Annotated in this window: 56 protein-coding genes, 2 tRNA genes and 1 pseudogene (2 of these 59 cut by a window edge); 38 read left to right on the forward strand and 21 right to left on the reverse strand. The window is 60.5% G+C overall.

Annotated features, from left to right (window positions below; genetic code table 11):
- A protein-coding gene (locus U862_RS0104685; protein ID WP_007967709.1) for a hypothetical protein crosses the window boundary here: on the reverse strand, window positions 1-233 show its 5' portion. The gene continues 46 nt to the left of window position 1, outside the view; the window shows 233 of its 279 coding nt (coding positions 1-233); it begins with the start codon at window positions 231-233; the stop codon falls past the left edge of the window.
- 194 nt (window positions 234-427) lie between these two features.
- Here U862_RS0104685 and U862_RS0104690 point away from each other — a divergent pair, with 194 nt between their 5' ends.
- Window positions 428-634: a hypothetical protein gene (locus U862_RS0104690; RefSeq protein ID WP_025109323.1), complete on the forward strand. Its 207-nt coding sequence runs from the start codon at window positions 428-430 to the stop codon at window positions 632-634.
- A gap of 193 nt (window positions 635-827) precedes the next feature.
- Here the strand turns inward: U862_RS0104690 and U862_RS0104695 are convergent, their stop codons facing one another.
- A complete protein-coding gene (locus tag U862_RS0104695) occupies window positions 828-1,412 on the reverse strand; it encodes a YajG family lipoprotein (RefSeq protein ID WP_025109324.1) in 585 nt (194 codons plus the stop codon).
- A 205-nt stretch (window positions 1,413-1,617) separates the two neighbouring features.
- Here U862_RS0104695 and U862_RS0104700 point away from each other — a divergent pair, with 205 nt between their 5' ends.
- Window positions 1,618-1,851 carry a hypothetical protein gene (locus tag U862_RS0104700; protein ID WP_025109325.1) on the forward strand — a complete coding sequence of 78 codons (234 nt, stop codon included), beginning with the start codon at window positions 1,618-1,620 and terminating at the stop codon, window positions 1,849-1,851.
- A gap of 710 nt (window positions 1,852-2,561) precedes the next feature.
- Complete coding sequence (gene mqo / locus U862_RS0104705) at window positions 2,562-4,070, forward strand: malate dehydrogenase (quinone) (protein ID WP_025109326.1); 1,509 nt, start codon at window positions 2,562-2,564, stop codon at window positions 4,068-4,070.
- A gap of 233 nt (window positions 4,071-4,303) precedes the next feature.
- Here the strand turns inward: mqo and U862_RS0104710 are convergent, their stop codons facing one another.
- The 3 genes from U862_RS0104710 to U862_RS0104720 all read right to left on the reverse strand — a co-directional run bounded on the left by U862_RS0104710 (window position 4,304) and on the right by U862_RS0104720 (window position 5,871).
- On the reverse strand, window positions 4,304-4,591 hold the full coding sequence (locus U862_RS0104710; RefSeq protein WP_025109327.1) for a PA4642 family protein: 288 nt from the start codon (window positions 4,589-4,591) through the stop codon (window positions 4,304-4,306).
- Between the two features lie 63 nt (window positions 4,592-4,654).
- Window positions 4,655-5,134, reverse strand: coding sequence for a hypothetical protein (locus U862_RS0104715; protein WP_025109328.1), 480 nt, complete (start codon window positions 5,132-5,134; stop codon window positions 4,655-4,657).
- Window positions 5,135-5,313: 179 nt separating this feature from the next.
- Window positions 5,314-5,871, reverse strand: coding sequence for a hypoxanthine-guanine phosphoribosyltransferase (locus tag U862_RS0104720; RefSeq protein WP_016987197.1), 558 nt, complete (start codon window positions 5,869-5,871; stop codon window positions 5,314-5,316).
- A gap of 163 nt (window positions 5,872-6,034) precedes the next feature.
- Here U862_RS0104720 and upp point away from each other — a divergent pair, with 163 nt between their 5' ends.
- Both upp and U862_RS0104730 read left to right on the forward strand, forming a co-directional pair.
- A complete protein-coding gene (upp, locus tag U862_RS0104725) occupies window positions 6,035-6,673 on the forward strand; it encodes a uracil phosphoribosyltransferase (RefSeq protein ID WP_007912842.1) in 639 nt (212 codons plus the stop codon).
- Between the two features lie 2 nt (window positions 6,674-6,675).
- Window positions 6,676-7,950, forward strand: coding sequence for a uracil-xanthine permease family protein (locus U862_RS0104730; protein WP_025109329.1), 1,275 nt, complete (start codon window positions 6,676-6,678; stop codon window positions 7,948-7,950).
- Window positions 7,951-8,057: 107 nt separating this feature from the next.
- On the opposite strand, the gene hemH is transcribed toward U862_RS0104730, so the two are convergent.
- Window positions 8,058-9,083, reverse strand: a complete 1,026-nt coding sequence (gene hemH / locus U862_RS0104735) for a ferrochelatase (protein WP_025109330.1) — start codon at window positions 9,081-9,083, stop codon at window positions 8,058-8,060.
- 13 nt (window positions 9,084-9,096) lie between these two features.
- Window positions 9,097-9,999 (reverse strand): TIGR01777 family oxidoreductase, encoded by a 903-nt coding sequence (locus U862_RS0104740; RefSeq protein WP_025109331.1) that lies wholly within the window; start codon window positions 9,997-9,999, stop codon window positions 9,097-9,099.
- A gap of 197 nt (window positions 10,000-10,196) precedes the next feature.
- Between U862_RS0104740 and U862_RS0104745 the strand changes: the two genes are divergently transcribed.
- The 12 genes from U862_RS0104745 to U862_RS0104800 all read left to right on the forward strand — a co-directional run bounded on the left by U862_RS0104745 (window position 10,197) and on the right by U862_RS0104800 (window position 20,336).
- Window positions 10,197-11,183, forward strand: coding sequence for an NAD(P)/FAD-dependent oxidoreductase (locus tag U862_RS0104745; protein ID WP_025109332.1), 987 nt, complete (start codon window positions 10,197-10,199; stop codon window positions 11,181-11,183).
- Entirely contained in the window at window positions 11,180-11,395 is a 216-nt protein-coding gene (locus U862_RS0104750) for a TIGR02450 family Trp-rich protein (RefSeq protein WP_025109333.1), read from the forward strand. Before U862_RS0104745 ends, U862_RS0104750 begins: the two co-directional genes overlap by 4 nt.
- Window positions 11,396-11,616: 221 nt before the next feature.
- Window positions 11,617-12,579: a DUF523 and DUF1722 domain-containing protein gene (locus U862_RS0104755; RefSeq protein WP_025109334.1), complete on the forward strand. Its 963-nt coding sequence runs from the start codon at window positions 11,617-11,619 to the stop codon at window positions 12,577-12,579.
- Entirely contained in the window at window positions 12,579-13,520 is a 942-nt protein-coding gene (locus U862_RS0104760; RefSeq protein WP_025109335.1) for a MerR family transcriptional regulator, read from the forward strand. The genes U862_RS0104755 and U862_RS0104760 overlap by 1 nt, the downstream gene beginning before the upstream one ends.
- Window positions 13,521-13,531: 11 nt before the next feature.
- On the forward strand, window positions 13,532-14,977 hold the full coding sequence (phrB, locus tag U862_RS0104765; RefSeq protein WP_025109336.1) for a deoxyribodipyrimidine photo-lyase: 1,446 nt from the start codon (window positions 13,532-13,534) through the stop codon (window positions 14,975-14,977).
- Window positions 14,970-15,392: a nuclear transport factor 2 family protein gene (locus U862_RS0104770; protein ID WP_025109337.1), complete on the forward strand. Its 423-nt coding sequence runs from the start codon at window positions 14,970-14,972 to the stop codon at window positions 15,390-15,392. The genes phrB and U862_RS0104770 overlap by 8 nt, the downstream gene beginning before the upstream one ends.
- On the forward strand, window positions 15,389-16,171 hold the full coding sequence (locus U862_RS0104775) for an SDR family oxidoreductase (protein ID WP_025109338.1): 783 nt from the start codon (window positions 15,389-15,391) through the stop codon (window positions 16,169-16,171). Before U862_RS0104770 ends, U862_RS0104775 begins: the two co-directional genes overlap by 4 nt.
- A complete protein-coding gene (locus tag U862_RS0104780; protein WP_025109339.1) occupies window positions 16,168-17,415 on the forward strand; it encodes an NAD(P)/FAD-dependent oxidoreductase in 1,248 nt (415 codons plus the stop codon). The genes U862_RS0104775 and U862_RS0104780 overlap by 4 nt, the downstream gene beginning before the upstream one ends.
- Window positions 17,412-18,227 (forward strand): DUF1365 domain-containing protein, encoded by an 816-nt coding sequence (locus U862_RS0104785; RefSeq protein WP_025109340.1) that lies wholly within the window; start codon window positions 17,412-17,414, stop codon window positions 18,225-18,227. Before U862_RS0104780 ends, U862_RS0104785 begins: the two co-directional genes overlap by 4 nt.
- On the forward strand, window positions 18,214-19,479 hold the full coding sequence (locus U862_RS0104790; RefSeq protein ID WP_025109341.1) for a cyclopropane-fatty-acyl-phospholipid synthase family protein: 1,266 nt from the start codon (window positions 18,214-18,216) through the stop codon (window positions 19,477-19,479). The genes U862_RS0104785 and U862_RS0104790 overlap by 14 nt, the downstream gene beginning before the upstream one ends.
- Window positions 19,472-19,963: a DUF2878 domain-containing protein gene (locus tag U862_RS0104795; RefSeq protein ID WP_025109342.1), complete on the forward strand. Its 492-nt coding sequence runs from the start codon at window positions 19,472-19,474 to the stop codon at window positions 19,961-19,963. Before U862_RS0104790 ends, U862_RS0104795 begins: the two co-directional genes overlap by 8 nt.
- 67 nt (window positions 19,964-20,030) lie before the next feature.
- On the forward strand, window positions 20,031-20,336 hold the full coding sequence (locus U862_RS0104800) for a YkgJ family cysteine cluster protein (protein WP_025109343.1): 306 nt from the start codon (window positions 20,031-20,033) through the stop codon (window positions 20,334-20,336).
- A 131-nt stretch (window positions 20,337-20,467) separates the two neighbouring features.
- Here U862_RS0104800 and U862_RS0104805 read toward each other — a convergent pair whose 3' ends face one another.
- The 6 genes from U862_RS0104805 to hemA form a co-directional block, all read right to left on the reverse strand.
- Entirely contained in the window at window positions 20,468-20,986 is a 519-nt protein-coding gene (locus U862_RS0104805; protein WP_025109344.1) for an acyloxyacyl hydrolase, read from the reverse strand.
- 112 nt (window positions 20,987-21,098) lie between these two features.
- The gene (gene murI / locus U862_RS0104810; protein ID WP_025109345.1) at window positions 21,099-21,890 is read right to left on the reverse strand and encodes a glutamate racemase; all 792 of its coding nucleotides are present in this window, start codon (window positions 21,888-21,890) and stop codon (window positions 21,099-21,101) included.
- Window positions 21,883-22,638 carry a molybdopterin-synthase adenylyltransferase MoeB gene (locus U862_RS0104815; protein WP_025109346.1) on the reverse strand — a complete coding sequence of 252 codons (756 nt, stop codon included), beginning with the start codon at window positions 22,636-22,638 and terminating at the stop codon, window positions 21,883-21,885. Before U862_RS0104815 ends, murI begins: the two co-directional genes overlap by 8 nt.
- The gene (gene prmC / locus U862_RS0104820) at window positions 22,632-23,462 is read right to left on the reverse strand and encodes a peptide chain release factor N(5)-glutamine methyltransferase (protein ID WP_025109347.1); all 831 of its coding nucleotides are present in this window, start codon (window positions 23,460-23,462) and stop codon (window positions 22,632-22,634) included. Before prmC ends, U862_RS0104815 begins: the two co-directional genes overlap by 7 nt.
- Complete coding sequence (gene prfA / locus U862_RS0104825; RefSeq protein ID WP_025109348.1) at window positions 23,463-24,545, reverse strand: peptide chain release factor 1; 1,083 nt, start codon at window positions 24,543-24,545, stop codon at window positions 23,463-23,465.
- Window positions 24,542-25,828 (reverse strand): glutamyl-tRNA reductase, encoded by a 1,287-nt coding sequence (hemA, locus tag U862_RS0104830; protein WP_025109349.1) that lies wholly within the window; start codon window positions 25,826-25,828, stop codon window positions 24,542-24,544. Before hemA ends, prfA begins: the two co-directional genes overlap by 4 nt.
- Window positions 25,829-26,010: 182 nt before the next feature.
- On the opposite strand from hemA, the gene U862_RS0104835 reads away from it, so the two are divergent.
- From U862_RS0104835 to ychF, 8 genes are all read left to right on the forward strand, one after another.
- A complete protein-coding gene (locus tag U862_RS0104835) occupies window positions 26,011-27,735 on the forward strand; it encodes a tetratricopeptide repeat protein (protein WP_025109350.1) in 1,725 nt (574 codons plus the stop codon).
- A gap of 3 nt (window positions 27,736-27,738) precedes the next feature.
- Complete coding sequence (lolB, locus tag U862_RS0104840; protein WP_025109351.1) at window positions 27,739-28,356, forward strand: lipoprotein insertase outer membrane protein LolB; 618 nt, start codon at window positions 27,739-27,741, stop codon at window positions 28,354-28,356.
- A gap of 2 nt (window positions 28,357-28,358) precedes the next feature.
- A complete protein-coding gene (ispE, locus tag U862_RS0104845; protein WP_025109352.1) occupies window positions 28,359-29,210 on the forward strand; it encodes a 4-(cytidine 5'-diphospho)-2-C-methyl-D-erythritol kinase in 852 nt (283 codons plus the stop codon).
- A gap of 36 nt (window positions 29,211-29,246) precedes the next feature.
- Window positions 29,247-29,321, forward strand: a tRNA-Gln gene (locus U862_RS0104850).
- Between the two features lie 45 nt (window positions 29,322-29,366).
- Window positions 29,367-30,308, forward strand: a complete 942-nt coding sequence (locus U862_RS0104855; RefSeq protein ID WP_003171603.1) for a ribose-phosphate pyrophosphokinase — start codon at window positions 29,367-29,369, stop codon at window positions 30,306-30,308.
- 142 nt (window positions 30,309-30,450) lie between these two features.
- Window positions 30,451-31,053, forward strand: a complete 603-nt coding sequence (locus U862_RS0104860; RefSeq protein WP_025109353.1) for a 50S ribosomal protein L25/general stress protein Ctc — start codon at window positions 30,451-30,453, stop codon at window positions 31,051-31,053.
- Between the two features lie 170 nt (window positions 31,054-31,223).
- A complete protein-coding gene (gene pth, locus U862_RS0104865) occupies window positions 31,224-31,808 on the forward strand; it encodes an aminoacyl-tRNA hydrolase (protein ID WP_025109354.1) in 585 nt (194 codons plus the stop codon).
- Between the two features lie 22 nt (window positions 31,809-31,830).
- Window positions 31,831-32,931, forward strand: coding sequence for a redox-regulated ATPase YchF (ychF, locus tag U862_RS0104870; RefSeq protein WP_025109355.1), 1,101 nt, complete (start codon window positions 31,831-31,833; stop codon window positions 32,929-32,931).
- Between the two features lie 186 nt (window positions 32,932-33,117).
- Here ychF and U862_RS0104875 read toward each other — a convergent pair whose 3' ends face one another.
- Window positions 33,118-34,335, reverse strand: coding sequence for an MFS transporter (locus tag U862_RS0104875; RefSeq protein ID WP_025109356.1), 1,218 nt, complete (start codon window positions 34,333-34,335; stop codon window positions 33,118-33,120).
- Window positions 34,336-34,668: 333 nt separating this feature from the next.
- On the opposite strand from U862_RS0104875, the gene U862_RS0104880 reads away from it, so the two are divergent.
- Window positions 34,669-36,726 (forward strand): methyl-accepting chemotaxis protein, encoded by a 2,058-nt coding sequence (locus U862_RS0104880; protein ID WP_025109357.1) that lies wholly within the window; start codon window positions 34,669-34,671, stop codon window positions 36,724-36,726.
- On the opposite strand, the gene U862_RS0104885 is transcribed toward U862_RS0104880, so the two are convergent.
- Window positions 36,719-37,621, reverse strand: coding sequence for a LysR substrate-binding domain-containing protein (locus tag U862_RS0104885; protein WP_025109358.1), 903 nt, complete (start codon window positions 37,619-37,621; stop codon window positions 36,719-36,721). The two genes, U862_RS0104880 and U862_RS0104885, sit on opposite strands and share 8 nt — an antisense overlap.
- 226 nt (window positions 37,622-37,847) lie before the next feature.
- Between U862_RS0104885 and U862_RS0104890 the strand changes: the two genes are divergently transcribed.
- The 9 genes from U862_RS0104890 to U862_RS29385 all read left to right on the forward strand — a co-directional run bounded on the left by U862_RS0104890 (window position 37,848) and on the right by U862_RS29385 (window position 45,337).
- Window positions 37,848-38,966 (forward strand): ABC transporter ATP-binding protein, encoded by a 1,119-nt coding sequence (locus U862_RS0104890; protein WP_025109359.1) that lies wholly within the window; start codon window positions 37,848-37,850, stop codon window positions 38,964-38,966.
- Window positions 38,967-38,981: 15 nt separating this feature from the next.
- Entirely contained in the window at window positions 38,982-39,902 is a 921-nt protein-coding gene (locus tag U862_RS0104895) for an ABC transporter permease (RefSeq protein ID WP_025109360.1), read from the forward strand.
- On the forward strand, window positions 39,902-40,708 hold the full coding sequence (locus tag U862_RS0104900; RefSeq protein ID WP_025109361.1) for an ABC transporter permease: 807 nt from the start codon (window positions 39,902-39,904) through the stop codon (window positions 40,706-40,708). Before U862_RS0104895 ends, U862_RS0104900 begins: the two co-directional genes overlap by 1 nt.
- A gap of 27 nt (window positions 40,709-40,735) precedes the next feature.
- Window positions 40,736-41,782: an extracellular solute-binding protein gene (locus U862_RS0104905; protein WP_025109362.1), complete on the forward strand. Its 1,047-nt coding sequence runs from the start codon at window positions 40,736-40,738 to the stop codon at window positions 41,780-41,782.
- 61 nt (window positions 41,783-41,843) lie between these two features.
- Window positions 41,844-43,298 (forward strand): amidase, encoded by a 1,455-nt coding sequence (locus U862_RS0104910; RefSeq protein ID WP_025109363.1) that lies wholly within the window; start codon window positions 41,844-41,846, stop codon window positions 43,296-43,298.
- 86 nt (window positions 43,299-43,384) lie between these two features.
- Window positions 43,385-43,461: transfer RNA gene (locus tag U862_RS0104915), tRNA-Met, on the forward strand.
- Between the two features lie 236 nt (window positions 43,462-43,697).
- Window positions 43,698-44,801: an S-type pyocin domain-containing protein gene (locus U862_RS0104920; protein ID WP_025109364.1), complete on the forward strand. Its 1,104-nt coding sequence runs from the start codon at window positions 43,698-43,700 to the stop codon at window positions 44,799-44,801.
- A gap of 15 nt (window positions 44,802-44,816) precedes the next feature.
- The gene (locus U862_RS0104925; protein ID WP_025109365.1) at window positions 44,817-45,059 is read left to right on the forward strand and encodes a pyocin S6 family toxin immunity protein; all 243 of its coding nucleotides are present in this window, start codon (window positions 44,817-44,819) and stop codon (window positions 45,057-45,059) included.
- A gap of 125 nt (window positions 45,060-45,184) precedes the next feature.
- Window positions 45,185-45,337: a bacteriocin immunity protein gene (locus tag U862_RS29385; protein WP_371262555.1), complete on the forward strand. Its 153-nt coding sequence runs from the start codon at window positions 45,185-45,187 to the stop codon at window positions 45,335-45,337.
- Window positions 45,338-45,398: 61 nt separating this feature from the next.
- On the opposite strand, the gene U862_RS0104930 is transcribed toward U862_RS29385, so the two are convergent.
- Entirely contained in the window at window positions 45,399-46,511 is a 1,113-nt protein-coding gene (locus U862_RS0104930) for a DUF2817 domain-containing protein (protein ID WP_025109366.1), read from the reverse strand.
- A gap of 262 nt (window positions 46,512-46,773) precedes the next feature.
- Here U862_RS0104930 and ggt point away from each other — a divergent pair, with 262 nt between their 5' ends.
- Window positions 46,774-48,606, forward strand: a complete 1,833-nt coding sequence (gene ggt, locus U862_RS0104935) for a gamma-glutamyltransferase (RefSeq protein ID WP_025109367.1) — start codon at window positions 46,774-46,776, stop codon at window positions 48,604-48,606.
- Between the two features lie 80 nt (window positions 48,607-48,686).
- On the opposite strand, the gene U862_RS0104940 is transcribed toward ggt, so the two are convergent.
- From U862_RS0104940 to U862_RS31390, 4 genes and pseudogenes are all read right to left on the reverse strand, one after another.
- Window positions 48,687-49,319 carry a LysE family translocator gene (locus tag U862_RS0104940; RefSeq protein ID WP_025109368.1) on the reverse strand — a complete coding sequence of 211 codons (633 nt, stop codon included), beginning with the start codon at window positions 49,317-49,319 and terminating at the stop codon, window positions 48,687-48,689.
- 75 nt (window positions 49,320-49,394) lie between these two features.
- Entirely contained in the window at window positions 49,395-49,994 is a 600-nt protein-coding gene (locus tag U862_RS0104945) for a flavin reductase family protein (protein WP_025109369.1), read from the reverse strand.
- A 168-nt stretch (window positions 49,995-50,162) separates the two neighbouring features.
- Window positions 50,163-50,771: a methyl-accepting chemotaxis protein gene (locus tag U862_RS31385; protein WP_256214621.1), complete on the reverse strand. Its 609-nt coding sequence runs from the start codon at window positions 50,769-50,771 to the stop codon at window positions 50,163-50,165.
- Window positions 50,751-51,479 (reverse strand): annotated as a pseudogene (locus U862_RS31390) (PAS domain-containing protein); the annotation flags it as partial. The gene U862_RS31385 and the pseudogene U862_RS31390, both read right to left, overlap by 21 nt.
- Window positions 51,480-51,715: 236 nt before the next feature.
- Between U862_RS31390 and U862_RS0104955 the strand changes: the two are divergent.
- A complete protein-coding gene (locus U862_RS0104955; protein ID WP_025109371.1) occupies window positions 51,716-53,086 on the forward strand; it encodes a gluconate:H+ symporter in 1,371 nt (456 codons plus the stop codon).
- A 6-nt stretch (window positions 53,087-53,092) separates the two neighbouring features.
- On the opposite strand, the gene U862_RS0104960 is transcribed toward U862_RS0104955, so the two are convergent.
- Window positions 53,093-54,406: an MFS transporter gene (locus U862_RS0104960; RefSeq protein ID WP_025109372.1), complete on the reverse strand. Its 1,314-nt coding sequence runs from the start codon at window positions 54,404-54,406 to the stop codon at window positions 53,093-53,095.
- Window positions 54,407-54,718: 312 nt separating this feature from the next.
- On the opposite strand from U862_RS0104960, the gene U862_RS0104965 reads away from it, so the two are divergent.
- On the forward strand, window positions 54,719-56,086 hold the 5' portion of the coding sequence (locus U862_RS0104965; protein ID WP_025109373.1) for a short-chain fatty acid transporter. The gene runs 51 nt beyond the window's last position; 1,368 of the gene's 1,419 nt are visible here — the first part of the coding sequence; the start codon lies at window positions 54,719-54,721; its stop codon lies beyond the right edge, outside the window.

Raw genomic sequence — 56,086 nt, forward strand, 5'->3', positions numbered from 1 at the left:
CAGGCAAAACCAAAACGGTAGAAGAACCGGTTCATGCGCAACGTCGCCCAATCCAGAATCGGCTCGGCGTTCGGTTGGGCCTGACGTTGAGCGGCGATGCTGGCCATGGCGCGTTGTTCCCGGCGGCGGGTCGCGTGCAGCAGCCAACTGCCCGGGAAGGCCAGTGCCAGCGCCAGCAGGTTGATCAATTTGGCGGGATGGGCGGTAAACAGCGTCATCAAGTGCAGCGACATCACAGACCTCGGAACTGAATCGGTGTGGCAGACGCCCGTTCGACGACTGCGGCGCGGATTCTACCGAAACCCTCCTGCACTACCCTAGCCTTTGCGACAAATAACCTGACAATCGACCGATGGCTGTCCTGTGTCACTGCTTCGTCATTTGGATCGGCCACCATGCGCGCCTCGAAACACACATGGAACGCGACATGCTTCACGCAGAAAACCAGGATCGCCTGTACCTCATCACCCCGACCGACGAACAACAGAGCCTCGTCGGCAGCCTCGCCTTCAATGTTCAGGATCGTCATTGGCTGGTGTATTGCGCCCTCGGTGGGCATCAGCATGCGGATTTGCCGGAGGCTGATCTGCTGACGGGTGTGAGTGTTCTCGACTTCTATTCACAAGCCGCCTGAACAACCCAAATCCCCTTGTGGGAGCGGGTTTGCTCGCGAAGGCGTCGTGTTATTCAACACTGATTTCGACTGGCCCACCGCCTTCGCGAGCAAGCCCACTCCCACAGAGGAATTGTGCAGATTCGAACTCTGTGTCCGCAAAAAAGCCCGGGGCCATTGCTGGCACCGGGCTTTTTTACAGCTGCCGAAAAGCTTATTCGGCGAGGATCTGACCCACGGTCGGGTCCTTGAACAGACGGGTCAAGGCGTCGCTCAACACGTCGCTGACCAGCTTGGTGTTGGTTTCCTGGTTAGGCGCCATGCCGAAACGCTGGTCCAGCGAAGCACCGTAACGGCCGCTGTAACGACGGTTGCCGCTCTGCACGTCGGAACGGAAGGTCGCGCCGATGGTAGCTTCGGTCACGTACATGCCTTCTTTGGGCGACTGGTACTTCAGCTCGGTCAGGGTCACGGTCAGCTGCGGCGCGTTCATCGCGTTGCTGGTCGGGGTGAAGCCGAGCAGACGCACGGCGGCTTCAGCCTGAGCCTGCAACTTGGGCAGGATCTGCTCGCGCTGCACGGTGATGGCGCTGGTTTCCGGGTACAGGCCGCCACGGGTGCCGAGGGTTGGCGACGGACGACCGTCAACCACGCGCACCACCACTTGCTGGCCATGACCGACCGGCGCCAGCTGCGTGGTCAGCTTCGGTTCCGGGCTCAGTTGTTGCGGGCTGTGGGCGCAGCCAACCAGAGTCAAACTGGTCACAGTGATCAAACCGAACAACAGGCGTTGCAACATGCTCTTTTCTCCAGAATCAGGCACAAACAGGCCGGCAGTATAGCGGTGGGCCACTGTGGGTCACCAGCACTCGACAGTGAATACTCAAATGTCTGACACAGCCTTGGGAAAGCGGTTCCTGTCACAGATTATTCACCGCCCATACACCTTGACGTCACGGCCCTTTGACAACCTTCAAAGCAGCCCTCCAACAAGGTACTCGACCATGCGTTATCTGATCTCGTTGTTCGCCCCGCGTCCGTTGCACCGCAGCTTCGCCCTGCTCGACCGTAACGGCCACTGCCAGGCATTCAAGCAGTGCAGCCTGCAGCCAATGGGCGACGGCTGGGTGGAAATCGAAGAAATCCGCCTCAACTGGTTGCATCAGCCATTGCCCGCCAGCGCCCGCGTCATGGCGTCGCAGCCCCGCGCACGGGTGCAGGCGATGTTGAGCATCTGACCGGATGCCTAATAAAAGTCATTAAACACGAGCAACTGCCCGCATTTCTTCGATACAATCTCCCCCCGATTATAAGGACGTCTCCTGATCGGGCCCCGCAACAGCGTCAATGCGCTTGCATCGACATCAAAATCGCCCACAGAGAGCCGCCCACACAGATCGAGTGAAGTTGGCGCGCTTGCCTGTTCTTCCGGCAAAAACCCCCGCTTTTCGCGAATCTGCAGAGCTGTCATGACGCTCGGCCACCGCGTTGTTTTGCCCTTGCGGGCAGGGTGCCAGGCCTGGACAGCCCTTTTTTGAGGTTCACGTCTTCAAAAGAGCGTGAAAAAAACGGGTTTTCACAACTTCACAAGAGTGTGGCGAGCAAATGAAAAGTTTTGCGTCTGAACATGCACCATTAGCGTCTGAAACAGCCCAACGACACGGGACCGGGTATACCTCGAATATCGGAGCCTGAAGCCTGTCCGCTACGGATTTGGTTGCACAAAAACGGATGTCTCGACCATAAGTCGAATTGCCAGCCGCGTGCTGAAATGAGTTCATGGAGCTCTTGAAGCCAGGCCGCACGCATCCGTCGAAGTTGCGAAAAATTGCGAAGATTCGGACATGGCGAACCTGGCCATGGGTATCTGGGGCGCAACTGACCTGCCCCGTCACTCCCTGGCAGCCATGCCGACAATTTGGTGCTGCAGATTTTGGAGACGCGTTAAATGGCGCATAACGAAGCAGTCGATGTAGTTCTGGTTGGGGCCGGCATCATGAGTGCCACCCTGGCAGTACTGCTCAAAGAGCTCGACCCGGCGATCAAGCTGGAAGTCGTCGAGTTGATGGATTCCGGTGCGGCGGAGAGTTCCAACCCGTGGAACAACGCCGGTACCGGCCACGCCGGCCTGTGCGAGCTGAACTACACGCCGCAAGCGGCCGACGGCAGCGTCGACATAAAGAAAGCCGTGCACATCAACACCCAGTTCGAAGTGTCCAAGCAGTTCTGGTCATACCTGACGAAGAAAGGCACCTTTGGCTCGTGCAAATCCTTCATCAGCCCGGTGCCGCACCTGAGCTTCGTACAGGGTGACAAAGGCGTTTCCTTCCTCAAGGAACGCTTTGACGTGCTGCACAAGCATCACGCGTTCTCCGATATGGAGTACACCGAAGACAAGGCCAAAATGGCCGAGTGGATGCCGCTGATGATGCCGGGCCGCTCGCCGGATGAAGTGCTGGCCGCCACCCGCGTGATGAACGGCACCGACGTCAACTTCGGCGCCCTGACCAATCAGTTGCTCAAGCACCTGACCAGCGCTCCCGACACCCAGGTCAAATACTGCAAGCGCGTGACCGGCCTCAAGCGTAACGGCGCCGGCTGGACCGTCAGCATCAAGGACGTCAACAGCGGCAGCAGCCGTGAAGTCGATGCCAAGTTTGTTTTCCTCGGCGCTGGCGGTGCGGCGCTGCCGTTGCTGCAGGCTTCGGGCATCGAAGAAAGCAAAGGCTTCGGCGGCTTCCCGATCAGCGGCCAGTGGCTGCGTTGCGACAACCCGGAAGTGGTCAAACAGCACCAGGCCAAGGTTTACAGCCAGGCCGCAGTGGGTTCGCCACCGATGTCGGTGCCACACCTGGACACCCGCGTGGTCGACGGCAAGAAATCCCTGCTGTTCGGACCATACGCCGGTTTCACCACCAAGTTCCTCAAGCACGGCTCCTTCATGGACCTGCCGATGTCGGTGCGCGCCGGCAACATCGGGCCGATGCTGGCCGTGGCGAAAAACAACATGGACCTGACCAAGTACCTGGTCAGCGAAGTGATGCAATCGATGGAGCAGCGCCTGGATTCCCTGCGCCGCTTTTACCCGCAGGCGAAAGCCGAAGACTGGCGTCTGGAAGTGGCCGGTCAACGGGTTCAGATCATCAAGAAAGATCCGAAAAAGGGTGGCATCCTGCAATTCGGCACCGAACTGGTGTCGGCCAAGGACGGTTCCCTCGCCGCCCTGCTCGGCGCTTCGCCAGGTGCTTCGGTGACGGTTTCGATCATGCTGGAACTGATCGAGAAATGCTTCCCGGCCAAGGCCAAGGGTGAATGGGCTGCCAAACTGGCCGAGATCTTCCCGGCCCGCGAGAAAGTCCTGGAGACCGATGCTGCGCTGTATCGCAAGATCAACACGCAGAACAACATCGCGCTGGAACTGGTTGAAGAAAGCAGTGAGACCCCAAGCTTCGCTTGATCACGCCGCATGAAAAACGCCCCGTACTCAGTGAGTGCGGGGCGTTTTTTTTAGTCAGCCACAACATCCATGGTGTGAGTTACATCGCTTTCGCGAGCAAGCCCGCTCCCACATTTTGATCTCTGTTGCCACACATCTTGTGTACACAGGAGATCCACCGTGGGAGCGGGCTTGCTCGCGAAGGGCTCAGAACCAATACCAGCCTATCCGGCAAAAATCTGTTGAGCCAACGGTCAGGTGCGGGACTTTTCGATCAGCTCGATGTAGTCCGGCGCATTGCGCTGATCCGCGATCAGGTCAACGAAGGTCTTGCCCTGCTCGTCTTTGCCATCAACGTCATAACCGGCCTCGACGAAGAAGCCCAGAAAGCGCTCGAAGTCGTCGATGCGCAGGCCACGGTAAGCCTTGATCAGTTTGTGCAGCGACGGCGAAGTGGCGTCGACCGGCTCAAAATCGAGGAACAGCTTGATCTGCTCATCGCCGATCTCGTCACCAATCACCTGTTTCTTATCTTTACGCATTGCCGACTCCAGCTCGCAGACATTACACGGGGCGGGCAGTTTACCCCTGCCCGGGCGCCCGGCTCAACGCGATCGAACGGCCCCGGTGTGCAAATCGGCCCAGATATGGCCGTTGGCGTAACCGAGGAACTGCACATACACCGTGTCGTTGCGCAGCAGATCGATCACCACCCGATACTGGGCCAGCGGGTAATACAGCGTCAGGGTTTTGCGCTTGTCGTCGTACACCGGTTTTTTCAGGCTTTTGCTTTCGCCATCGAAGTTGAGCAGGACCTGCGTAATAGTCGCGCCCTTGTTCAGGGACTTGCCCTTGAGGCGGATCATCAGCGGCGAAGTGACCGGGATCGGTTGCTGATTGGACTGGCGCTGTGCGCCGACCACCACGGAATAATCGGTGACTTGCAGCAATTGTTGCTGTTCCGGTTCAGCATCGCGCAGGGTCAGGTCGTCCGGCGGCAGGAATTGGCTATGCATCGGCGCGGCGGCCAGCGGCAGGCTGAGGGTCAGCAAGAGGGCGGCAAAGCTGCGGGTCAGAAGGCGCATGACTGGCTCCGGAGGGCGGGGCCGAGCACTCTAGCATGGGTATCGCGGATGGATCAGTACACACAAAACAACTGTGGGAGCGAGCCTGCTCGCGAAAGCGGTGTGTCAGCTTTCAATGATGCTGACTGACACGACGTCTTCGCGAGCAGGCTCGCTCCCACAGGGGATACTGCGGGCTCTTACATGCCTTTAACGGCAAAGATCCCGTTGGCGTTGCGCCAGTAGCCTTTGTAGTCCATGCCGTAACCGAAGATGTAACGGTCAATGCACGGCAGGCCGACGAAGTCTGCTTTCAGATCAGGACGCGCCTTGCGGTCGTGATCCTTGTCGATCAGCACAGCGGTGTGCACCTTGCGCGCGCCAGCGTGTTTGCAGAAGTCGATGATTGCGCCCAGGGTGTGACCTTCGTCGAGGATGTCGTCGATGATCAGCACGTCACGGTCGATGAACGAAACTTCCGGTTTGGCCTTCCAGAACAGGTCGCCGCCGCTGGTTTCATTGCGATAACGCGTGGCGTGCAGGTAGGAAGCTTCCAGCGGGAACTGCAGGTGAGTCAGCAGCTTGCCGGAGAAGATCAGGCCGCCGTTCATCACGCAGAACACCACCGGGTTGCTGTCAGCCAGTTGTTCGTTGATTTGTGCACCGACACGGGCGATGGCCGCCTCGACTTCAGATTCGGTGTACAGGCAGTCAGCCTCTCGCATGATTTGACGGATATGCTCGAGATCAGCGGACATGGCGCTCTCCAGGGGGTGGCGGAATTGGAAAAGCGGGCAAAGGTACGCATCCATCGAGGCCGAATCAAGCCTTTATGGACTAACGTACTGTATGTCCTATAGGACATCACCCTCGGATAGATTAATCTAGGCCGGTTTTTTTGCCTGCCGCCGGAGTTTTTCCATGCCCATCCTCGAGATCCGCCATCCGCTGATCCGCCATAAACTCGGCCTGATGCGCCGCGCTGACATCAGCACCAAGAATTTCCGTGAGCTTGCTCAGGAAGTCGGCGCCCTGTTGACCTATGAAGCTACAAAAGATTTGCCGCTGGAGTCCTACGATATTGCAGGCTGGTGCGGCACCGTGTCGGTCGAGAAAATCGCCGGCAAGAAGATCACCGTCGTGCCGATCCTGCGCGCCGGTATCGGCATGCTCGAAGGCGTGCTGAGCCTGATCCCGGGTGCCAAGGTTTCCGCTGTGGGCGTTGCCCGCAACGAAGAGACCCTGCAAGCGCACACCTATCTGGAGAAACTGGTTCCAGAAATCGACGAACGGCTGGCGATGATCATCGACCCGATGCTCGCCACCGGCAGCTCGATGGTTGCGACCATCGACCTGCTGAAAAAGGCTGGCTGCAAGGATATCCGCGCGATGGTGCTGGTTGCCGCGCCGGAAGGTATTGCTGCAGTAGAAAAAGCTCACCCGGACGTGACCATCTATACCGCGTCCATCGATGAGCGCTTGAACGAGCACGGCTACATCATTCCTGGGCTTGGCGACGCGGGTGACAAGATCTTCGGCACCAAGCAGAAGGACGCGTAACCATGCAGCAAGAGTTCAACGATCCGCTCTGGCGTACGGTGTTGTCCGGCGCCCAGATGCTGTTCGTGGCTTTCGGCGCTCTGGTGCTGATGCCGCTGATCACGGGCCTGGACCCGAACGTGGCACTGTTCACCGCAGGTCTGGGAACGATCCTGTTCCAGATCGTCACCGGGCGTCAGGTGCCGGTGTTCCTCGCGTCGAGCTTCGCTTTCATCACCCCGATCATTCTCGCCAAGGGCCAGTTCGGCCTCGCCGCGACCATGGGCGGCGTGATGGCAGCCGGTTTCGTCTACACCTTCCTGGGCCTGGCTGTGAAGATCAAGGGCACAGGCTTCATTGACCGTCTGTTGCCGCCCGTGGTGATTGGCCCGGTGATCATTTCCATCGGCCTGGCCATGGCGCCGATTGCCGCGAACATGGCGATGGGCAAAGCTGGCGACGGTTCCGAACTGATCCACTACCAGACCGCGATGATGATCTCGATGCCGGCGCTGCTGACCACGTTGATCGTGGCAGTGTTCGGCAAAGGCATCTTCCGTCTGGTGCCGATCATTTCCGGCGTGCTGGTCGGTTTCGCCATGTCGTTCTATTTCGGCGTGGTCGATACCGCGAAGATTGCCGCTGCGCCATGGTTTGCGATTCCGCACTTCACCGCGCCGGAGTTCAACTGGCAGGCGATTCTGTTCATTGTTCCGGTGGCGTTGGCTCCGGCCATCGAGCACATCGGCGGCGTGATCGCCGTGGGCAGCGTGACCGGTCGCGATTACCTGAAGAAGCCAGGCCTGCACCGCACCCTGCTCGGTGACGGTATCGCCACCACCGCAGCCGGCCTGTTCGGCGGACCGCCAAACACCACCTACGCCGAAGTGACTGGCGCGGTGATGCTGACCAAGAACTACAACCCGAAAATCATGACCTGGGCGGCGATCTTCGCCATCACCCTGGCGTTCATCGGCAAGTTCGGCGCGCTGCTGCAAAGCATTCCAGTGCCGGTGATGGGCGGGATTCTGTGCCTGTTGTTCGGCTCGATCGCGGCGGTGGGGATGAACACCCTGATCCGTCACAAGATCGACCTGGGCGAGGCGCGCAATCTGGTGATCGTTTCGGTGACGCTGGTATTCGGTATCGGCGGTGTACTGGTCGGCACCGGCACTGGCCCGGACGACTTCGGCCTCAAAGGCATCGCGCTGTGCGCGGTGGTGGCGATTGCGCTGAACCTGATTCTGCCGGGTAACGATGGCTGGAAGAACAAGAAGGCGGATGAACCGCTGATCTAAGGTTTTAGATCCTTGTTGTCTGACAGATAGCATTCGCGAGCAAGCCCGCTCCCACCCGGATCACGTTGTACCGGTGGGAGCGGGCTTGCTCGCGAAGCTTTTGACTTTTAAAGGGCCAACGGCGCTCGTTCACACAAGGTGGCCAATGCCTTCGCCCATTGCGGGTCGTCATTCAGGCACGGCACCAGCACCAACTCCTCGCCCCCTGCTTCGCGAAACTGTTCCTTGCCGCGATCACCGATCTCTTCCAGTGTCTCGATGCAATCGGCGACAAACGCCGGGCACATCACCAGAATCTTCTTCACCCCGTTTTTTGCCAGCTCATCGAGCCGCGCTTCGGTGTAGGGTTCGATCCACTTGGCTCGCCCCAGCCGCGACTGAAACGACACCGACCATTTGCCATCGGCAACGCCCGCGCGCTTGGCGAACTCGGCTGCCGTGCGCAAACACTGGGCGCGATAACAGGTGGCGAGGACTGCCGGCGAAGCATTCTTGCAGCAGTCCGCGTTTTTGAGGCAGTGCTTGCCGGTCGGATCGAGCTTGGTCAGGTGCCGCTCGGGCAAACCGTGGAAGCTCAGCAGCAAATGATCGTAGTCCTGCTGCAAATGCGGTTTCGCACTCGCAACCAAGGCATCGAGGTATTCCGGCTGATCGTAAAACGGTTGCAGGATCGAGAGTTTCACATCGAGTTTATGCTCGCGGATCACCCGCTTGGCCTCTTCGATCACCGTGGTGGTGGTGCTGTCGGCGAACTGTGGATAAAGCGGCGCCAGGGTAATGCGCTTGTGCCCCGCAGCCACCAACTGCAGCAACTTCGTTGCAATCGACGGTTCGCCATAACGCATCGCCAGTTCCACCGGACCATGGGACCACTGCGAGGTCATCTGTTGTTGCAGGCGACGGCTGAGCACCACCAGTGGCGAGCCCTCCTCCCACCAGATCGAGGCGTAGGCATGAGCAGATTGCTCGGGACGCTTGATCAGGATCAGCGACACCAACAGACGCCGCACCGGCCACGGCAGGTCGATCACATACGGGTCCATCAGAAATTGATTGAGGTAGCTGCGTACATCGGCCACCGAGGTGGAGGCCGGGGAACCCAGGTTGACCAGAAGCAAGGCGTGATCGGTCATGCATCGTCCTATTTCAAAGGCGGCCGGAGAGCTCATCCAGGGCCGCGCGCAAATCCGTGAACTGGAAAGTGAAACCCGCTTCCAGCAAGCGTGCCGGCATGGCCCGTTGGCCACCCAGCAACAACAATGACATTTCGCCAAGCCCGACTTTCAGCGCCAGGGCCGGCATCGGCATGAATGCCGGGCGGTGCAACACACTGCCCAATGTCTTGGCAAACTCGCGATTGCGCACCGGTTTCGGTGCGCAGGCATTATAAGGACCGCTCGCCTGATTGCGGTGCAGAAGAAAATCAATCAGGCCGATTTGGTCTTCAATGTGTATCCACGGCATCCACTGCCGGCCATTGCCCAACGGCCCGCCCAGCCCGAGTTTGTACGGCAGCAACAGCCGCGACAAAAAGCCGCCCTCGGCCGACAGCACCAGCCCGGTTCGCACCAGCACCACACGAATGCCCTGTGCTTCGGCACGTTGCGCGGTCTCCTCCCAGGCGATGCACAACTGGCTGGCGAAATCGTCGATCACCGGCGGCGAATCTTCTGTCAGCTCACGTTCACCGCCGTCGCCGTACCAGCCGACTGCCGAGCCAGAGATCAGCAGCTGCGGTTTCTGCTCGCGTGTTTCCAGCCAGGCCAGCAGCGTTTCGGTCAGGGTGATGCGGCTGCTCCACAACAACGCCTTGCGCCGGTGGGTCCATGGCCGATCAGCAATCGGCGCACCAGCCAGGTTGATGATCGCGTCCAGCGGCTCGTTACCGAGATCTTCCAGACGCGCAATCCCACGCACCTGCGCACCACAGATTTTCGCGACTGTTTCCGGGCGCCGACTCCACACCGTCAACTGGTGCCCCTGCCCTGACCAATAGCGACAGAGCTGACGACCTATCAAACCAGTACCGCCGGTCAGCAATATGCGCATGACATCTTCCTCGCGTGGCGTTTTACCCGGATCACTAGTCTATTTTTATAAGCAGGGATCTTTTCTATCGGGCAGGCTCTATTGTTTAACAATAGGCCAAGCTGTCAGAACGAGAACGCTAGAAGTTATACCAAAAAACAAAATTGTACAGGTTTCAATCACGGCGTAGTCTGTACAGAAAGGTAAACGAGGCCCCTATGACTGTACCTATCGCAATCATCGGCACCGGCATCGCCGGACTCTCCGCCGCGCAGGCGCTGACAGAGACCGGACATACCGTCCAGCTCTTCGACAAAAGCCGCGGCAGCGGCGGACGCATGTCGAGCAAACGCAGCGACGCCGGTTCTCTGGACATGGGCGCGCAATATTTCACGGCCCGCGACCGACGCTTCGTCACCGAGGTGCAACGCTGGCAAAGCCTGGGTTGGGTCGCCGAATGGCAACCGCAGCTCTACACCTATCAGGGCGGGCAACTGAACCTGTCGCCGGACGAGCAGACCCGCTGGGTCGGCACGCCGCGCATGAGCGCCATTACCCGTGGTTTGCTCAACGGCCTGGAAGTGCATTTCGCCTGCCGCATCACTGAAGTCTTTCGCGGTGAAGAACATTGGCATCTGCAGGACGCGGAAGGTTTCACTCACGGCCCCTTCAGCCATGTCGTGATCGCCACCCCGGCACCGCAAGCCACCGCCTTGCTGGCCGCCGCACCGAAACTCGCCGGCGCCGCAGCCGGGGTGAAGATGGACCCGACCTGGGCCGTCGCCCTCGCCTTCGATACGCCGCTGGATACCCCGATCGAAGGTTGCTTTGTGCAGGACAGCCCCCTCGACTGGCTGGCACGCAACCGCAGCAAACCGGGACGCGATACCACCTGCGACACTTGGGTGCTGCACGCCAGCAGTGCCTGGAGCCGGCAGCATATCGACCTGCCCAAGGAAGCGGTGATCGAGCAACTGCACGGTGCTTTTGCCGAACTGCTGCACAGCGCCATGCCCGCCCCGACCTTCAGCCTCGCCCACCGCTGGCTCTATGCACGGCCTGCCACCGGCCACGAATGGGGCACATTGGCCGATGCCGATCTGGGCCTGTATGCCTGCGGCGACTGGTGCCTGTCAGGGCGCGTCGAAGGGGCCTGGCTCAGCGGTCAGGAAGCCGCGCGCCGCTTGCACGAGAACCTGCAGTGAACCGCATCAATCCGCAAAAACTGCTGCTGTCTAAGTGGACAGCAGCCCACCCGCAAAATCGTGAGAAGCACTTTCTGGTGACCGAACTGATCCGCGACGAGGACGGCACGGTGCTGGAGATCGAATTGCAGGCGGTGCTCACGCAGCGCGCCGAGCGCCTCGATTGGCAGACGCTGAAGAACAACGATCACTGGCTACTGGGCTGGAAATAGACCCCCCATTCCCTCATGGGAGCGGGCTTGTGGCGAAAGCGGTGAGTCAGTCACATCAATCCAGCCGACCTGACGCCTTCGCGAGCAAGCCCGCTCCCACGGCCAATAATGTAAACCCGGAAAAACTTATACAAATGAGTTGACTTGTACACGTACGAATCTATGCTGATTGAAAGTTGTACAGAAATAACAACCTGTACAGGAATAGATTCGAGGTGTGCATGTCCGACCTTACTGTCTCCCGGCCAAAAATCGCCATCAGCGCCTGCCTGATGGGCGCCGAAGTGCGCTACAACGGTGGGCACAAGGAATCGCGGCTGTGCAGCCGCACCCTTGTCGAGTATTTCGAGTTCGTCCCGGTGTGCCCCGAAGTCGCCATTGGCCTGGGCATTCCTCGCGAGCCGATCAGGCTGGTGGGGAATCCGGACACCCCCGAAGCCATCGGCACCGTCAACCCGCACATCAATGTCACCGAACCGCTGGCCGCCTACGGCAAGCGAATGGCTGGCGAACTTGATGGCATCTGCGGCTACATTTTCATGCAGCAATCGCCCTCGTGCGGTCTGGAACGGGTCAAGGTCTATCACGCCAACGGCGCACCGGTGAACGGCGGCGGCCGTGGTATTTATGCCCAGGCGTTCTGCGCGCAGCATCCGGACCTGCCGGTGGAAGAAGCCGGGCGCCTCAACGATCCGGTGCTGCGGGAAAACTTCATCACCCGCGTACTCGCCTACAGCGAATGGCAGCAAGTGCTGAAACAGGGTTTGAGCCGCCGCGCACTGACCGAATTCCACTCGCGCTACAAATACCTGCTGATGGCCCACAACCCGGAGCAGTACAAGGCCCTGGGCAAACTGTTGGGCAACATGGGCCAGACCGATCCGGTCGAACTCGGCCCGCGCTACTTCAGCGAATTGATGAGTGCGCTGAAGAAATGCGCCACCCGCCGCACCCACAGCAATGTCCTGCAGCACATCAGCGGTTATCTGAAACGGGCGATCAGCGCCGCCGACAAACAGGAAATGCAGCATGTCATCGGCCAGTACCGTCACGGCATCGTGCCGCTGGTGGTGCCGCTGACGTTGCTCAAACACCACTTTCGCCAACACCCGGATCCGTACATTGCGCAACAGGTCTACCTGCAGCCGCATCCGGAAAACCTCAGCCTGCGAAACGCCATCTGATGAACGACACACTCGACACCAGCGCCCAGGAAGACCTCGGCGCCGACTTCAAGAAAGCCCTCGACGAGGGTTGGCTGCCGATCCGCGAGGTCGCGCGGCAGACCGGCGTCAACGCAATCACCCTGCGCGCCTGGGAGCGCCGTTATGGGCTGATCGTGCCGCAACGCACGCCCAAGGGCCATCGCCTGTACTCCAGCGAGCATGTGCAACGGATCCTGACCATTCTCACCTGGCTCAACCGGGGCGTGGCGGTCAGTCAGGTCAAACCGCTGCTCGACACGCCGCAAGCCTTCACCGAAACGGTGGAGAACGACTGGCAACGCCTGCGTCACGCCCTGCTCAACGCCGTCACCCAGCTCAACGAACGTAACCTCGACGACAGCATCAACCAGGCCATGGCCCTGTATCCACCGCGCACCCTGTGCGAGCAATTGCTGCTGCCGCTGCTGGCCGAACTTGAACAGCGCTGGCAAGGCCAGTTCGGGGCGCAAATGGAGCGGGTGTTCTTTTATTCGTGGTTACGCAGCAAATTCGGCGCACGCATCTACCATAACAATCGGCAACTACACGCTGCGCCGCTGCTGTTGATCAATCACTCCGACCTGCCACTGGAACCGCACCTGTGGCTATGCGCGTGGCTGATCAGCAGTGCCGATTGCCCGGTGCAAGTGTTCGACTGGCCGCTACCGGCCGGAGAACTGGCGCTGGCGGTCGAGCATCTGCAAGCGCGTGGCGTACTGCTGTATTCGAGCAAGGCGATGAACCTGGCGCAGTTGCCAAAACTGCTGAATGGCGTCAGTGCTCCGAAAATGCTGGCCGGACCAACGGTATGCATCCACCAGACCGAGTTGTCCGTAATAACCCGTGAGATCGCTGATTTGTCCCTGGCCGAAGATCCGCTCTCGGCACATCAGGCACTCGTTCAGCGTGGGCTGATTTAATGGAAACCGCGATGCAATTGATCTGGCTGCGCAGCGACTTGCGCCAACATGACAACACCGCCCTCGCCGCCGCCGCAGCGCGCGGCCCGACGGTTGCCGTGTACCTGTTGAGCCCGCAGCAGTGGCGCGAGCATGACGACGCCGCGTGCAAGGTCGACTTCTGGCTGCGTAATCTGCGTGAACTGAGCGCACGCCTCGGTGAACTGAACATTGCGTTGCTGCTGCGCACGGCTGCTCATTGGGATCAGGCCCCGGCCGTGCTGCTCGAACTTTGCCGGCAACTGAACATCGAGGCCGTGCACGCCAACGAAGAATACGGCGTCCACGAAAGCCGTCGTGATGCGGCGGTGGCCCAGGCTCTGAACACCAAAGGCATCGCTTTTCACAGTTATCTTGACCAACTGTTGTTCAAACCCGGCACGGTACTGACCAAGACCGAGACTTACTTTCAGGTGTTCAGCCAGTTCCGCAAGGTGTGCTACGAGCGCCTGCATCGCTCGATGCCTGCGCTGGTAAAAGCACCCGGCAAACAGGCGCAGCTCAACATCGCCAGCGATCCGGTGCCTGATTCGATCGAAGGTTTTGCAACACCAAGTGGGTCATTGCGCGCCCTGTGGCCGGCCGGCGAACAGGAAGCCCGGCGCCGTCTCGATACCTTCGCCGACGCGCAAATCGACTACTACCAGAGCGAGCGCGACTTCCCGGCCAAGCCCGGCACCAGTCAACTTTCGGCTTATCTGGCCGCCGGGGTGATCTCGCCGCGCCAATGCCTGCACGCCGCCCTGCAAAGCAATCAAGGCGAGTTCGACAGCGGCAAGGTCGGCGCGGTGACCTGGATCAACGAGCTGCTGTGGCGCGAGTTCTATAAACACATTCTGGTCGGCTATCCCCGCGTCTCGCGCAACCGTGCGTTTCGCCCGGAAACCGAGGCCCTGGCCTGGCGCGATGCACCGGACGAACTCGCTGCCTGGCAAGAAGCACGCACCGGGTTGCCGATCATCGATGCGGCCATGCGCCAACTGCTGGAAACCGGCTGGATGCACAACCGCCTGCGGATGGTAGTGGCGATGTTCCTGACCAAAAACCTGCTGATCGACTGGCGCGAAGGCGAACGGTTTTTCATGCAGCACCTGATCGACGGCGACCTGGCGGCGAACAACGGCGGATGGCAGTGGAGCGCATCGACCGGCACCGATTCGGCGCCGTACTTCCGCATTTTCAACCCGCTGAGCCAATCGGAAAAATTCGACAGCGAAGGCCTGTTCATCAAGCACTGGCTGCCTGAGCTGGCCGATTTGAACAAAAAGCAAGTGCACAACCCGGCCAGTGCTGGCGGGCTGTTCGGCGTCGCGGATTATCCGTTGCCGATCGTCAATCTCGGGGCGTCGCGCGAACGGGCGCTGGCAGCCTTCAAGAACCTGCCGTCGCGCTCGTCCATGGGAGAGGGCCATGAGTGAATTTCTGCGCCGCTTCGCTCGCCAGTTTGCCGAATTGAACAAAGGCAACCTGCAACGTCTGGGCGAGCTGTACAGCGATGACATTCACTTCACCGACCCGTTGCACGAAGTCCAGGGGCTGGCGCAACTGCAGCATTACTTCAGCGAGCTGTACGCCAACGTCAACGAGCTGCGCTTTGACTTCCACGGCTTCGACCAGATCGGTGACTGTGAAGGCTACCTGCGCTGGGTCATGAGTTACCGCCACCCGCGCCTGGCGGGTGGCCGATTGATTCGCGTCGCCGGGTGTTCGCACCTGCTGTGGCGCGACAAGGTCTATCGCCACCGGGATTATTTCGATGCCGGGGCGATGCTGTATGAACATTTACCCGTATTGGGCCGGGTGATCGCCTGGCTGAAAAGGAGAATGGGATGAGTCGTACACCTCCACGGCGGTATTGGCTGACCGGTGCCAGCAGTGGCATCGGCGCAGCGCTGGCCGAAGAGATTCTGAAAAGCGGCGCGCATCTGGCCGTCAGCTCGCGCCAGTTGGCACCACTCAAGGTGTTGGCGCAACGCTATCCGGGGCAAGTGCTGATTGTGGCAGGCGACTTGACCAACAGTCAGGTCGTACGCGAGATCGGCCAGCAGATCGAACACGCCTGGGGCTCGCTCGATAGCGTGATCCTCAATGCCGGCACCTGTGAGTATGTTGATGCGCGGCAGTTCGACGCCTCGATCATCGAACATGTGGTGCGCACCAACCTGCTCGCCAGCAGCTATTGCATTGAAGCCGCCCTGCCATTGCTGCGCAAAGGCACCGCGCCCTATCTGATCGGCATGGCCAGCTCCGTCACCTATCTGCCGCTGCCTCGGGCCGAAGCCTACGGCGCGTCGAAAGCCGGGCTGCGCTACCTGTTTGAATCGCTGCGTATCGATCTGGCGGACGAAGGCATAGAAGTCACCATCATCAGCCCAGGCTTTGTCGAAACACCGCTGACGGCAAAGAACGATTTTCCGATGCCCCTCAGTTGGCCTGTGGATAAAGCAGCACGACACATCTTCGCCAAGCTCAAGGATCGTCCTCTGGAAATCGCCTTTCCGGCACTGTTCATGGCAGCACTGTGGCCACTGTCGAAGCTGCCGGCGCGCCTGCAACTGGCAATCGGCAAGCGCATGGTGCGCAGCAGCCCACCGTTGCGGGACCCAACATGAGAATCGCCATCGTCGGCAGCGGGATCGCGGGCCTGACCTGCGCCTACCTGCTCAATCGCCGACATGACGTCACGGTGTTCGAGGCCAGCGACTGGGTCGGCGGCCACACGCACACCGTGCAGGTGACCGTCGATGGACGCGAATACAACGTGGACACCGGTTTCATCGTGTTCAACGACTGGACTTACCCGAACTTCATTCGTTTGCTCAGCCAGCTCGGGGTGTCGTTCAAACCGACCGAAATGAGCTTCTCGGTGACCGACCCGGACACGGGGCTGGAATACAACGGCAACAACCTCAACAGCCTGTTTGCCCAGCGCCGCAACCTGCTCTCGCCGGGATTCTGGGGCATGTTGCGCGACATCCTGCGTTTCAATAAGGAAGCCCAGCGCGATCTTGCTGAACAACGGATCGCCGCCGACACCACGCTCGACGATTACCTCAAGGCCGGCGGTTACGGCGAACGCTTCATCCTGCATTACATCGTGCCGATGGGGTCGGCGATCTGGTCGATGCCGATGGCCGAGATGCTCAATTTTCCACTGCAGTTCTTCGTGCGTTTTTTCAAGAATCATGGGTTGTTGTCGGTCAGTGATCGCCCGCAATGGCAGGTGATCGAGGGCGGTTCAAGTGCCTATGTCGCGCCACTGACTGCAGCATTCAACGACAGGATCCGCCTCAGTTGCCCAGTGACCCGTATCGATCGCGACGAACACGGCGTGGTGATCCACAGCCCGGCCGGCATCGAACGCTTCGACAAAGTCGTGCTCGCCTGCCACAGCGACCAGGCCCTGCAACTGCTGGCCACTCCCAGCCACGAAGAACGGACGATCCTCGGCGCCCTGCCCTACGCCGATAACGAAGTGGTATTGCATACCGATACCCGCCTGTTGCCCTCACGCAAACTGGCCTGGGCCAGTTGGAACTACCGCTTGAGCGGTGCAGGCCATACGCATGCTGCTGTCACCTACGACATGAACATCCTGCAGGGAATGGCGAGCGACACCACGTTCTGCGTCAGTCTCAATCAGAGCGCCGGCATCAGTCCGTTCAAGGTGCTCGCCAAATACACTTACGCCCATCCACAATTCAGCCTCGCGGCGGTGGCGGCGCAAAACCGTTGGGCCGAACTGGACGGCCAGCAACACACCCATTACTGCGGCGCCTACTGGGCCAACGGCTTTCATGAAGACGGCGTGGTCAGCGCCTTGCGTGTGGCCGAGGCGTTCGGGGAAAGCTTATGAACAGCGCCCTGTACAGCGGCTGGATCGGCCACCGACGCTTTGCGCCCAGACGCCATGAGTTCCGTTACCGGATCGGTCTGCTGTACCTCGATCTGGCCGAACAGGACGCGGTGTTCGAGCTCTCGGCACTTGCCAATCGCAGCCGTTTTGCAGCGTTTTCGTTCCGGGAAACCGACTACCTGAAAACCTTCACCGGCAGCGGCATGCGCCTGATCGATGCGGTACGCCAGCAGGTCGGCGCCGCCCTCGGCCATGAACCACAAGGATCGGTCTGCCTGCTGACCCAACCACGCAGTTGGGGCCTGGCGTTCAACCCGGTGAGTTTCTTTTATTGCCACGAGGCCGATGGCCAACTGGCAGCGATTCTCTGTGAAGTGACCAACACGCCGTGGCGCGAGCGTTATCACTACGTGCTGCCGGCCCGTACTCCGGTCGATCTGCAGGACTTTCACCAGCACTTCGCCGTGGCCAAGGCCTTTCATGTCTCGCCGTTCCTGCCGCGTGATCTTGAGTACCGCATGAGTTTCAGCCCGGCAGCGCAAACCTTGGGTGTGCACATGGCCGACTGGCAGGGCGAACAGAAACTGTTCGACGCCACGCTGAACTTGCAGCGCGAGCCCCTCGACCGCCGCAGCCTGCACCGCTACTTGTGGCGCTTTCCGTGGATGACCGCGAAAACCTGCCTGGCGATTTATTGGCAAGCCCTGCGCCTGCTGCTCAAGCGTGCCCCGATTTTTGCTCATCAGGCTGCCGACGGCAGCTTTCAGATCGCCACTGCGCCTCCCAAGGAGCAACGCCATGAAATCCTCTAGCCTGTCAGTCAGTCGCCTCAATACCAACGGTTTGACCGGCTCGCTGCTGCGTCGCGGTGTGTTGCGCCAGTTGGGCCAGCTCAAACACGGCCAATTGCTGCTGATCGAGGACGGTGAGCAAACACTGTTCGGCACCCCGGGCAGTGCGTTGCTGGGCGAAATCCACATACAGGACCCGGCCGCCTGGGGCATGGTCGCCAGCAACGGTTCGATCGGTGCAGGCGAGGCGTTTATTCATGGCTATTGGAGTTCGCCTGACCTGACCGCCGTGGTGCGAGTGTTCGTCAGCAATCTTGACGTGCTGGACGCGATGGAGGGTGGACTGGCCCGCCTCGGTCGCCCCTTCGTGCAAGGCCTGCACTGGCTCAACCGCAACACGCGCAAGGGTTCGCAGAAAAACATCGCCGCGCACTACGATCTGGGCAACGATCTGTTCGAGCAGTTTCTCGACCCGACCATGATGTATTCGGCAGCGCAGTTCCTCACCCCCGAGGACAGTCTGGAACAGGCCCAACTGAACAAGCTGGAACGGATCTGCCAGAAACTCGCGCTCAAGCCCACCGACCACTTGCTGGAGATCGGCACAGGTTGGGGCAGCATGGCGCTCTACGCCGCGCAGCATTACGGTTGCCATGTCACCACCACGACACTGTCGAAAGAGCAGTACGCGTTTACCGCCCAGCGTATCGAGGCACTGGGATTACAGGATCGGGTAACGCTGCTGCTCAAGGACTACCGCGACCTCACCGGCGAATACGACAAACTGGTGTCGATCGAAATGATCGAAGCGGTCGGCCACCGCTTCCTGCCGACCTACTTCAAGCAATGCGCGCACCTGCTCAAGAGCAACGGCCTGATGCTGTTGCAGGCGATCACCATCCGCGAGCAGCGCTATGAACAGGCCCGGCGCGGTGTCGACTTCATCCAGCGCTACATCTTCCCCGGCGGCGCCCTGCCCTGTGTGCAGAAGATGCTCGAGATCGTCAGCCGCGACACCGACATGAACCTGCTGCACATGGAAGACTTCGGCCTGCATTACGCCCGCACCCTGCGCCTGTGGCACGAGAACTTTCGCCGCGCCCATGGGCGGTTGAGCGAGCTGGGCTACGACGATTACTTCCTCAGGCTCTGGGAGTTTTATCTGTGTTACTGCGAGGGCGGATTCCTGGAACGCACCATCGGCACGGCGCAACTGCTTCTGGCTAAACCTGCGGCGATGCCGGCGCCACTGCTCGGGCGCTTCGATGCTTGAGCGGCTATGCAACGCAGCGCTGTTCCAGATCGGTTGGCTGGCCTGCGTGCTCGGCGGCAATAGCCTGTGGTTGCTGCTGGCCCTGGCGGTGTTGGTGATCCATCTGGGCTGGATCAGCAGTTGGGCGGCGGAAGGTCGCCTGATCCTCAGCGTGGTGATTGTCGGCACCGCGGTGGACAGCGTATTGCGCGCAGCGGGGGTGTTCGATTTTCAGGATCCGGCACCGCTGATTCCGCTGTGGCTGATGCTGCTCTGGGCCTTGCTCGCCACCACGTTGCGCCACTGCCTGCAATGGAGCGCCCGGCCATGGTGGCTGGCCAGCGTACTCGGCGCAGTGGGTGGCGCCGTGTCCTATTACGGCGGCGGACATTTGGCCGGGGTGCAATTTCCCTATGGTGAACTGCCGACCCTGATCGGCATCGCTCTGCTGTGGTCACTGCTGTTTCCGTTGCTGCATGCCATGGCGCGACGTCTGAGCCATTGAGCCCGATCCATTGAGCGTCTGTCAGGCCTTTCACACAGTCACCGGCCACTGCCTTACACTGCCGACCATGAAAACCATTCCCCATCGGCAAATTGCCGAACCAGCGGTCACGTGTTCGACCTGCGCAGCCTGTTGCTGTCAGCTCGAAGTGATGTTGATTACCGACACCGGCGTGCCTGAGCGCTTTATCGATACCGATGAGTGGGGCGGTGAGGTGATGTTGCGTCTGGACGACGGCTGGTGCGCCGCGCTGGATCGCGACAGCATGATGTGCACGATCTACGAGAAACGCCCGCTGATCTGCCGCGAGTTCGAGATGGGTGCGCCGGAATGCATTGAGGAACGCAAAGGCATTGCCACGGCCTACCGCTGATCCCGAAGACACCCCAAAACCAAATGTGGGAGCGGGCTTGCTCGCGAAAGCCGTGGGTCAATCAACTCACCTGTCGACTGATACACCGCATTCGCGAGCAAGCCCGCTCCCACAGGGTTATCTGCAAGCCGTTACAGCGGCATCGAATAATGCAGCGAGTAACTTTCCACACCGTCGTTGTTGCTGTTCAGACCGGCGTTGGAATAGTGAGTCGCGCGAATCCCCACTTCATGCCCGCCGTTGAAACGCAAACCGAAACCGAGGCGGTCTTCGAACTGGAAGGCCTGGCCGATATTGTTGTCTTCGTAGCGCGTATCGGAGAACAGTGCCACACCAATCCCCGCTTCCACATACGGTTTGACCGACTGACCGGCAAACTCGTAAACGAACACCGGCGAGAACGACAGGCTGTTGTTGCTGGAGGTCTTGTCACCTTCCCAGTAAGTGTAAGCGCCGCTCCAGTAGCCGGTCAGACGCCCGACGTCGCTTTGCAGCCAGCTCTTGTCCCAATCGAAATTCATCCCCAGGCGATAAGTCATCGTCGAATCGCTGGTCGCCCCCACTGCAAACTCAACGTTTGCCGCTTGTGCAGTAAAACTTTGCCCCATCAGTGCAGCCGCAATCGCGGCCAAGCAGAATAGTCGCTTCACGTTGAAACTTCCTTTTCCGGAACGATCGTTTGGTTTTCTAGGTAACTCAGCCGTATAGAAATCGGCGCTTGATCAGAAGTTCAGCTGACTTTTTAGATATTTCACACTTTTTTTACAAGGTGAATTTTTCAACGACGCCGGCGACTTGGCCCAGCAGGGGCAGGGTCTTGCGAAAGGACTCGGGATCGGCACTGGTCCAGAATCTGACCGGGCGGTTCGGCCCCTCGGCGAGCAACTCGCGCTCGGCCAGCAACCGTTGCAGCTGCCGTGCTACGGCCGCGCCAGTGTCGATCAGGCTGATGCTCTCGGGGATCATCGTCTTGAGCATCGGCTTGAGAAAGGGATAGTGGGTGCAGCCCAGAATGATAGTGTCGCAACCATTGGCCAGCAGCGGATCGACATAGTGCTTGAGCAATGCGCGCAACTCGCTGCTGTGCAGATCGCCGCTTTCAATCAGCTCGACCAGCCCTGGGCACGGCTGGGTGACGACCCGAACATCCGTGGCAAAACGGTCGAGCAACGCGGCGAACTTGGCGCTCTGCAACGTGCCGGTGGTGGCGAGTACGCCGACCACACCGCTACGGGTCGCGGCGGCGGCAGGTTTGACCGCCGGCTCCATGCCGACGATCGGCCATTGGGGAAAGTCCCGGCGCAAATCGGCAACCGCGGCCACCGTGGCAGTATTGCAGGCGATCACCAGGGCCTTGGCGCCCTGCTCGCGGAAAAATCCGGCCATCACGTTGCAGCGCTGGCGAATGAATTCCGGGGTCTTCTCGCCGTAGGGAATGTGTCCGCAATCGGCGAAATACAGCAGTGACTCCTGAGGCAGCAAGCGCTGGATCTCGGCCAATACCGACAAGCCGCCGACACCGGAGTCGAACACCGCGATCGGTGCTTCACGCATGCTGCGAACCACAGACGCTGCAACCCGGGTCGCGCTTGACGCGCAGCTCTCGGAAGCGTGAACCCAGTGCGTCAATCAGCAGCAAACGGCCCACCAGTGGCTCGCCAAAACCGACCAGCACCTTCAACGCTTCGAGCGCTTGCAGACTGCCGACCAGCCCCACCAGCGGCCCGACCACACCGGCCTCGCTGCAAGTCAGCTCGGCCTCGCTGCCGTGCCCGTACAGGCAGTGGTAGCACGGACTTTCCGGGCGGCGCGGGTCGAACACCGACAACTGCCCTTCAAGACGAATCGCCGCGCCGCTGACCAGCGGTTTGCGCGCCGCTACGCAGGCGGCATTGACCGCTTCGCGCGTGGAAAAGTTATCGGAGCAATCGAGCACCAGGTCCACCGCAGCCACGGCAGCGGCAAGCGAGTCTTCGTCCAGCGCCTGACGATGGGCAACCAGTTGAATCTCGGGATTGATCGCGCCCAGGCGCTTGAGCGCCGAGTCGACCTTGCTCATGCCGACGCTGTCGGTGTCATGGATGATCTGGCGTTGCAGGTTGGTCAGGTCGACCGTGTCAAAATCCGCCAGATGCAGCTCACCGATACCGGCCGCCGCCAGATACAGCGCGACTGGCGCGCCGAGACCGCCGAGACCGACGATCAGCACACGGCTGTCCTTGAGCTTCAGTTGCCCATCGATATCGATGTGTTGCAGCAGAATCTGCCGGCTGTAGCGCAGCAACTCCTGATCATTCAGCACGGCAGGCGCCCCAAGCTGATCCGTTGATGGCCGCCCAGATCGGTGCGGCTGTGGACTTCTTCGAAACCGCTGGTCAGCAACAGATCACGCACGGCCTCGGCTTGATCATAGCCGTGTTCGAGCATCAGCCAGCCACCAGCCTCCAGATGGCCCGGGGCCTGGGCGACGATCAGGCGCAGATCGTCGAGCCCGTCAATACCGGCCACCAGCGCACTGGCTGGCTCGAAACGCACGTCGCCCTCGACCAGATGCGGGTCGGCGGCGGCGATGTACGGCGGATTGCTGATGATCAGGTTGAATCGCTGGCTTTCGAGGGCGCTGAACCAGTGGCTGCTCAGCACCGTGGCGTTGTTCAGGTTCAGGCGCTGACGATTGCGTTCGGCCAGGGCCACGGCTTCCAGCACGCGATCCACCGCCGTGACCTTCCACGCCGGACGTTCGCTGGCCAGGGCCAGGGCAATCGCGCCGCTACCGGTGCCCAGATCGAGAACTTTCGCCGGCGTTGCCGGCAGCAATTCCAGCGCGGCCTCTACCAGCAATTCGGTGTCCGGACGCGGGATCAGCGTGTGCGGCGCCACTTCCAGATCCAGCTTCCAGAAACCCTGCTGACCAAGAATGTAGGCCACCGGCTCACCGCCACGGCGTCGTTGCAGGTACTCGGCAAAAAGCAGCGCCGCTTCGCTCGGCACGATGCGCTCGGGCCAGGTGTGCAGAAAGCTGCGCGGTTTGCCCAGTGCCGCCGCGAGGAGCAATTCGGCATCCAGACGCGCCGTGGGCGAGTCCGGCAGTTCGGCGGCGCGCAACAGACTGGCAATGATGGTCATTTATTCACCTATCGCTGCGAGTTGGTCAGCCTGGTATTCGGCCAGCAAAGGCTCGATCACCGCTTCAACGCCACCGGCGAGAATTTCATCGAGGGAGTACAGGGTCAGGTTGACACGATGGTCAGTGACCCGGCCCTGGGCAAAGTTGTACGTGCGGATACGCTCGGAACGGTCGCCCGAACCCACCAGCAATTTACGCTCGCTGGCGATGGCATTGGCCGCCGCTGCGGTTTGCTGATCGTTGAGTTTGGCCGACAACCAAGCCATCGCCCGCGCACGGTTCTTGTGCTGGGAACGCTCTTCCTGACACTCGACGACGGTACCGGTCGGTATGTGCGTGATACGGATCGCCGAGTCGGTGGTGTTGACGTGCTGACCACCGGCCCCGGAGGAGCGGAACGTGTCGACGCGCAGATCCGCCGGGTTGATCTCGATGGCTTCGCGCTCGTCCGGCTCGGGCAACACGGCGACGGTGCAGGCCGAGGTGTGGATGCGGCCCTGAGATTCGGTGGCGGGTACACGCTGTACGCGGTGCGCGCCGGATTCGAATTTCAGCTTGCCGTAAACGTTGTCGCCTTCAATGCGGGCGATGACTTCTTTATAGCCACCGTGTTCACCTTCGTTTTCCGAAAGGATCTCCACACGCCAGCCACGTCGTTCGGCGTAACGCGAGTACATGCGGAACAGGTCGCCGGAGAAGATCGCCGCCTCGTCGCCACCGGTGCCGGCGCGAATTTCGAGAAAGACGTTACGACCGTCATTGGGATCCTTGGGCAGTAACATGCGCTGCAGATCGGCTTCCAGCGTCACCAGCAATTCTTTGGCTTCGCGGACTTCTTCCACGGCCATTTCACGCATGTCCGGGTCGCTGTCCTTGAGCAGCGCCTGCGCGCCTTCAAGATCGCCTTGTACGCCGAGCAGCTTTTTATAGCCTTGCACGACCGGCTCGAGTTCGGCGTATTCCTTGGAATAGGCGCGGAATTTGGCTTGATCGGAAATGACTTCGGCGTCGCCAAGCAGCGCGGTCAGTTCCTCGAAACGGTCCTGGAGGATGTCCAGCTTATTGAGCAGTGACGCTTTCATTGCGGTTTTTTATCCGAAAAACTATCCGGTGAGCCCTCGAGGGCAAAGAGTTCCTGGGCCATGGCCAGCGCATCAAGGCGGCCTTCGGCAGAAAGCTTTTTCAGTTGCACGCTAGGCGCATGCAGCAGTTTATTGGTCAGGCCACGGGCCAGTTGCCCGAGCACCTCTTCGGCGTTGCCGCCGTTGGCCAGCAGACGCAGGGCTTTTTGCAGCTCTTCGTCGCGCAGGCGTTCGCTCTGTTGGCGATAGGCCTTGAGCACATCGACCGCCGCCAGCTCGCGCAGGCGCACCATGAAGTCGTCGGCACCCACCGAAACCATCTCTTCCGCCGCCTGGGCTGCGCCCTGCCGGCTCTTGAGGTTTTCGGCGACCACTTCGTGCAGATCGTCGACGCTATAAAGGTAAACGTCGTCCAGTTCGCCGACTTCCGGCTCGATGTCCCGGGGCACGGCGATGTCGACCATGAAGATCGGCTTGTGCTTGCGCTGCTTCAGCGCGCTTTCGACCGCGCCCTTGCCGAGGATCGGTAATTGGCTGGCGGTCGAGCTGATCACGATATCGCTGCGCACCAGTTCCGCCGGGATGTCCGAGAGCAGCACCGCATGCGCGCCGAACTGCTCGGCCAGCAGGCTGGCGCGCTCCAGCGTACGGTTGGCAACCACGATGCGCTTGACCCCAAGCTCATGCAAATGGCGGGCGACCAGGGTGATGGTCTCGCCGGCGCCGATCAACAGGGCCTGACTGCGTTGCAGGTCGCTGAAAATCTGTTTGGCCAGGCTGACGGCGGCAAACGCCACGGACACCGGGTTTTCGCCGATGGCGGTGTCGGTGCGCACCTGCTTGGCGGCATTGAACGTCGCTTGAAACAGGCGCCCCAACAGCGGGCCGATGGTGCCGGCCTCGCGGGCCACAGCGTAGGCCGATTTCATCTGGCCGAGAATCTGCGGTTCGCCCAATACCAGCGAATCGAGCCCGGAGGCGACACGCATCATGTGACGAACTGCCGCATCATCTTCATGCACATAAGCACTCGCACGCAGCTCATCGAGGCTTAAATGGTGATAATCGGCCAGCCAGCGCAGCACGGTATCCGCCGACAGCTGATCCTGTTCTATATAAAGCTCACTGCGATTGCAGGTGGAAAGGATCGCAGCTTCGCGGCTGTCGGTCAGTCGGCAGAGCTGCTGCAAGGCTTCCACCAGCTGCTCAGGGGTAAAGGCCACGCGCTCGCGGACGTCTACTGAAGCAGTCTTGTGGTTAATACCGAGTGCAAGGAAGGCCATTCAAGGTCGCTGATGGTGACGTGAAGCCGGCAATTGTCCTACTTCGTCAGATCCAGAACAACTACCGCTGACTATTGTCCCAATCGTTGGTGCCTATAATGGCCACAACTGAGACTCGGTTATGTTTGACCGAAGGCTTGTGTCATGATGATCCGACCGCAGGTTAGTCGTCCTCTTCCTATATGAATAGATCTTCCGCGTTGCTCCTTGCTTTTGTCTTCCTCAGCGGCTGCCAGGCCTTGGCCCCCGTTTCGCCGGACGGCACGCCGCCGGTCGAAGACACCACGCCCACGCCTGAAAAGCCCAAGGTTTACAGCTCGTTCAGCGAGGAAACCGTTTTCAGCCTGCTGAGCGCCGAACTCGCCGGCCAGCGCAATCGTTTCGACATTGCCCTGGACAACTACGTGACCCAGGCCATCAACACCCAGGATCCGGGGGTTTCCGAGCGGGCGTTTCGCATCGCCGAATACCTGGGCGCCGACCAGCCTGCGCTGGATACTGCGCTGATCTGGGCGAAAAACGCCCCGGACGACCTCGAAGCGCAGCGCGCCGCCGCCGTGCAACTGGCCCGCGCCGGGCGTTATGACGACTCCATGGTCTATATGGAGAAAGTCCTGCAGGGCAAAGGCGATACCCATTTTGACTTCCTCGCGCTGTCGGCAGCCGACACCGACCAGGAAACCCGCAACGGTCTGATGAAAAGTTTTGACCGCCTGCTGCAGCGTCACCCGAAGAACAGCCAGCTGATTTTCGGCAAGGCCCTGCTGCTGCAACAGGACGGCGACAACAAAGCCGCACTGACCCTGCTGGAAGACAACCCGCCGGAGGAAGGCGAAATCGCGCCGATCCTGCTGCGCGCGCGCCTGCTGCAAAGCATGAATCGTGGCGACGAAGCCGTGCCGCTGCTCCAGAAAAGCATCAAGAAATACCCGGACGACAAGCGCCTGCGCCTGACCTATGCCCGCACGCTGGTCGAACAGGACCGGATGGACGACGCCAAAGTCGAGTTCTCGACCCTCGTTCAGCAATACCCGGAAGACGATGAGCTGCGGTACTCGCTGGCGCTGGTGTGCCTGGAAGCCAAGGCCTGGGACGAGGCCAAGGGTTACCTGGAAGACCTGATCGCGCGGGAAAGCCACGTCGACTCGGCGCACCTGAACCTCGGCCGTATCGCGGAAGAGCGCAACGATCCGCAGGGCGCACTGATCGAATACGCCCAGGTCGGCCCGGGCAATGACTATCTGCCAGCACAGCTGCGCCAGTCCGATATCCTGATGAACAACGGCAAGACCGCCGAAGCACAAAGCAAACTGGCAGCCGAGCGCGACGCGCAACCGGATTATGCGATCCAGCTGTACCTGATCGAATCCGAAACCCTGTCGGCCAACAAACACGACGACAAGGCCTGGAAAGTATTGCAGCAAGCCCTGCTGCAATACCCGGATGATCTGAACCTGCTCTACACCCGGGCCATGCTCGCGGAAAAGCGCAATGACCTGGCCCAGATGGAAAAAGACCTGCGCCTGATCATCAAGCGCGATCCGGACAACGCCATGGCACTCAACGCCTTGGGCTACACCTTGTCTGATCGCACCACTCGCTACGCTGAAGCCAAGGATCTGATCGAACAGGCGCACCGGATCAACCCGGAAGACCCTGCCGTGCTCGACAGCCTCGGCTGGGTGAATTTCCGCATGGGCAATCTGGATGACGCCGAGAAATACCTGCGCCAGGCGCTGGAGCGTTTCCCGGATCACGAAGTCGCCGCGCACCTGGGCGAAGTCCTGTGGACCAAGGGCAATCAACGCGAAGCCAAACAAATCTGGGGCAAGTTCCTCAAGGATCAGCCCGACAGCACCATTCTGCGCAGCACCATCAAGCGCCTGACCGGATCCGAGACTCTCTAACTCATGTTTTTGCGCCACGTTATTGTTTTCAGCTTCATTGCCCTGCTCGCCGGTTGCGCGGGCTTCGGCGCTCGCGAATCGGTCGAGGGCCACGGCAGCCCGGCTCAATGGGCCGCGAACAAACAGCAACTGACCGCCCTCGATGGTTGGCAGATCGACGGCAAGATCGGTATCCGTGCACCGAAAGACTCCGGTAGCGGCACACTGTTTTGGCTGCAACGTCAGGACTATTACGACATTCGCCTGTCCGGCCCGCTGGGTCGTGGCGCAGCGCGACTGACCGGGCGCCCGGGCAAGGTCTCGCTGGAAGTTGCCAATCAGGGCCGCTACGACGCGCAGTCGCCAGAAGCGTTGCTTGAAGAACAGCTCGGGTGGAAGTTGCCGGTATCGAATCTGGCCTGGTGGGTCCGTGGCCTGCCGGCACCGGAAAGCAAAAGCCGCCTGACCCTCGATAACGACAGTCGCCTGGCCAATCTCGAACAGGATGGCTGGAAGGTCGAGTACTTAAGCTACGCCGAGCAAAACGGTTACTGGCTGCCCGAGCGGATCAAACTGCACGGCACCGACCTGGACGTGACGCTGGTGATCAAGACCTGGCAACCGCGCAAGCTGGGACAATAAGCATGAGCGCTCCACGCCTGACGCTGCCGTCTCCGGCCAAGCTCAATCTGATGCTGCACATTCTCGGTCGCCGTGAAGACGGCTATCACGAGTTGCAGACGCTGTTCCAGTTCGTTGATTACGGCGATGAAATCACTTTCGCCGTACGCGATGACGGCGTGATTCAGCTGCACACCGAGTTCGCCGGTGTGCAGCATGACAGCAACCTGATCGTGCGCGCAGCGAAAATGCTGCAGCAACAATCCGGTTGCTCGCTCGGTATCGATATCTGGATTGATAAAGTTCTGCCTATGGGCGGCGGCATCGGTGGCGGCAGCTCCAACGCGGCCACCACCCTGCTCGGCCTCAATCACTTGTGGCAACTGGGCTGGGATGAAGATCGCCTCGCTGCACTGGGCCTGGCGCTGGGTGCCGACGTCCCGGTTTTCGTCCGTGGTCACGCGGCATTTGCCGAAGGCGTGGGTGAAAAACTGACCCCGGTCGACCCCGAAGAACCGTGGTATCTGGTGCTCGTGCCGCAAGTCTCTGTAAGTACGGCAGAAATTTTTTCCGATCCTTTGTTGACACGTAACACGCCGCCCATTAAAGTGCGCCCCGTTCCCGAGGGAAACAGTCGAAATGACTGCTTGCCGGTGGTAGCAAGGCGTTATCCAGAGGTACGTAACGCATTGGATTTGTTAGGTAAATTTACCGAAGCAAAACTCACCGGAACTGGAAGTTGTGTGTTTGGGGGCTTCCCAAGCAAAGCTGAAGCTGATAAAGTCTCGGCCCTTCTGACAGAGACCCTTACAGGGTTTGTAGCAAAAGGAAGCAACGTTTCGATGTTGCATCGCAAGCTGCAAAGTCTGCTCTAAAGGAACCAGGTGCCAGGCACTTGAAGCAACAGATACAGGGGCGTCGCCAAGCGGTAAGGCAGCAGGTTTTGATCCTGCCATGCGTTGGTTCGAATCCAGCCGCCCCTGCCATTTTCTATACTCATCCAGGTTACCCTCAGCCTCTAGGTACTGCGCGTGTCCAAGATGATGGTCTTTACGGGGAACGCTAACCCCGATCTGGCTCGGCGTGTTGTACGTCAGCTGCATATCCCTCTCGGTGACATCTCTGTCGGTAAGTTCTCCGACGGCGAAATTACTGCCGAGATCAATGAAAACGTTCGCGGTAAAGACGTTTTCATTATTCAGCCGACTTGCGCTCCGACCAACGATAACCTGATGGAACTGGTAGTGATGGCTGATGCCTTCCGCCGCTCCTCAGCTACTCGTATCACTGCTGTTATTCCTTATTTTGGTTATGCCCGTCAGGATCGCCGTCCGCGTTCCGCACGTGTGGCTATCAGCGCGAAAGTCGTCGCTGACATGCTTACCGTAGTCGGCATCGACCGTGTTCTCACGGTTGATCTGCATGCTGACCAGATTCAGGGTTTCTTCGATATTCCGGTAGATAACATCTACGGCTCCCCGGTTCTGGTGGATGACATTGAAGATCAGCGCTTCGAAAACCTGATGATCGTGTCCCCGGACATTGGTGGCGTCGTGCGTGCACGGGCTGTTGCCAAATCCCTGGGCGTGGATCTCGGGATCATCGACAAACGCCGTGAGAAAGCCAATCACTCTGAAGTGATGCATATCATCGGTGATGTCGAAGGGCGTACCTGCATTCTGGTCGATGACATGGTCGATACCGCCGGCACTCTGTGCCACGCGGCCAAGGCCCTGAAAGAGCATGGCGCAGCCAAGGTCTTTGCCTACTGCACACACCCTGTGCTGTCGGGTCGGGCCATCGAGAATATCGAAAATTCCGTGCTGGACGAGCTGGTGGTGACCAACACCATCCCGCTGTCCGCTGCAGCACAAGCCTGTGCACGTATCCGTCAACTGGATATCGCACCGGTTGTTGCCGAAGCGGTTCGCCGCATCAGCAATGAAGAATCGATCAGCGCGATGTTCCGTTAAGGGCCCTGCCCTTCTCGAAATGTCTCGTTGACGAAAAGCGCCCCGCCCCGGCATTCCTGCCGGGGCGGGGCTTTTTTGCCCATACCGTGTTTGGCGCTGGTCGCAAACGTCACTCCGGTCATGGCTATTTTGGAGATACAAAATGAACGATTTTACTCTGAATGCTGAAGTGCGTTCCGACCTGGGGAAAGGTGCGAGCCGCCGCCTGCGTCGTCTCGCCGCCCTGGTTCCAGCTGTTGTTTACGGTGGCGAAAAAGCCCCTGAATCCATCAGCATGCTGGCCAAGGAAGTTGCCAAACTGCTCGAAAACGAAGCGGCTTACAGCCACATCATCGAGCTGAACGTTGGTGGCACCAAGCAAAACGTAATCATCAAAGCTCTGCAGCGTCACCCGGCCAAAGGCCACGTGATGCACGCTGACTTCGTACGCGTTGTAGCTGGCCAGAAACTGACCGCTATCGTTCCTGTGCACTTCATCAACGAAGCTGCTCCAGTGAAGAAAGGCGGCGAGATTTCGCACGTTGTTGCTGAAATCGAAGTGACCTGCCTGCCGAAAGATCTGCCTGAGTTCATCGAAGTCGACCTGGCTAACGCTGAAATCGGTTCGATCATTCACCTGTCGGACCTCAAAGCTCCTAAAGGCGTTGAGTTCGTTGCTCTGGCACACGGCGATGACAAGGCTGTTGCCAACGTCCACGCTCCACGTGTTGCTCCAGAAGCTACCGAAGAAGGCGCAGCAGAGTAATTCACTCTGTAACGCCTGAGTGATCAGTAACATCGCGGACTGGAACGTAGCGAGAAAGCGGGCGAGAACGCGGAGTTTACATTCATGGTAAATGAGCAATTTTCGTCCACTTTCGCCGCCTTCCCTGATCGCGGCGATGTTACTCACCACTCAAAGGAAGGGCCCCTATCGTGACTGCCATCAAACTGATCGTTGGCCTGGGAAATCCAGGCCCCGAATACGACCAGACCCGGCATAACGCAGGGGCCCTTTTTGTTGAGCGCATCGCAGCCGCGCAAGGTGCGAACCTTGTGGCCGATCGCAAGTATTTCGGCCTGACCGGGCGCTATTCGCATCAGGGTCAGGATGTTCGCCTGCTGATTCCCACCACCTACATGAACCGCAGCGGCCAGGCCGTGGCGGCACTCGCCGGTTTCTTCCGCATCAAGCCTGAAGAAATCCTGGTGGCGCACGACGAACTCGACTTGCCTCCGGGCGTCGCTAAGCTCAAGCAGGGCGGCGGCCATGGCGGTCACAACGGGTTGCGCGACATCATCGCGCAACTGGGTAATCAGAATACGTTCTACCGTCTGCGGCTTGGCATCGGCCACCCGGGCGTCGCCAGTATGGTTTCAAATTTCGTCCTGGGTCGTGCGCCACGCGCCGAACAGGAAAAACTCGATGCCAGCATCGACTTTGCCCTCGGCGTGCTGCCGGATATCCTCGCCGGTGAATGGAACCGCGCGATGAAAAACCTGCACAGCCAGAAGGCCTGACTCTTATCCGAGGGGAAACACCATGGGATTCAATTGCGGCATCGTCGGCCTGCCTAACGTCGGCAAGTCCACCCTGTTCAACGCCCTGACCAAATCCGGTATTGCGGCCGAGAACTTCCCCTTCTGCACCATCGAGCCGAACAGCGGCATCGTGCCGATGCCGGATCCGCGTCTGGAAGCACTGGCGGCCATCGTCAATCCGAAGCGCATCCTGCCGACCACCATGGAATTCGTCGACATCGCAGGCCTGGTGGCCGGTGCCTCGAAAGGTGAAGGCCTGGGCAACAAATTCCTCGCCAACATCCGTGAGACCGACGCCATCGCTCACGTGGTTCGCTGCTTCGAAGACGACAACGTGATCCACGTTTCCAACAGCGTCGATCCAAAGCGCGACATCGAAATCATCGACCTTGAACTGATCTTCGCCGACCTCGACAGCTGCGAGAAGCAACTGCAGAAAGTCGCGCGCAACGCCAAGGGCGGTGACAAGGACGCCGTGGTTCAGAAAGGCCTGCTGGAGCAGTTGATCGCCCACTTCACCGAAGCCAAGCCTGCGCGCAGCCTGATGAAGAACATGAGCGCTGACGAAAAAGCAGTGATCAAGGGCTTCCACCTGCTGACCACCAAGCCGGTCATGTACATCGCCAACGTCGCTGAAGACGGTTTCGAGAACAACCCGCACCTGGACGTGGTCAAGGCCATCGCCGAAGAAGAAGGCGCGATGGTGGTTCCGGTCTGCAACAAGATCGAAGCGGAAATCGCCGAGCTGGATGACGGCGAAGAGAAGGACATGTTCCTTGAGGCCCTGGGCCTGGAAGAGCCTGGCCTGAACCGCGTGATCCGCGCCGGTTACGAAATGCTGCACCTGCAGACCTACTTCACCGCAGGTGTCGAAGAAGTCCGCGCCTGGACCGTCAAGGTCGGTGCCACCGCACCTCAGGCCGCTGGCGTGATCCACACCGACTTCGAGAAAGGCTTCATCCGCGCCGAAGTGATCGCCTACAACGACTTCATCCAGTACAAGGGCGAAGCCGGCACCAAGGAAGCCGGTAAATGGCGTCTGGAAGGCAAGGATTACATCGTCAAAGACGGCGACGTGATGCACTTCCGCTTCAACGTCTAAGCAACACGCCCAAGAAAAAGCCGCGTTTGATACGCGGCTTTTTTGTGCCTGAGAGTTTAATTTGCAACACCACAATCCCCTGTGGGAGCGGGCTTGCTCGCGAAGACGGTGCGTCAGCCACATTACTATCGACTGATACACCGCATTCGCGAGCAAGCCCGCTCCCACAGTTGGAAGGGCGTGGGGTCAGGCCTTTTTGGTGCGCGGCAAGAAGATCGCCAACACGCCAAACAACGGCAGGAACGAGCACAGGAAATACACGTACTCAATCCCGTGAATATCAGCCAGATGCCCCAGCAACGCAGCGCCAATCCCGCCAAACCCAAACATCAAACCGAAGAACACCCCGGCAATCATCCCGACATTGCCCGGCACCAGTTCCTGTGCGTACACCACAATCGCCGAAAACGCCGAGGCGAGGATGAAGCCAATTACCACGCTGAGGAGGGTGGTCCAGAACAGATCGACATGCGGCATCAGCAGCGTGAACGGCGCCACGCCGAGGATCGAGAACCAGATCACCGCCTTACGCCCGATCTTGTCGCCAATCGGCCCACCAAAGAACGTCCCCGCTGCCACCGCGCCGAGAAACAGGAACAGGTGCAGCTGCGAACTGGCCACCGACAGGTCGAACTTCTCGATCAGGTAAAACGTGAAGTAACTGGTGAGGCTGGCCATGTAGAAATACTTGGAGAACACCAGCAACCCCAGCACCACCAGCGCACTGGTCACCCTGCCCTTCGACAACCCGTGAGTCGCCGCCTGGCCGGCCTTGAGCTTGAACAGGTTCAAGTGATGGGCGTACCAGCGGCTGATGCGGTACAGCACAAACAACGCAAACACCGCGAACAGACCGAACCACGCCACGTTGCCCTGACCAAACGGAATGATGATCGCCGCCGCCAGCAACGGGCCGAACGCGGAACCGGCGTTACCGCCGACCTGGAAGGTCGATTGCGCCAGACCAAAGCGTCCGCCCGAGGCCAGCCGCGCAATCCGTGATGCCTCGGGGTGAAAGGTCGAAGAACCGATACCGATCAGCGCCGCCGCCAGCAGAATCAACGGAAAACTACCGACCACCGACATCATCACGATGCCAATCAGCGTGCAAATCGAACCGGCCGGCAACAGCCACGGTTTCGGATGCCGGTCAGTGTGATAACCGACCCACGGCTGCAACAGCGAAGCGGTCAACTGGAAAGTCAGGGTGATCAGGCCGACCTGGGTGAAGCTCAGGCCGTAGTTGGCCTTGAGCATCGGGTAGATCGACGGCAGCACCGACTGGATCAGGTCGTTGATCAAATGCGCCAGCGCCACGGCGCCGATGATACGCATCACCAGTGGGCTGCTTTGCGGAGCAGCGGGCGCCGAGGTAGCGGCGGTCTGAGCGTTGCTGATAGCCATGGAAGTTTCCGGACAGCAGATGGGTGCACGCAGGCAGGTGCGCCAATGTGCCATTTTTCGGTGCGCCAGCGCCATCCCCTTAGCCAGCTAACTAACTGCCTGGTCGTCGAGCGTTACGTGATAGCGCAACGCCATGGTCTGAATCTTGCCTTGCTTCTCTCCTCGAACGCGGTGGCCTTACAAAGGCGGCCGAGAATGGGAAGTTTCGCTACAGAGCCGGCCTACAGAGCGGGCGAGAGTGAACTTTCGAGGCCTTTTAGCAGGGCACAACATCAAGGTCGCACGACCGCGATGCACGCCGATGGTGCGTGGTGTCCAGAGGAGTCATAGGGCATGCAGGCTTTCCTTTCACCGGGGATCAAATTGCTGGGGCGGTTTGGCTTCGCACGTAAATTTCAGCTGTTGTTTCTGTTGTTCATTCTGCCGTTGGCCGGCAGCCTGCTGATGATCGGCCAGGACTATCGCGACAAGCTCAACCTGATTTCCGGCGAACGTGCCGGCGTGCGGCAGTTGCTCAGCCTCGATGCGCTGGACAATCTGCTCGCCGCCCAGCGCGATCGCGCGGCCCGCTGGCGCGCCACTGAAACCAATCGCCAGCCGACCCCGGCCACCCTCGCCGCCATGGCGGCGTTCGACGCCGTGCAACCGGCCCTCGTGCAGGCCACCAGCGATCTGGGCAATGCGTTGAGCCAGGAAGGCGCCGAAGGCGAAACTCTCGCCCGTTATCAGGCGCTGCAAACCGCACTCGGTGGCCTGGATTCGAAAAGCCTCAGCAGCGTCGGCTGGTGGCCGGACGGCTATGACCGCTTCACCAACGCCCTCAGCGCCCTGCAAGCCTTGCGCGAACAGATCGTCATGGACAACCGCCTGACCCTCGCGCCATGGCTGGAAACCTATCTGCTGACACAGATCTCCACGCAGCACGCACCGGACCTGATCGAGCGCGTTGGCCGCCTCGCCGCCGTCGGTCAGGCTTCAGTGGTCTCGGGCCAGTTCACCCTGCAAAGCCGTCTGCAACTGCGCGACCTGCGCAGCCGCATCGGTGATGCCCGCGAGCAACTGGTGAAAACCGCTGGCCTGCTCGAAGCGCGTTTGCCGAGCGATCTGCAGACCTGGGCCGGCCAATACCACGACAGCCTCAAGCGCCTCGATGCCGGTCTCAAGGTGCTGGATGACGGCGTGTTCGGTGGCAGCATCACGCTCAAGCCCGAAGACTTCGAGCGCAGCCTCGATGCACTGCTGGGCGATCTCGCCTCGTTGCGCCAGCAATCGCTGCTGTCGCTGGATCAGCGCCTGGATGCGTACCATGCTTCGGCGATTCGCCAGTTCATCGTGGTCGCTGCCGTGTTCGGTTGCCTGTTGCTGGCGGCGCTGTATCTGTTCGTGTGCCTGCAAGCCTCGATCCGGCGCAGCGCCAGCGGCATCACTCTGCTCGCCGAGGCCTTGCGTGACGGCAACCTGAGCTTGCAAGTGCCGGTGGTGGGCCGCGATGAGCTGGCGGCGATCAGCACTGCGCTCAACGTTGCCGTGGTGCAACTGCGCAGCAGTATGCTCGGGGTCGATCACGAGACCTCGCAACTGAGCAACGCGGTGCGCAGCCTCAACGAGCATTCCAGCGGCGCACTGAGCGAAGTCGAGGCGCAGCAGTTGCAGATCAGCCAGATCGCCGCCGCCGCCACGCAACTGGCCGCGACCTCGCAAGGCGTGGCACAGAGTTGCGAACAAGCCTCCGGTAGCGCCCAGCACACCCGGCGCATCGCGGCCGACAGCAGCCGTGACAGCCAGCGCACCACGGCAAGTATCCAGCAGCTAAATCAGCGCTTGAACGACACCGCAGCGGCACTCGGCCGAGTCAGCGAGCAAGGGCAGCAAATTCAACTGGTGGTCGACACCATTCGCGGCGTGGCCGAACAGACCAATCTGCTGGCACTCAACGCCGCGATCGAAGCGGCACGCGCCGGCGAACAGGGGCGCGGGTTTGCCGTGGTCGCCGATGAAGTGCGCAGCCTGTCGCAGCGCACGCAGTCGTCCACTGCGCAGATTGCCGGCACAGTCGACAGCCTGCGCGCTACGGTCAACGAAGCCGTAAGCTTGATGGAAGCCGCCTGCGGCCAGGCGCAAACCGATGCCGAGTCGGTCACCGGCCTCGGTGAACGTTTGGGAGAAATCGCCAGCGCCGTGCAAAGCGTCACTGACACGTTGGCGCAGATCGCCACGGCGGTTGAGGAACAGGCCAGTACCGCCGATGAAGTCAGCGGCAATATCCAGCAGGTCGATCAGGCAGCCGTACGCTTGCTCGAAGGCGCCAGGGCGGTAAACCTGGCGGCGGACACCCTGAGCAAGGGCAGCAAGGCGCTGAGCGACAACACCGCGCGCTTCCGTCTCAGTTGATCACTGCTTCGGGGAAGTCCGCTTCCAGCTCAGTCTTGAGCCATTGAATAAACCACGCGACATCCGCCGAGAGTTCGGCGGACGGCGTCAGCACCCGGTAGCTTTCCAGCTTCACTTGGGCATCGACCGCGCGCACCAGTTTGCCGCTGGCGAGCTCATGGCGCACCAGCACCTCGTTGGCCAGTGCGATACCCTGCCCGCTCTCGGCGACAGACAGCGCGTGGTCATTGTTGACGTAGAGCATGTCCGAGTTCAGGTGGATATCGAGGTCGTGAGCAGCAAACCACAGATTCCACCATTCGCCGTCATCGACGTGGATCAACTCGTGACGGACCAGATCGGCCGGGCCGTCGATCGGTGCGATGCTGGCCAGATACGCCGGCGTACAGATCGGAAACACCCGCGGGCAAATCAGCGCTTGCCGTGAGTCGGCATATTGCCCGTCGAGGCCGTAGACGATCCCCAGATCGGCACTCTTGCCGTCCACTTCGGTGAAGGTGGAATTCGGCTCGATCGCCAGTTTCAATCCCGGCCGCAGATGCCGCAATGCTTCGATCCTTGGCATCAGCCAGCGCTTGGCAAATCCCGGCACCACCATGATTCGCAGCCAACGCTCGGCATCTTTCGGCCGAGCTTCCTTGCCCGCCTCGATGATCAGTTGCAACGCGGCGCTGATCTTGCGGTGGTACTTCTCCCCCGCCGGCGTCAAGTTGACCCCGCGCGAGGTGCGTTCGAACAGTTGAATGCCCAGCCAGTCCTCGAGCAACTTCACGTGCCGGCCAATCGCCGGCTGGGTCACGTGCAGGGCTTTCGAGGCCTCGACATAGCTGCCCAGCCGGGCGGCGGCATCAAAGGCACGCACCGCGTTGAGCGGCGGCAAACGGTGGTCGGGCATGATTGCTGGCCCCTTTGGCTATTAAATTAACTAACATCTGCCATGTTTAAATTGAAGTGTCGTCCCGTGCAACCCCTGGCTGATAATCGAGCCACAGCAGAACAAAAAAACAGCTGGTTTCACCCCGTACGCAATCTCGATCCTGCCCAGAAAAATAATATCCATGGCCCGACGACACGCTGATGTGCAGCGCAATCGCAGGCGATGGGGGAATCGGAGGTAACGCATGAATGCCCTGCATTCGCTGCAAACACTGGCGGTGTCCATCCGCTCGGTGCGCAAGGTTTACGGTGATCCAAATACCGGTCCGGTGGCGTTGAAAAACATCGACCTGGACATTCGCGACAACGAATTCTTCACCCTTCTCGGCCCGTCCGGCTGTGGCAAGACCACGCTGCTGCGGATGATTGCCGGGTTCGAATTTCCCACTCAGGGTGAAATCCTGCTCTACGGCGAAAACATCGCCGAACGCCCGCCCTTCCAGCGCCCGGTCAACACGGTGTTCCAGCATTACGCGCTGTTCCCGCACATGACCATCGCCGAAAACCTGGCCTTCGGCCTTGAATCGCACCCGATGGGCAAAGTCCTGAACAAAGCGCAAATAGCCGAGCGGGTTCGCGAAATGCTCGCGCTGGTGCAGATGGAACGCTTCGCCACTCGCAAGCCGGCGCAGCTGTCCGGCGGCCAGCAACAACGTGTGGCGCTAGCCCGTGCGTTGGCACCGCATCCGAAAGTCCTGCTGCTGGATGAGCCGCTGTCGGCGCTCGATCTCAAGCTGCGCCAGGCCATGCGCGAAGAGCTGAAAAGCATTCAGGCCAAGACCGGCATCACCTTCATCTTTGTCACCCACGACCAGGAAGAAGCGCTGACCATGTCCGACCGTATCGCCGTGTTGTCCGAAGGCGAAGTGCAGCAGGTCGGCCGCCCGGAAGACATCTACGAACGCCCGCGCAATCGCTTCGTTGCCGACTTCATCGGCGAAACCAACTTCATTCAGGGCACCGTCACGAAGATCGAGGATGGCATGGCCTGGTTCGCCGGACCGGCCGGCCATCCGCTGCCGGCGCAACCGTGCAGCGACGTGGCCGTCGGCGCCAACGTGACCTTGTCGGTGCGCCCCGAGCGCCTGCACCTGGTGCCTGCCACAACCGAAGCCGCGCTGCCGTGCCGGATCGACGCGCAGATTTATCTGGGCACCGACCTGCAATATCAGGTCAGCCTCGGCGACGGTTCGCGTCTCACCGTGCGCACACCCAACTGCGTCGATCAGAGCCTGCGCTTCGCCTTCGGCAGCCAGGCCGGTCTGTTGTTCGACCGTGGAAGCGCCAGCGTCCTGCACGATTGAGCCCGAGGAGTTGCCATGCACGCCTTACCGATTACCAACACACTGGAGCGCCGCAAGGCCTTCCAGAGTTTCCTCGGGGTCAGCCCGGCGCTGGTCGCCATCGGCCTGTTTCTGGTAGTGCCGATCCTGATCGTCATCGGCTATTCACTGATGGAAGCCAACCCCTACGGCGGGGTCAACAAAGTCTTCAGCAGCGACGCCTACACCTCGCTGCTGTTCGAACGGCAAATGGACGACAGCCTGGCCTTCGCCGACTCGTACCTGATCATCGCCTTGCGCTCGGTCGGTATCGCCGGCCTGACCACCATCATCACGCTGCTGATCGGTTTTCCGGTGGCGGTGTGGCTGGCCATGCAGCCGGCGCATCGCCGTGGCCTGCTGATCTTTCTGATCACTGTGCCGTTCTGGGCCAACCTGCTGATTCGCACTTACGCCTGGATTCTGCTGCTGCGCAACACCGGAGTGATCAACAACAGCCTGATGGGCCTGGGCGTCATCCATGAGCCGCTGCAACTGTTGTACACCGACGGCGCGGTGTTGCTGGGGCTGGTTTATACCTACGCACCGTTTGTGGTGCTGCCGATCTACGCGACGTTGGAAAAGATGGATATTCGTCTGCTCGAAGCGGCTCAGGATCTGTATGCCGGGCGAGTGCGCACCTTGCGCAAAGTAGTGCTGCCGATCGCCAAACCGGGGATTCTCGCCGGCGCCATCCTCACTTTCGTGCCGTGCCTGGGCGCGATGATCGCCCCGGAACTGCTCGGTGGCGGCACGCGGATGATGCTCGGCAACCTGATCTTCCGGCAGTTCAGCGATGCGCGTAACTGGCCATTCGGTGCGGCGTTGTCGCTGGTGCTGATGGCCGCGGTGATGTTGGTGCTGACGATCTATGCCCTGCGCGCCGAACGTCAGCGCATCGCCAAGGGAGGTGCGTAATGCTCGCTCTATTCAAACGCAAAGGGTTGGGCGTGCAGGACTTCCCCGGCTTCGGCGGCTTCAGTTTCCTGTTCTATCTGTACCTGTATGCGCCGATCGTGGTGCTGGTGGTGTTCTCGTTCAATGCCAATCAATCGGCGACGGTGTGGACCGGGTTCAGCCTCGACTGGTATCGCGCCGCGTTCGCCAATCAGGCCTTGCGTCAGGCCGCCGGCAACAGCCTGTTGATCGCGGTCTGCGCGAGCATGATCGCCACGGCGATTGCCACCCTCGCCGCCCTCGGCACTTCGCGAGGCGCCAAGTTCAAGGGCCTGCAATTGTCGATGGGCGCGATCATGTTGCCGCTGGTGTTGCCGGAAATCGTCGTCGGCGTGGCGACGCTGGCGCTGTTCTCGACCATTGGCCTATCGCTGGGTTACGGCAACCTGATCATCGCCCATACGGTGTTCTGCATTCCGTTCGCCTACCTGCCGATCCGCGCTCGCCTGAACGACATGGACCTGTCGCTGGAGCAAGCCTCGGCCGACCTCTATGCCGGCCCGTGGCGAACCTTTCGCAAGGTCACTCTGCCGCTGCTGATGCCGGGGATTTTCTCCGGGCTGATGCTGGCCTTCATCGTCTCGCTGGATAACTTCGTGATCTCGATGATGGTCTCGCAGGCCGGCACCACGACCCTGCCGATCTTCATCTTCGGCCTGTTGCGCATGGGCGTCACACCCGATGTCAACGCCGTGTCGACGCTGATCCTCGGCGTCTCGGTGCTGTTCGTCAGCCTCTCTTACCTGCTGGGCAAAAAGAACGCCTGAACCTTCCAAGAACTGTGGGGAAATAGCATGAGCAAGTGGATAAAAAGCGTCGGCACTTCATTGTTCCTGACTGTGCCGCTGGCCATGGCCGGCAGTCTTCAGGCCGCCGAAAAACTCAACGTGGTGAGCTGGAGCGGTTACTTCTCGCCGCAGATTCTCGCCAAGTTCCAGAAGCAGACCGGCATTGAAGTCACGGTCGACTCGTACGACTCCAATGAAACCCTGCTGGCCAAACTGAAACAGGGCGGCGCGGGGTATGACGTGGCGATTCCATCGCACCAGTTCATCCCGATCCTGATCAAGGAAAACCTGTTGGAGCGCTTTGATCCGGTCAAAGAGCCCTACTACGCCAGCGTTGTGGATAACCTGAAAAAGCCGAGCTGGGACCCCGAAGGCGCGTACTCGGTACCCTTCATCTGGGGCACCACCAGCGTGGTTCTCGACAGCGCTCGCTACCAAGGCCCGGCTGACAGCTACAAAGTCCTGTACGAACCACCGGCCGAGCTGCAAGGGCGGATCAACATGTTCGACTCGGTCAGCGACATGGTCGACATGGCCAGCCTGTACCTGAACATTCCGCTGTGCAGCGAAGACCCCAAGCAGATGCAGCAGATCCTCACACTGCTCAAGACCCAGAAGCCGTTCGTCAAGACGTACAGCTCCAAGGCCGGCTCGATCCGCGAGAACCTCGCCTCGGGTGAAATCGACATGTCGATGTTCTGGGGTGGTTCGTCGATGCGTGCCCGCGAGATGAAGCCGACGCTGAAATACCTGTACCCGAAAGAAGGCGTGCTGGCCTGGGTCGACAACATGGTCATCCCCACCGGCAGCAAGAATCCGGCGAACGCCAAGGCGTTCATCGCCTTCCTCAGCCAGCCGGAAAACTCGGCGATGACGCAGAACTTCCTCAAGCACCAGAGCCCGATCAAAGGCGTCGAACCGTTCCTCGATGCGAGCCTCAAGGACGCGCCTGAGTTGCACATTCCCGAAGGCACGAATGTGGTGTTCAGCAAGACCTGCGGTGAAGGCGCGATCCGCCTGGCCGATCGTCTCTGGACCAATCTGATGCGTTGACCCCTGCCGCCCCGGCGTTGGGCCGGGGCGTTTTTCCAGCCGTCTGAAAGGCGCCGTTGTCATGAATTCCAATAACATCAGCGAACTGGTCCTGCTGCAGGCCAATGAACTCGCCGAACGCATCCGCCTGCGCCAGGTGTCCTGCCGGGAAGTGATGCAGACTTACCTTGCCCACATCGACCGTTTCAACCCGTTGGTGAATGCGCTGATCAGCCTGCAATCACATGAAAAACTGCTGGCTCAGGCCGATGAACGCGATGCCGAACTGGCCCATGGCGAGTACCGCGGCTGGATGCACGGCCTGCCCCACGCGATCAAGGATCTGTCGCTGACCCGTGGCATCCGCACCACGCTCGGCTCACCGTTGTTCAAGGACTTCATTCCCGAACGCGACGGCATCATGGTCGAGCGGATCAAAGCCGCCGGCGCGATCATCATCGGCAAGACCAACACCCCGGAATTCGGCCTCGGCTCACAGAGTTACAACCCGCTGTTCGGCGCGACAGGTTGCGCCTACGACCCGAGTAAAACGGCGGGTGGCAGCAGCGGTGGCGCGGCGGCGGCACTGGCCATGCATCTGGTGCCGGTGGCCGATGGCAGCGACATGATGGGCTCACTGCGTAATCCGGCGGCGTTCAACAACATCTTCGGTTTCCGCCCGTCTCAGGGACGCGTACCGTTTGATGACAGTGCCGATCTTTTTTTCGATCAGTTGGGCTACGAAGGGCCGATGGCGCGCAGTGTGAGGGATGCGGCGTTGCTACTGTCGGTGCAGGCTGGCGGTGATGCGCGGGCGCCGTTGTCCATCGCTGAATCCGGAGCGGCCTTTGCGGCGCCGCTGGGGCGTGATTTCAAAGGTACGCGGTTGGGTTGGCTCGGCGACTTCAACGGTTATCTGCCGATGGAGCAAGGCGTTCTGTCGTTGTGTGAGAAGGCCTTTGCTGATTTTGAGAGCCTTGGTTGCCATGTTGAATCGGTTGAGCCTGGTTTCGCGCCTGAGCGACTTTGGAGCAGTTGGCGGACGTTGCGGCATTGGATGGTCGCGGGGTCTTTGGGCGCGACGTATGCCGATCCGCAGAAGCGTGCGCTGTTGAAACCGGAAGCGATCTGGGAGGTGGAAAACGGTCTGAAGCTTTCGGCCAGCGAAGTGTTCGCCGCCTCGGTGGTGCGCAGCGACTGGTATCGGGCGATCTCTCGCTTGTTCGAACAATACGACTACCTGTTGTTGCCCAGCGCGCAGGTGTTCCCGTTCGACAAGACACAGCCATGGCCGACCGCTATCGAGGGCGTGAGCATGGACACTTATCATCGCTGGATGGAGGTGGTGATTCCCGGCACGTTGTCCGGTTGCCCGGTGGCGAGCGTCCAGGCCGGGTTCAATGCACAGGGGTTGCCGATGGGGCTGCAGATCATCGGCCGGCATCAGGCAGATTTCGCGGTTCTGCAACTGGCGCACGCGTATGAACAGGCCAGCCGCTGGTTCCAACGCTGTCCTTCGCCCCTGCTCGGCCCATGATTTTGATAAACGGTTGAAAGCGTAGAAAAAATTTTTAAATTTACGCTTGACGCTTTTCCATTTCAGGGGAATAATGCGCGCCACTTGGCTACATAGCTCAGTTGGTTAGAGCATAGCATTCATAATGCTGGGGTCCGGGGTTCAAGTCCCTGTGTAGCCACCAAGTACTAAAAACGGCTTACCGAAAGGTAGGCCGTTTTTTTATGCCCGTAGAAAAGTGCTGGCACCCTTCCCTAGTCAATGACCCGAGAAAGCACGGCAGGAAAAAGGTGCTAACGGTGTACGAAAGAGATTTTTCGTAAAACCATACGCCTGTAACTCACCCCATCGGTTTGCCCGAATTCCCCATTGACCGACAAGCTCCCCTGGCTCGATTCAAAAGCCATACAGGGAGTTGTCATGGCTCGATTCAAATCCCTTTTCGACGATGACTGGCTTTGGAAACGCTACAACGGTGGCGCTTCATGGGGTTCGTGGTATGTGCCTAAAGCGCCGGAGCCGGTGTACATCGAAAAGGATGAATGGCCAACGCCCAGGCCCCGCGAGGATCAGGTGTTCGCCAAGTCCTGCACTGTGGAGAACTGGTGCCGAACGGACGCCGGCACGGCACCCGAACCCGCCGCCAATTTCGGCAAGATCATGGTCGCCGGCGCCATGCTCTTGCCCTCTGCCAGCACCGCTGTCGCGACGGCAATAGGTGCCGATCTGGCCTTGGGGCGTTTGGCGGGCGGCGGCATTTTGCAACAACGCCTCAACTGGGCAATTCGCGGCGCTGCTGGGCCGGCCAGCGTGTTCGTCCTCGGGATGCTGCCGACCCGCATGGGCGACGGCACGCTGCATACCGATGAACAACTGCGCCGCATGAGCCGCGCCGCCACTCGTGTGCGCTTCCAGTTTCGGCGTGATGCTGAAGGAGTCATGCAGGTTTACGGCATCCACTCCGGCGCTTCGGGCGATGACTCGGTGCGTACAGTCAACGTCGAGTGGAACAGCGACAAGACTGCGATGGAGGCCAAGCTCAACGGCATCACGATTTTGTGGACGCCACAACGCGGCCCCCTAGGATCAATGCCGCCGCTGGTGTATCCAGAACACGGCGAGCAACTGAACACGATCCTTGTTCATCCGATTCCCGAGAACACGGATACCCAGATAGAAGGCCTGCCCGGCGAGGACATTACTGCCGAGGATTGTATTCTGGTGTTCCCGGCAGAGACTGGGTTGAAGTCGCTGTATGTAGTGTTTTCGAAACCGGCTGGGGGCGGTGATATCAAGTACCACACGCCACCACTCACACTACCGGCTTTCCCCGATGCTATCCGGGTTCGTCGAAAAGGAAATCGAGCTCGTTGGGAAAGTAAAAAACGAATCTATGAATGGGACTACCAACATGGAGCGGTAGAAGTGTACGACTGGCAAAACAACCACTTGGGTGAGTTTGATGCAAATACCGGCCAACAAACCGGGAAAGTCAGGCCCAAAAGAAAGACCACAACGAATTGAGCTGGAGTAACACCAATGAGTTTTTTGGTAATCAGCGGATTTTTTCCCGAACCGAATCCGGACAATGCTCTGCAGTACGAAAGAACCGTACCTTCTTTTCTAGAATCCGCGGTACTCATCACCATGGGATGGACATCAACAACCGAAGTACCAATGGGTGAAATCGACTTGACCCAGGATCAAGCTCTGGCTGTCTTGGCGATACTTAACGACCCTATCAATGATGACCTGGATTACTCCATAGGACTTTTCAGCTAACTAATCAGCGACATTGAATCAATGACATCGCTACGACGGTCATACGCGCCCCGGAAAGGTTCTGCATGTAAGTCTTAGGTAAGTTTCATTGCGCAAAAGCAAGGTAAAAATATGAGCCCCCTGTTTTGGCGGCACTTCAACCGGGTTGCTGGGCATCCAAAAGGGATGGAGACCTCATTTATTACCCTGAACCTGGAGCTGACACATCGCCCGCTGGTATCGATCGCACAGTTGCAGCATTGCGTGTAGCCAGCGGTCTACCAGGGTTTAAGAAATAAGACTTTTAATATGAACTTGTGGCGAGGGGATAAACCTCCTCACCACAAGGCTATGCCTGACCTACTCTGGCTTCTCTGCCGATAGGGCTTCCAACCCCTTCACCCAAATCTGCCGAGTGCGCTGCCCCACCATCGCCCGCCAATCCGGATCAGCCGGATAAAACTGCTCTAGCAGATTCAACTTGATCCCCCGCCCCGTCGCGTCCAGCGGATCGCCATGCAAATGCAACCAGTGGTCATCGCGCAAATGCCGATGCACGTCCGGCCCCGGATAGGTGCCGCATTCGATCACGAACGGCATCAGTTGCACGCCCGGCAATGCATTGAGCAGCGCCTGCGAGGTGTAGCCGGTGGCGGTCGCCGCGACACCGGTATCGCTCAAGGTGTCGGCGCCGGTGTGCAGCGTGTAAAGCCATGGGCCGTAGATCGACTGGGCGTGCGCGAGTGCGGGATAAGGCGCCTGGGTGATGGTCAGCAACATCGGATGGCCGTATTCGCCAGCGCCGGTGTGCAGGTCGAAACACATCACGGTTTCAGCGCCAGCCAGAAGCGTTTCGATGATTTGATGCAGCGTGCGGTTCGACCAACTCGGCGCGCGGCCGCCGTAAAACAGTCCATCGGGATGACTGTGCTGACCGCCCTCGATAATCGACATCACCGCCGGCCAGCCGTGTTCGGCAATCTGCGTATCGAGCAGGGCATCGGCCCGCGCGCGCTCGGGGCCGTTCAGATCGGTGCAGGCGTAGATCTCGTGCAATGCCGCGTAAGCGCGGTTGTCCGGCAACGGCCCGGCGAAATCCAGGTGATTGCGGTTGAGGTCGATGTTGTCCTCGTTGACCCGCCGCAACCACGCGGTACCCCAAGGGTTGATCAGGTGCACCATCACCACCGCGACATCCTTGGGCAGCGAGCCGGGCACAAAAGTCTTCAGCCAATCGATCTGACACTCCGACCCGTAATACCCCTCGACCCCGTGGGTGCCGCTGATTGCTACCAGCCGACGCTTGGCCTGCGGATCACCGAGCACGGCGACGTCGGTGCTCAAGGGTTCACCGAAGGGCCCGCAACGTGGATGTGCGTAGGAGGTGAGCCTGGCTCCGACAGCATTGGCCGCGGCAAGAAACTGTTCGCGTTGATCGCGGTAACTGGATTCGGTGGGAAACTCGCTGTGCATGTCGGCCTCTTGTTGATCTTGTATTGGTGGGAGCGAGCCTGCTCGCGAAGCGGTTTCGCATTCAATAGTCAGGTTGGCTGACACACCGTTTTCGCGAGCAAGCCCGCTCCCACAGGGGCGTATTTCAACTCTGTGGATTTGACGCTGACCCTAGCGAACATCCGCCCTGAAAAGAAAGACAAAAATGCCCACCGGTTTGCGTCGCGACCAACCGGTCGATAAAGTCCGTCAGACCTTTCACCCCACGGACGGAGAGCACCACGTGTTTCCAGCCCTGCCCCTGAGCCGCTTTCGCCTGCCTGCACTGACCCTGCTTGTCAGCGCCCTGACCCTCACCGCGTGCAACGCACCGCCCTCCTCGACGTTGCCGCTGGCCCCGGAAGCCGCCTCGGGCTACCGCACCGATCTGCAGACCCGCCACGCCAGCCAACACATGGCCGCTGCCGCCAACCCGCTGGCCGCCGAGGCCGGTCGGGAGATGCTGCGCAAGGGTGGCTCGGCCATCGACGCGGCAATTGCCATGCAAGCGGTGCTGACGCTGGTCGAACCGCAATCCTCCGGGATCGGTGGCGGCGCGATGATCGTGCTGTGGGACGGCAAACAGGTGCGCACTTATGACGGTCGCGAAACCGCACCGGCCGGCGCCACCGAGCAGTTGTTCCTGCAAGCCGACGGCAAACCGATGCCGTTCCCGCAGGCGCAGATTGGCGGGCGCTCGGTTGGCACACCGGGCGTGCTGCGTGCACTGGAAATGGCGCACCAACAACACGGTCGCCTGCCATGGGCCACGTTGTTCGAGCCTGCGATCAAACTTGCCGAGCAGGGCTTTGCGATTTCTGCGCGACTGCATTCGCTGCTGGAATCCGACCCGGTGATTCGCCAATCGCCGGACATGGCCGCGTACTTCCTCAACAGCGACGGAAGCGTCAAAGCCGTGGGCACGCGCCTGCAGAACCCGGCGCTCGCCGCTGTGCTCAAGCGCATCGCCCACGAAGGCCCGGATGCGCTGTACAAAGGCCCGATCGCCGAAGAAATCGTCGCCAAGGTGCAAGGCCACGCCAACCCCGGCAGCCTGTCGCTGAAGGATCTGCAAGGCTACAAGGCCAAAGAGCGCGCACCGCTGTGCACTGACTACAAACGCTGGCAGGTCTGCGGCATGCCGCCACCGTCGTCGGGCGGGATCGCTGTGGCGCAGATCCTCGGTACCCTGCAAGCATTGGAAACCCGCGACCCGCACCTATCGCTGACGCCGCTCAAACCGGTGAAAACCGACAAACCCGCCGGCATCGAGCCGGCACCACAAGCCGTGCACCTGATCGCCGAAGCCGAACGCCTGGCCTACGCCGACCGTGCGCAATACGTCGCCGACACCGATTTTGTCCCGGTGCCGGTCAAAGGTCTGGTCGACCCGGGTTACCTCGCCAGTCGCGCCAGCCTGATCGGCGAACGCAGCATGGGCAGCGCCAAGCCGGGCACACCGCCGGGCGTGCAGGTGGCCTACGCGCCGGATCGCTCGCCACTGCGCATCTCCACCTCGCAGGTCGTCGCCGTGGATGACCTCGGCGGCGCCGTATCGATGACCACTACCATCGAAGCAGCGTTCGGCTCACACCTGATGGTTCAGGGCTTTCTGCTGAACAACCAGATGACCGACTTCTCGTTCATCCCCGAAGAGAACGGGCAGAAAGTCGCCAACCGCGTCGAACCCGGTAAACGCCCACGCTCATCGATGGCGCCGACGCTGATCTTCGATCGCAACAGCGGCGAATTCCTCGCCAGCGTCGGCTCGCCGGGCGGCTCGCAGATCATCGAGTACGTGGCCAAGACCACCGTCGGCCTGCTCGACTGGAACCTCGACCCGCAAAGCGCCATCAGCCTGCCCAACTTCGGCAGCCGCAACGGCCCGACCGAACTGGAGCAAGGCCAGTTCAGCCCGGCGCTGATTCAGGCGTTGAAGGACAAAGGGCATGCCGTGAGTGAAATCGACATGACCAGCGGCACCCAGGCCATCGTGCGGGTCAAGGATGCGCAGGGCAAAGCGACGCTGGAGGGTGGCGCGGACCCACGGCGTGAAGGGGAAGCGTTGGGGGATTGAGGTTACGACGTAAAGAGAAAAGGCTTACCGCAGGGTAAGCCTTTTTAGTGCAAGGGGTTTGACTCGCAAGATCACCCGGCTCAGCGATTAGCCACCAGATGCGCCCCAAACAACAGATAGCAACCACCGGCCAAGCGATCCAGCCATTGCCGCGACCGCTCGTAAACGCTCGCAATTCGCCGGCTGGCAAAGAACAGCGCCACGCTGCAATACCAGCTGAACGACAACGTCGCCATGGTCAGCACCGCCAGCGCCAGCAACAACGGCGGCACATGGGCCGGCATCGCGGTGGCGAAGATGGTGGCGACGAACAGTGCCGACTTGGGGTTGGTCATGTTGCCCAGAAAGCCCCGTCCGTAGGCGCCGAGCAAGGTCTGCTGCGAGGTGTCCAGCGTCCCGTGCATGATCGGCGCCTTGCGCTTGAACTGCTTGAGCCCGAGATAGATCAGGTAGCAGCCGCCGGCGATCTTGAAGCTCAGGTACAGCGTCGGCGCTGCACTGAACAGCGACTGGATGCCCAAGCCACCAGCCAGGCCCCACAACACCGTCCCGCTGGCGACACCGAGTGCCGCGACCACTCCTTGGCGGCGCGAGCGGCTGACCGCCAGTTGGGCGATGTTGAAGAAGTTCGGACCGGGTGTGACCACCGCGACTGTCCACAACAATGCCAGTGACAGCAGCGGGGCGAGATAACTCGAAAGGGAAAGGTCCATGGGGCACGCGCCTGATCGGTTCGACAATGCCCCACACCTTGCTCCATTCGGCGCAGGTTTTCCATCAGGCGAATGTCACTGCGGCAAGGTTTTGCCGTCCACCGCATCGCCAATCGTCAGGAAGTGCCCGCCAGCCACGTGGTGCAGCGTGCGTAAACCATCATGCCCGTCGAAATGCCAACGCCCGTCGCTGAACACGCGCTCATCAGCCTGGGCGGCGATGACCTCGGCGAGGAACAGGTCGTACTGCTCGTGATTGCGCGGTTCGGGCAGCAAGCGGCACTCGAGCCAGGCGACGCAGCCTTCGAGCAGCGGGGCTTCGACGGTTTCGCCAGCGAAGGTCTGCAGGCCGTAAGCCTGAAACTTGTCCTGCCCCTGATCCTGCTTGATCTGCAGACCCGAGGTATTGCCGACGGTTTGCACGATGTCGGCCTGATTGACGCACGGCACGTTGAGCACAAACGTGCCGCAGGCTTCGAGCAACTGGCGGGTCCAGGTGGATTTATCAAGGACGACCGCGACTTTCGGCGGTTCGAAATCCAGCGGCATCGCCCAGGCGGCGGCCATGATGTTGCGTTGGCCGTCATGGGCAGCGCTGACCAGCACGGTCGGCCCGTGATTGAGCAGACGGTAGGCTTTGTTCAAGGGCACCGGGCGGCGGTGGGAAGCGCTCATGGGGATCTGCTCCGGAGAAAAAGGAGCCGATTGTAGCGCCACCGCTGAGGAAACACTGAATCTGTGGGAGCGAGCCTGCTCGCGAAGGCGTAAGGTCAATCACCTCAATGTTGAATGACACGCCGCTTTCGCGAGCTGGCTCGCTCCCACAGGAGAGAGGCGTGCAGGTCAGTGGGAAAGTTGATTGGCAAACTGCCCGACCGCATCCACCACTTTCTGCGCGCCGTCCTGAATCTCGACGATCACCGTGCCCGCCTCTGCTGCCAGCGCCAGGCCTTGTTCGGCCTGAAGCTTGCCGTCGGTCATCAGGGCTACGGCGTTGCGCGCCATCTCCTGGTTCTGCCGCACCACGGTGACGATCTCTTCGGTCGCCTGACTGGTGCGCGAAGCCAATTGCCGCACTTCGTCGGCCACCACCGCAAAGCCCCGGCCCTGTTCGCCGGCACGGGCCGCTTCGATGGCAGCGTTGAGCGCCAGCAGGTTGGTTTGCTCGGCAATGCCGCTGATGGTTTTGACGATGGTACCGATCACCTGCGACTGCTCGTTCAGCGCCTCGATGCCCTCGCCGGCAGACTGCATGTGTCGCGACAGATCACGCATCACATTCACCGCCTCGGTGACCACCGTGGTGCCACGTTGCGCGGTGCTGTCGGTTTGCTGCGAAGTGCTGTAGGCAATGCTGGCCGCGTCGGCTACCGCTTGTTCGCGATTGACCTGATCGGTGATCACCGTGGCGAACTTCACCACTTTGTAGAGTTTGTTGTTGGCATCAACCACCGGGTTGTAGGACGCCTCCAGCCACACGGTACGACCATGGCTGTCGACACGCTTGAAGCGCTCGGCCACAAACTCGCCATTGTTCAGACGACGCCAGAAGTTCTGGTACTCGGTGCTGTTGTACTCCTCCGGCGTGCAGAACATCCGGTGATGCTTGCCCTTGATCTGCGCCAGGCTGTAACCCATGCCGCTGAGGAAGCGCTCGTTGGCATTCAACACGTTGCCGTTGAGATCGAACTCGATCACCGCAGTGGAACGCACCAGCGCGCCAATCAGGTTTTCGTGCTCGCGGGAGGCTTCGATGGTACGGGTCAGGTCGCTGGAAAAAATCGAGAAATGCTTGATCCGGCCATCCGACGAGCGCACCGGCTGCACGATGGAGCGCAGCCACGCCTCTTCGCCATTACCGCGCAGCAGGCGCACGGCCCCGGCGAAATGCTCGCCACGGGTCAGCGCGGCCTTGAAGCGATGGTGAAACTCATCGGCCTTCACATGCGCCGGAACGATGTCTTCAATGGCGCGCCCCACCAGGTCCTGGCTCTTGTAGAGCATCTCGGCGAGGAAGTTCTGATTGACCGACTGGATCCGCCCATCGGCCTCCAGGGTCAGCACCAGCATCTCGCTTTCCAGGCTTTCCTTCACTTGCAGCAGGCTGGAGAGTTCTTCACGAAGAGCCGCCAGCTCTTGCTTGAGGCGTTTGTTGAACATGGGAAAGTACCGATGGCTGGGTAGAAAGCGGGATGCAGCCTAACCATCGGCCTTGGAAAACTTTTCTGAAGAGCAATTGAGACCGGTCAGTCAAAAATAATCTCAATAGGCCATTGGTCTTATCCGCCCCCGCAGAACGGATACAAAACCCGGCGCTCTGGCCCGGCCATATCAGGTATTCTCAGGGCAAATTGCAACAATATGTTGCCGGTATCCGCCCGATAAGGAGTTCCGTTTTGGATTTATCGACCGCTGCCTGGATGGTTCACGACACCCGCCTGATTCTCTGCTGCCTGCTGGCGATCGCGACGATTATCGTGTTGATCAGCGTCACCAGGCTTCCGCCCTTTCTATCGATCCTGATCGGCACGTTCATTGCCGGCGTCGGCGCGGGTTTACCGCCTGAGGACGTGGCCAAGGCGTTCAGTAAAGGCGCCGGGGCGATTCTCGGTGAGGCGGGGATCATCATCGCGCTGGGCTCGATGCTCGGCGCGCTGATGGCCGAATCCGGCGCCGCCGACCGCATTGCGTCGACCTTGCTCGGGCTGGGCAAAGGCAAGTCCCTGCCGTGGGTCATGGCGCTGGTGGCGATGGTGATCGGCCTGCCGCTGTTCTTCGAAGTGGGGCTGGTGATGATGGTGCCGATCATCTTCGTCATGGCCCGCCGCTCCGGTCAGCCGCTGTTGAAAATCGCCATTCCGGCGCTGGCCGGGATGACCACGCTGCATGCCCTGATGCCGCCGCATCCCGGGCCGTTGATCGCGGTCAGCGCGTTGCATGCCGACCTTGGGCTGACCATGTTGCTGGGCTTCAGCATCGCTATCCCGGCGGTGATCCTGGCCGGACCGATCTACGGCAACTGGCTGTCGAAACGCATGCACGTCGATGAGCCGGCAGAACTCGGCGCGCTGTTCAGCGCCCCGCCAAAAGCGCCGCGCCAACCGAGTTTCGGCATGTCGCTGCTGATCATTCTGTTGCCGGTGCTGCTGATGCTCGGCAGCACCCTGGCGAAAGTCGCGATGAGCCCGCAAAGCAGCGTCGCCCTGACCCTGAAGTTTCTCGGCGAACCGTTGGTGGCGCTGGGCATTGCCGTCATGGCGGCAGTGATCTGCCTCGGCTGGGCCAACGGCATGCCGCGTGAACACGTCGGCGGCACCCTGCGCAAAAGCCTCGCGCCGATTGCTGTGCTGTTGCTGACCATTGGTGCCGGTGGCGGCTTGAAGCAGACCTTACTGGATGCCGGCGTCAGCCAGACCATCAGCAAGGTCGCCGAAGGCGCGCACATGCCGTATCTGCTGCTGGCCTGGCTGATTGCCGTGGCACTGCGTCAGGCCACAGGCTCGGCGACGGTGGCCACCACAACGACGGCGGGGATTCTGGCGCCGATGATGGCGGGCCTCGCCGCGACGCAAAGCTCGTTAGTGGCGCTGGCGATTGGTGCCGGCTCAGTGTTCTTCTGCCACGTCAACGACGCCGGCTTCTGGATGGTTCGCGAGTACTTCGGCCTGCAACTGAAACAGACGATCTGGGTCTGGTCGATCCTGCAAACCATCGTCTCGGTGGTAGGCCTGGTGGGGACCTTGCTGTGGTGGCACTGGTTGACGTAACGGCCTTCAGGAACAACGCGCCACCGAACGGCGCCCGACCCCGGGCATGCGCACACCGAAGTACGCCGCGCTGACGATGCCGACCGCGCCCATCACCGCGCAGAACATCACACAGATCCATGGGCTCCATGGCATCAGACCGATCAGCAGCAGCGGTGTGATGCTTGCCCACGCGGCGTAGGCAATGTTGTAGGTGAAGGAAATGCCGGACACCCGGATACGCGCCGGGAACAGCCCGACCATTACCGACGGCACCGCGCCGACCACACCGCAGGCCAGGCCGGCGATGGCGTACGCCAGCCCCACCCAGCTACCGCCCATGATCAGGCAGCTGTAAAGCACGCCGATGCCCAATGGCAGCAGCAGGCTATAAAGCATGACCGTGCGCCAGGCACCAAGGCGATCGACCAGCAGTCCGGCAATCACGCAGCCAATGTTGAGAAAGACGATGCCCAATGCACTCAGGGCAAAGGTGTGGCTGGCGGTCATGCCGAAGGTTTTCTGCATCATGGTCGGGGTGATCACCACGAACACCACCACCGCCGAGGTCAGCACACACGTCAGCAGCATCGCCGGCAGCATCGCCAGCCGATGCTCACGCAGCACCGTGCGCAACGGCAGTTCGACCCGCGCCTCGCGTTGCGCTTCCATGGCCATGAACACCGGCGTTTCGCTCAGCCAGCGGCGCAGGTACACGCCAATCACGCCGAACACTCCGCCGAGCAGGAACGGATAACGCCAGGCGTAATCGAGGATTTCCGCCGAGGTAAACGCCTGCGCGAGAAACGTTGCAGTCAACGCGCCGATCAGATAACCGAAGGTCAGCCCGGCCTGCAAAAAGCCCAGGGCATAACCGCGATGCCCGGTGGGCGCATGCTCGGCGACAAACACCCAGGCGCTCGGCACCTCACCACCCACCGCCGCGCCCTGCAGGATGCGCAGCGCCAGCAACAGCAGCGGCGCGAAGTAACCGATCTGCGCATACGTCGGCATGATCCCGATCAGCAGGCACGGCAGCGCCATCATCAGGATGCTCAGGCTGAAGACCTTCTTGCGCCCCAGCCGATCGGCGAAATGCGCCATCAGGATCCCGCCCAGCGGCCTCGCCAGATAACCGGTGACGAAGATCCCGAAGCTTTGCAGCAGACGCAGCCACTCAGGCATTTCCGGCGGGAAGAACAACTGGCTGAGGGTCAGGGCGAAGAACACGAAAATGATGAAATCGTAGATTTCCAGCGCCCCGCCAAGGGCTGCAAGGCCGAGGGTCTTGTAGTCGGAACGGCTGAACGGCGCCGGTCGGGCTGTGGATTGGGCAGTCATGGCAAAGAACTCTGGCAGGCAAAAAACCAAGGCGCTCATGGTCTACGCAAATCCGCCTGGGGACAACCCGTTAGACCATAGTCATGGTTTTGCAAAACCTGCTCACAAAAGCGCTTGGCTTGATTTACTGTTGAGGCCTGTCTGCAGCCACGGTCCAGTGAAAACCTGTGGGAGCGGGCTTGCTCGCGAATGCGGTGTGTCAGTCGACACTGATTGGTCTGAAACACCGCATTCGCGAGCAAGCCCGCTCCCACCCAAAGCACTCAGTGATCTGCAGACCCAAAATAACCATAAAAATCCGAGGTACTTCCTGTGGCCGTTGAGATCGAAGATAGCCGCTCCGCGCGCTTTGCCCTGCGCTGCTCCAGCTTTGCCGAACGCTGGTTCCCCGACTCTTGGGTATTCGCTGCATTGGCGGTAATCATTGTTGCGTTGGCCACTATGGCCATGGGCGCCAAACCCACCGATGCGGCGATGGCATTCGGCGACGGGTTCTGGAGCCTGATCCCGTTTACCATGCAAATGGCCTTCGTGGTGATTGGCGGTTACGTGGTCGCCAGCTCGCCGCCGGCGGTCAAACTGATCGACAGACTGGCACGCATCCCGAAGAACGGCCGCTCCGCCGTGGCCTGGGTCGCGCTGATCTCGATGGTCGCTTCGCTGCTGAACTGGGGCCTGTCGCTGGTGTTCGGCGGTTTGCTGGTGCGCGCCCTCGCCCGCCGCACCGATCTGAAAATGGATTACCGCGCGGCCGGTGCTGCGGCGTATCTGGGCCTGGGCGCGGTCTGGGCGCTGGGGCTGTCATCATCGGCCGCGCAATTGCAGGCCAATCCGGCCAGCCTGCCGCCGTCGATTCTGTCGATCACCGGGGTGATTCCGTTCACCCAGACCATCTTCCTCTGGCAGTCCGGCGCCATGCTGCTGGCACTGATCGTGATTTCGATCATCGTCGCCTACGCCACCGCCCCCGGCCCGAACTCCGCGCGCGATGCCAAGGAGTGCGGCATCGACCCGGCGTTCAATCTGCCGCCACTGCAACCGCGTACCCGGCCCGGCGAATGGCTGGAACACAGCCCAGTGCTGATCATTTTGCTGGTGCTGCTGGCGGCCGGCTGGCTGTTCCACGAGTTCTCGACCAAACCGGCGATCACCGCGATTTCCGGGCTCAACACTTATAACTTCCTGTTCATCATGCTCGGCGCCCTGCTGCACTGGCGCCCGCGCAGCTTCCTCGATGCGGTGGCCCGTGCGGTGCCGACCACCACCGGCGTGCTGATCCAGTTCCCGCTGTACGGCTCGATCGCCGCGCTGCTGACTACGGTCAAAGGCGCCGATGCGCAAACCCTGGCGCATCACATCTCGACCTTCTTCGTCAGCATCGCGTCCCACGACACCTATGCGCTGTTGATGGGCGTGTACTCGGCGATTCTCGGCTTCTTCATTCCGTCCGGGGGCGGCAAGTGGATCATTGAGGCGCCGTACGTGATGCAGGTCGCCAACGATCTGCAATACCACCTCGGCTGGGCGGTGCAGATCTACAACGCCGCCGAGGCGCTGCCAAACCTGATCAACCCGTTCTACATGCTGCCGTTGCTGGGTGTGCTCGGCCTGAAGGCGCGGGACCTGATCGGCTTCTCGTTTGTGCAACTGCTGGTGCACACGCCGCTGGTGCTGTTCTTG

It is taken from the genome of Pseudomonas sp. H1h, assembly GCF_000633255.1.
Classification (GTDB): domain Bacteria; phylum Pseudomonadota; class Gammaproteobacteria; order Pseudomonadales; family Pseudomonadaceae; genus Aquipseudomonas.

Excerpts from the sequence above, each read along its gene's own strand:
- U862_RS0104900 (WP_025109361.1), top strand. The coding sequence starts at position 39,902 with ATGCTCGCTCTATTCAAACGCAAAGGGTTGGGCGTGCAGGACTTCCCC.
- U862_RS0104925 (WP_025109365.1), top strand. The coding sequence starts at position 44,817 with ATGAGTTTTTTGGTAATCAGCGGATTTTTTCCCGAACCGAATCCGGAC.
- U862_RS0104780 (WP_025109339.1), top strand. The coding sequence starts at position 16,168 with ATGAGAATCGCCATCGTCGGCAGCGGGATCGCGGGCCTGACCTGCGCC.
- U862_RS0104690 (WP_025109323.1), top strand. The coding sequence starts at position 428 with ATGCTTCACGCAGAAAACCAGGATCGCCTGTACCTCATCACCCCGACC.
- hemH (WP_025109330.1), bottom strand. The coding sequence starts at position 9,083 with ATGACCGATCACGCCTTGCTTCTGGTCAACCTGGGTTCCCCGGCCTCC.
- U862_RS0104885 (WP_025109358.1), bottom strand. The coding sequence starts at position 37,621 with ATGCCCGACCACCGTTTGCCGCCGCTCAACGCGGTGCGTGCCTTTGAT.
- U862_RS0104860 (WP_025109353.1), top strand. The coding sequence starts at position 30,451 with ATGAACGATTTTACTCTGAATGCTGAAGTGCGTTCCGACCTGGGGAAA.
- ispE (WP_025109352.1), top strand. The coding sequence starts at position 28,359 with ATGAGCGCTCCACGCCTGACGCTGCCGTCTCCGGCCAAGCTCAATCTG.
- mqo (WP_025109326.1), top strand. The coding sequence starts at position 2,562 with ATGGCGCATAACGAAGCAGTCGATGTAGTTCTGGTTGGGGCCGGCATC.
- U862_RS0104790 (WP_025109341.1), top strand. The coding sequence starts at position 18,214 with ATGAAATCCTCTAGCCTGTCAGTCAGTCGCCTCAATACCAACGGTTTG.
- U862_RS0104960 (WP_025109372.1), bottom strand. The coding sequence starts at position 54,406 with ATGACTGCCCAATCCACAGCCCGACCGGCGCCGTTCAGCCGTTCCGAC.
- U862_RS0104920 (WP_025109364.1), top strand. The coding sequence starts at position 43,698 with ATGGCTCGATTCAAATCCCTTTTCGACGATGACTGGCTTTGGAAACGC.
- U862_RS0104740 (WP_025109331.1), bottom strand. The coding sequence starts at position 9,999 with ATGCGCATATTGCTGACCGGCGGTACTGGTTTGATAGGTCGTCAGCTC.
- U862_RS0104745 (WP_025109332.1), top strand. The coding sequence starts at position 10,197 with ATGACTGTACCTATCGCAATCATCGGCACCGGCATCGCCGGACTCTCC.
- U862_RS0104700 (WP_025109325.1), top strand. The coding sequence starts at position 1,618 with ATGCGTTATCTGATCTCGTTGTTCGCCCCGCGTCCGTTGCACCGCAGC.
- lolB (WP_025109351.1), top strand. The coding sequence starts at position 27,739 with ATGTTTTTGCGCCACGTTATTGTTTTCAGCTTCATTGCCCTGCTCGCC.
- U862_RS0104895 (WP_025109360.1), top strand. The coding sequence starts at position 38,982 with ATGCACGCCTTACCGATTACCAACACACTGGAGCGCCGCAAGGCCTTC.
- U862_RS0104905 (WP_025109362.1), top strand. The coding sequence starts at position 40,736 with ATGAGCAAGTGGATAAAAAGCGTCGGCACTTCATTGTTCCTGACTGTG.
- U862_RS0104785 (WP_025109340.1), top strand. The coding sequence starts at position 17,412 with ATGAACAGCGCCCTGTACAGCGGCTGGATCGGCCACCGACGCTTTGCG.
- U862_RS0104775 (WP_025109338.1), top strand. The coding sequence starts at position 15,389 with ATGAGTCGTACACCTCCACGGCGGTATTGGCTGACCGGTGCCAGCAGT.
- U862_RS0104880 (WP_025109357.1), top strand. The coding sequence starts at position 34,669 with ATGCAGGCTTTCCTTTCACCGGGGATCAAATTGCTGGGGCGGTTTGGC.
- U862_RS0104800 (WP_025109343.1), top strand. The coding sequence starts at position 20,031 with ATGAAAACCATTCCCCATCGGCAAATTGCCGAACCAGCGGTCACGTGT.
- phrB (WP_025109336.1), top strand. The coding sequence starts at position 13,532 with ATGCAATTGATCTGGCTGCGCAGCGACTTGCGCCAACATGACAACACC.
- upp (WP_007912842.1), top strand. The coding sequence starts at position 6,035 with ATGCCCATCCTCGAGATCCGCCATCCGCTGATCCGCCATAAACTCGGC.
- U862_RS0104835 (WP_025109350.1), top strand. The coding sequence starts at position 26,011 with ATGAATAGATCTTCCGCGTTGCTCCTTGCTTTTGTCTTCCTCAGCGGC.
- U862_RS0104930 (WP_025109366.1), bottom strand. The coding sequence starts at position 46,511 with ATGCACAGCGAGTTTCCCACCGAATCCAGTTACCGCGATCAACGCGAA.
- hemA (WP_025109349.1), bottom strand. The coding sequence starts at position 25,828 with ATGGCCTTCCTTGCACTCGGTATTAACCACAAGACTGCTTCAGTAGAC.
- U862_RS0104890 (WP_025109359.1), top strand. The coding sequence starts at position 37,848 with ATGAATGCCCTGCATTCGCTGCAAACACTGGCGGTGTCCATCCGCTCG.
- ychF (WP_025109355.1), top strand. The coding sequence starts at position 31,831 with ATGGGATTCAATTGCGGCATCGTCGGCCTGCCTAACGTCGGCAAGTCC.
- U862_RS0104795 (WP_025109342.1), top strand. The coding sequence starts at position 19,472 with ATGCTTGAGCGGCTATGCAACGCAGCGCTGTTCCAGATCGGTTGGCTG.
- prfA (WP_025109348.1), bottom strand. The coding sequence starts at position 24,545 with ATGAAAGCGTCACTGCTCAATAAGCTGGACATCCTCCAGGACCGTTTC.
- U862_RS0104760 (WP_025109335.1), top strand. The coding sequence starts at position 12,579 with ATGAACGACACACTCGACACCAGCGCCCAGGAAGACCTCGGCGCCGAC.
- U862_RS0104875 (WP_025109356.1), bottom strand. The coding sequence starts at position 34,335 with ATGGCTATCAGCAACGCTCAGACCGCCGCTACCTCGGCGCCCGCTGCT.
- U862_RS0104755 (WP_025109334.1), top strand. The coding sequence starts at position 11,617 with ATGTCCGACCTTACTGTCTCCCGGCCAAAAATCGCCATCAGCGCCTGC.
- U862_RS0104710 (WP_025109327.1), bottom strand. The coding sequence starts at position 4,591 with ATGCGTAAAGATAAGAAACAGGTGATTGGTGACGAGATCGGCGATGAG.
- murI (WP_025109345.1), bottom strand. The coding sequence starts at position 21,890 with ATGCGTGAAGCACCGATCGCGGTGTTCGACTCCGGTGTCGGCGGCTTG.
- U862_RS0104910 (WP_025109363.1), top strand. The coding sequence starts at position 41,844 with ATGAATTCCAATAACATCAGCGAACTGGTCCTGCTGCAGGCCAATGAA.
- U862_RS0104695 (WP_025109324.1), bottom strand. The coding sequence starts at position 1,412 with ATGTTGCAACGCCTGTTGTTCGGTTTGATCACTGTGACCAGTTTGACT.
- U862_RS0104945 (WP_025109369.1), bottom strand. The coding sequence starts at position 49,994 with ATGAGCGCTTCCCACCGCCGCCCGGTGCCCTTGAACAAAGCCTACCGT.
- U862_RS0104715 (WP_025109328.1), bottom strand. The coding sequence starts at position 5,134 with ATGCGCCTTCTGACCCGCAGCTTTGCCGCCCTCTTGCTGACCCTCAGC.
- U862_RS0104770 (WP_025109337.1), top strand. The coding sequence starts at position 14,970 with ATGAGTGAATTTCTGCGCCGCTTCGCTCGCCAGTTTGCCGAATTGAAC.
- U862_RS0104940 (WP_025109368.1), bottom strand. The coding sequence starts at position 49,319 with ATGGACCTTTCCCTTTCGAGTTATCTCGCCCCGCTGCTGTCACTGGCA.
- U862_RS0104720 (WP_016987197.1), bottom strand. The coding sequence starts at position 5,871 with ATGTCCGCTGATCTCGAGCATATCCGTCAAATCATGCGAGAGGCTGAC.
- prmC (WP_025109347.1), bottom strand. The coding sequence starts at position 23,462 with ATGACCATCATTGCCAGTCTGTTGCGCGCCGCCGAACTGCCGGACTCG.
- U862_RS0104730 (WP_025109329.1), top strand. The coding sequence starts at position 6,676 with ATGCAGCAAGAGTTCAACGATCCGCTCTGGCGTACGGTGTTGTCCGGC.